The organism is Paenibacillus sp. PK3_47, from assembly GCF_023520895.1.
Taxonomy (GTDB): Bacteria; Bacillota; Bacilli; order Paenibacillales; family Paenibacillaceae; genus Paenibacillus_AQ.
Genome location: NZ_CP026029.1, coordinates 1,094,124 through 1,151,794 on the forward strand (window position 1 = coordinate 1,094,124; position 57,671 = coordinate 1,151,794).

The window sequence follows — 57,671 nt, forward strand, 5'->3', positions numbered from 1 at the left end:
GGAAGTTATCATAATCAGCCTGCACACGCAGCGCACGTGCCTGATGCTCCTCAGCAAGCGCCTGGAGGCGCTTCACGCTCTCACCGCTCTCCGAAGCCTCCTCGAAGGTCTCTTCAGCTGCAGATGAGCCGTTATCCTGTGCTGCTTCGGCCTCATCAGCCGCCTGGTTCTCATTTATAGCCTGATCTTTAATCTCGTTTGAATCTTGCACCTGTTCCTCTTTCAAGTTGTCTTCACCTCCTTAAAATCATCCGTGTTGTCAGTTATACTCTGTTCACTTATACCAGTGTGCCAGCGCTGCTGTCAAATCCCGGGATAAAATCCCGAGGATCCCCATTACCCGGGCATACTCCATACGGGTCGGTCCCAGGATGCCGATGCTTCCCAGTGCCTTGCCGTCCAGAGAATAGCTGGCGGTAATCAGACTGCAATTCGCAAAGGCCTCATGCTTATTCTCCGTACCGATGCGCACCTGTATACCAGGTCCGCCGGAAGCGGGGGCCAGCATTTTGAGCAGGGTCGGCGTCTCTTCCAGCAGGTCGAGAATCGTCTTGACCTTGTCGACGTCCTTGAACTCCGGCTGGGTCAGCATATTGGTCGCTCCGCTAAGATAGATCCGCTGCTCATGATCGCTTTCCAGCGCCTGGTCCAGCACCTGCATTAATTCTTCATAGTGGGAAATGTGGCGCTGCATTTCTTCGCCCAGCTCGGAATAGAGCTGGCTCTTCAGCTTATATAGCGGTACATTCACCAGCTTGCTGTTCAGCAGGTTGACCACCTTCTCCATTTCGGAGAGTGAAATCTCCGGAGGGATCTGAACCGTCCGGTTCTCCACCTGTCCGGTGCTGGTTACAATAATCGCGACGGCATGGTTGCCGTCAAGCGGAAGCAGCTGAAAATGGCGCAATGAAGTATGAAAAACCTCCGGTCCCAGAAGGATGGAAGTGTAATTCGTCATATTGGAAAGAATCATTGCCGCATGCTGGATAACCTGTTCTGTCTGATTCAGCTTCTCGGCGAAAAAAGCGCGGATCGTGCCCATATCGGCCGACTCGGCGGAATTCCACGGTACCAGGTGATCCACATAATAGCGGTAGCCTTTATGTGAAGGTATTCTGCCTGCCGATGTATGGGGCTGCTCGAGATATCCTAATTCCTCCAGGTCAGCCATTTCGTTACGAATGGTAGCAGGACTGTAACCTACATCTCCGCGTTTGGAAATGCTGCGTGAGCCTACCGGCTCAGCGGAAGAAATATAATCATCTACAATAGCGTTAAGTATCATTCTCTGGCGTTCAGTTAACATGTAATCCCCTCCTATCGGCTGTGGCTCCGATTCGTTAGCACTCTGTCTAGATGAGTGCTAACCACTAATACAAAAATACCAAACTGACCTTGAGATTGTCAAGTCAGTTCGGCATCAAAAAACCGCCCCGCTAAATAACGCGATCCTTAGAGCGGAGCGGTTCTTTATTTATATAAGTCCGGCCCCGGCCGCTGCCTGCCCGGTTCATTAGCCCAGCATCTTAAGAACGGCAATTTCATCGCAGGCATGCTGCTTCTTGCAGTTCACACAATCCGTCCATACTTTCTCGGGAAAAATCTCTTTCTCGACGACGGTAAAGCCGTTCTTGAGAAAAAAATCAACGGCATAGGTTAACGCCATAATTTTCGGAATCCCCTGACGTCTCGCTTCCTCTGTCAGCTTATCCAGAATCATCGTGCCTACACCTTTCCCCTTGCCCTCATCACGCAGGCCAATGGAACGGACTTCCACAAGATCATTTCCCAGTCTGAACAGCGATCCGCAGCCGACGAACTGCCCGTTAATCTCGGCAATGACGAACTGGTCGATCTGGCGAGTCAGTGCCTGCCTTGAACGGGGCAGCATAATTCCACGTTGTGCATATTCTTCTATCATTAAATACAGTGGTTCTACATCCTCCACCGTGGCGTTTCTGCATATTACTGTCTGGTCTTCCTGAGAAGCTGTATGGCGAAGCATTTCCGGCTTGACAAGCACTTGACTCACCCCTTGTTGTTAATATGAATAAATATACAACATGGTGAATTACAATTCAAGGGATATTTAAAATTAAACCTCTGTCAAAGCGCCGACAAACGCTCCGAAAACATCGTTACCAAACAGAATTCCCTGCTTGCTCAGACGGTAGACGCCGCCCTCATGCTCAAGCAGGCCCGCATTCAGCATCTTATGCAGCGGCTGAGCAAAAATTTCCTCCATTGATCTGCCGAACTGCACCTGAAAGGCCTCGTCCGATACCCCGTCACGCATGCGCAGGCCTACCATCATAAAGTCCTCCATCGCTTCCTGCACAGGGATTTCAAAGGTATCCAGACGCGGCAGCCCGCTGCGGGATGCTTCAACATAAGGGTTAACCCCCTTAATGTTGATATGCCGCCGGCGTTTTACATAGCCGTGTGCTCCGGCGCCAAGCCCGTAATAGTCTTCATTCCGCCAGTACGTAATATTATGGCGGCTCTCCATGCCGGGTTTGGCAAAGTTGCTGATTTCATACTGGCCGTAGCCTGCAGCTTCCATCTTCGACATGAGCAGCAGATACATCTCCAGTTCATCCTCTTCGCTGGGGAGCGGAAGCTTGTTTTTGTTGAACAGGGTGTGGAAAAGCGTATTCTCCTCTACCTTCAGGCTGTAGATCGAATAATGGGGCAGATCAAGCTCCAGCGCCTTACGCACACTCTCGGCAAGCATCTCTACCGTCTGGTTCGGCAGACCGAACATGAGATCCACAGACAGATTGTTCAAGCCGACGGCTCTGGCGTTCTCCAGACTGCGGTAGACGTCATCCACATTATGGATGCGGCCAATGCCGCTCAGCAGCTCATTCTGGAAAGCCTGAACGCCGAAGCTCACCCGGTTCACGCCGCCTTCCTTCATCACTTGCAGCTTGTCCTTATCAGTGGTTCCCGGATTAGCCTCCATTGAAAATTCGATATTCTCATCCCAATGCGGAAAATGCCTGCGGACCGACTTCAGGAAAAAGGCCATTTCATCCGGCTTCAGCACGGTTGGTGTCCCTCCGCCGACAAAGATTGTCTTGATTACACCCGGAGGAGTCTGCTGCACAGTCAGTTCCATCTCCCGGTCCAGGGCATGCAGGTAGTCCATCACCGGCTGATCCTTCAGGACATAGGAGTTAAAATCACAGTAAAAGCACTTATTCGTGCAAAACGGAATATGGATATATACGGCCTCAGGGGGACGGCCGTTGGTTTGGGTTGTCATAGCTGTCTCCTTTTTGTCTGTTCTTGTTAACCTCTATATAAATGGCTTATTGTAATAGCCAGAAAAGGGAAGCCGTGAGGCTTCCCTTCAGTGTCTGTTCGTCAATATCTGCCAGACGGCAGCAGGACTTTCGTCAGCAGCCGCAGTTATTCGTCGATCTTAAGCACCGCCATGAATGCTTCCTGAGGCACCTCAACACTGCCGACCTGCTTCATGCGTTTCTTACCTTCCTTCTGCTTCTCGAGCAGCTTCCGCTTACGCGAGATGTCACCGCCGTAGCATTTGGCAAGAACGTTCTTGCGCATCGCCTTAACGGTCTCCCGGGCCACAACCTTGGTTCCGACAGACGCTTGAATCGGCACCTCGAACATCTGCCGCGGAATGATGCCGCGCAGCTTCTCGCAGATAATGCGTCCGCGGTTGTACGCGCGGTCGCGGTGGACGATGAACGACAGGGCATCCACCTGCTCTCCGTTAAGGAGAATATCCATCTTCACCAGATTCGACTGGCGGTAGCCGGAAATCTCGTAATCGAAGGAGGCATAGCCCTTTGTTCCGGACTTCAGCTGATCAAAGAAATCATAAACGATTTCCGAAAGCGGGATCTGGTAAGTGATTGTTACCCGGTTGGAATCCAGGTACTCCATGTTCACAAACTCACCGCGTTTGTTCTGGCAAAGCTCCATTACAGTTCCGACGAAATCATTCGGAACGATAACCGCAGCTTTGACATAAGGCTCTTCGACATAATCAATGGTACCGATCTCCGGATAGTTCGAAGGGTTATCAATCTGTATAACCTCGCCGTTTGTCAGTGCAATCCGGTAGATAACACTCGGCGCCGTCGTAATCAGCGGAAGGTTGAACTCGCGCTCAATGCGCTCCTGGATAATCTCCATGTGCAGCAGTCCAAGGAAGCCGCAGCGGAAACCGAACCCCAGTGCACTGGAGCTCTCCGGCTCAAAGCTGAGCGAAGCATCATTAAGCTGAAGCTTCTCCAGCGCTTCACGCAGGTCGTTATAGTCTGAAGTCTCGATCGGATAGAGACCGCAGTATACCATCGGGTTAATCTTGCGGTAACCAGGCAGCGGCTCCGGTGTCGGATTCTTCGCATCCGTTACCGTATCCCCGACACGGGTGTCGCCGACATGCTTGATTCCGGCTACGATAAAGCCTACGTCGCCGATATTAAGCTCTTCCACAATGCTCATGCGCGGCATAAATGCGCCGACCTCGATAACCTCGAATACTTTATCGGTCGCCATCATTTTGATCTTCGAACCGGCACGGATTTTGCCGTCAATGACGCGGACATAGACAATAACGCCCTTGTACGGATCATAGTGGGAGTCAAAAATCAGCGCCTTCAGCGGCTGATCAGCGTCACCGGACGGTGCCGGAACCTGCTTGACTACCTGTTCCAGAATTTCTTTAATCCCGATACCGGCTTTGGCGGAAGCAAGCACGGCTTCACTGGCATCGAGTCCGATTACGTCCTCAATTTCCTGCTTCACCCGTTCCGGGTCTGCGCTCGGCAGATCAATCTTGTTAACGACAGGCAAAATTTCCAGGTTGTTGTCCAGCGCCAGATACACATTGGCCAGGGTCTGGGCTTCGATGCCTTGAGCGGCATCCACTACCAGCAGTGCGCCTTCGCAGGCAGCAAGACTCCGTGAGACCTCGTAAGTGAAGTCGACGTGCCCCGGTGTATCAATCAGGTTCAGCAAATACTCCTGGCCGTCATCGGCCCGGTAGGTAAGACGCACGGCCTGCAGCTTAATGGTAATCCCGCGTTCGCGCTCCAGGTCCATCTGGTCAAGCACCTGCTCCTGCATTTCGCGCGAGCTGAGTGCTCCAGTGTACTCCAGAATGCGGTCAGCCAGTGTCGATTTACCGTGGTCTATATGTGCAATAATCGAGAAATTGCGGATTTGTTGTTGTCTTTTCTGAACGTCAGTCATTCCTTACCCCCACAGACAGCCTAATGTTAATCCTCTTATTATAGCAGTACAGGACTGCCCCAGCAATCCCGGCGGCCCGGAAAGTAAAAGAAACGGCCCTTCCTTTGCCAGGAAAAGCCGGAGCGTTTAGAACTCTCACTCTTCTGCTGAATCAAACAGGGAGACAACCCAGCGGATGCCTTTCTGCGAAGCCTGCTGCAGAAGGCCTGCGGTTTTGTCTGCCAGCACATCCACCGCCCTCCCCTCTTCCTCGGGAATCAGAATCTGCTCGGGGGTCAATGTGCTGTAATCTTCCGCTTCTTCCTGGGGCAGGTCAGCGGAGTCAGGAGTATTGCCGCTGCCGGCACCCAGCCCCCCCGCTGAAGGCATTAGGGTATAAGCGCCTGTTGCCGGATCTACGGCAACAGGCACGTAGACATAAGCCTGCCCGCCCTGAGCCACGCCCTGGCCTTGACCGGGAGCAGCTCCCGGCGTCTGTACAGATTGGACGGTACCGGTACCTTTACTGTATCCCGGCAGGATCTGCGAATTCGAAGGTCCGCTGCCGCCGCCAAACTGCAGACCGATCAAAATTCCGATTCCCGCCCAAATTCCGACCACCGTCAGTTTTTTTCCGATCCGCGACATCAGAGGTTCCTCCTTTTTATGACTTGCTTAGACATCATCCACCGCTACAACTTGTAAACGCACGCGCTTTAGGAGACCCCGGCAGAGGATTGTACAGCTTTGTCATCTGCTGTATAGTCAGGCGCAGCCGCTTTTTCAGCGTCATGATTATTCCAGTACACTTCGGCGATCGCTTCCGCCAGGACATCTGCCGTCCGTTTCAGCTCCTCGGCACTGTTATCGATCCCGCCTACTTCGATCAGCACGCTGTTAGGAGACAGGCTCTGGTTATACTCCCCGTTGTTACCGTTGCCCGAAGCTTTGCCCCAGATCCCCCGGGACAGGCCGGGATAACGTTTCTCCAGCAGCTGGTGGATTGAATTGGAGAAGGCTTCGTTTTTCTTCCAGTTTTTATTGGCATGCCCAAGGATAAAATAGACCTGTGCGTAGCTTTTTCCGTCAATAACTGCGGTGGTTTTGCCGTGCCGCTGAGAATCACGGTGAATATCGATCAGGTCCGTCATTTCCTCGTTGGCAGCCAGCGCAGCCTTGATGGTGATCCGCGAATATTTATAGGAAAAGTTCCAGTTGTAGTCCGGCACCTCTGTTACATAATCATCCTTGGAGTGAATGGTGCCGATGCCGAGCTTCTCCAGTCTCTCTGTCAGATAGGAGCCTACCAGCATTACATTTTTGGAAGGAACAGCCGAACTGGGGTTATCACTCTGTACTCCGAGCAGCGGATTATAAGCCTCCCGGGGGTGCGAATGGTAGATCAGAATACGTTTAATGGAAGTATCTCCGGTATTCTCCCCGGCATTTTCCCGGCCGCTGCCTCCGTCACCTCCACCGGCGTTTGCGCCGGAGTCAGGCGCCGCTGTCGGTTGGGGCGGCGGTGTGGCCGCCGCGTCCGGCTTGTCCGATCCGCTATCCGCCGGTGTACCGGGACCTTCTGAACCTCCGGCTGTTCCCGGATCACTCTGCAGATCGTCTGCCGCTAATTCATCCGTTCCCGGATGGTAGTCTGCCGGAGCACCCGCCGTCCCCCCTGAGCCTTCCCGCAGCAGAAAAGGATCATCCGCCGCAAGACCCGGTACTTCCCGCGAGAGCAGACTTTTCGGATTGCCGGGATCGACGCTTGTCAGCATCCGGAACACAAAGGAAGTGACCTTGGGAGCCGAGAAAGCGGATGGCTCATCCCCTTTCGGCAAATGCGGCACCTCCATGCCGAGCAGCTCCATAAAGAACCCGCTCGACAGCGATGCAGCCAAACCTTTCATGGATGGAACGGGTGAGGCGTTGAGCTTCTGGCCGGCTAATCCGCCTGCCCCAAGCAGCATAAAAAACACAAGCGAACCTCCGGCCAGCAGCAGCAGTGTTCTTCCCAGTGACAGAATATCAAGCACCTTACTCCGCAGCCGGCCGATATTCCATAGCTGAAACCATTTTTTGTTCATTATTGTTATGTCCTCCTCCAGCCCTCTGTAATCTCTTATACTTCAAATCTATGAGACGGGAAGGAAGACTAGAACTGAAAGTATAGAAAGAGAGAGTAGAAGAATCAGGGCCCATGTTGAGCTTTCTTTTTAAAGAGTCTTGCTGAGAGTCCTGCTGAAAATAACTTCTATATAGGCACCTGCCGTCAACCGCACATGTTCCCAGACATATGGCAGTCGGCGCAAGAATTATGCATCCGTTAATTGCCGTTTCCCCATTCTCACGCTTACGGACCCTGCTTCCGTTATTTGCCGGAATTCTCTCCGTTTCTACCGCTAACAGACCGTAGTTCCGTTATTCCGCCAAAGGTTGGATAAAAAGACGCCTTTTCGGATGTAATAGCGGATCCACGGTCCGTTACGATTCCAAAACCTACCTCCAGCGCAAAATAACGGACCTGGGGTCCGTTAGCATTAGTACTGTCAAGTATCCAATAGGTTCTGGTGCGCGTGAGGCGTCGGGTTGGAGCCGGTAATCATTAACGCGGAGTCTTATGAAAAGAAGTCTGTTGAGACTTTCTCGACAGCCTGAGTTTTCCCTTTCATCCTTGCCCAAGCCCCAGGCATGCGGTAACAATAAAAAGCCCGCGCAGGCATCGCCATACGGCGCCTTCGCGGGCTTTCAATTGTCAATGCGTATAAGCTCCGACATTGCCGGGGTCCACCGCATCATGCAGCGCGGCATTCAGCCCGCTGGCGACGATATTGGCAATCTCCTCAATAAATTCATCGATCTCCTTGGGAGTCACGATGAGGTCATGCCCCAGCGGCTCCAGCACCTCTTTAACCAGCGCCAGCCGCTCCTGCTCGGAAATATCATCCAGCAGCCCCATGATTTCTTTGGTGTGCGCCGCGCCTTCCCCCATCTGGCCGAAATGGTTCTTCATCATTTCCAGCACATTGTTTACAATAGTTGAAGCGTAACAAACGGTAGGGACACCGATCGCTATGCAGGGAACCCCCAGAATCTCCTTCGTCAGGCCGCGGCGTTTATTGCCGATTCCCGAACCGGGATGAATGCCGATATCGGCAATTTGAATTGTCGTATTGATCCGCTCCAGTGAACGGGACGCCAATGCATCAATCGCTATGATGACATCCGGCTTCGTGCGGTCGACGATCCCCTGTACAACCTCACTGGATTCTATACCGGTCAGGCCCAGCACACCCGGAGCAATCGCACTCACCTTGCGGTAACCCGGAGATACCTGATCCGGAACGAGTTCAAAAAACTGCCGGGTAACCAGCGCATTCTCGACCACCAGCGGACCGAGGGAGTCAGGCGTCACATTCCAGTTGCCGAGGCCCACAATCAGTACAGAGGAGTTCTTGTTAATGCCGATTCTGGCCAGAAACTGCTCAAATTCGCGGGCAAAGACAATCGATACTTTCTGCTGCAGGCCCGTATCCCCGCCGCGCAGCGCCGGAACTTCAAGTGTTACATAATTTCCGAGAGCACGCCCGATGGCCTGGGAGCCGGCGGCAGTAGCTACTCCAAGCCGGGTAACTTTGATTCCATCCGCTTCCTCCACTTCCTCATTCACACCTGGAATCGGTGTTTTCTGCGGTCCCTGGGCCATCTCTTTTGCTTCCACAGCCAAGTCCGTCCGTACTGAATACAGCTGAAGATCCAGTTCCATCACACGTTCAGCCTCCTTATAATTGTATAGAGCATATGCTTTGCTATTTGCCGATAGTGTGCGGGAGAACGGACCGGTTTATACAATCCGCTAAGCTTTAATTCAAATTTTAAAAGAAGCCTTTCCTCCGCCACACTGCCAAGGGCTCAATATTTCTGTTTTTGAAAGGCTGCTCCTATGCTTTTTATGTTGCAATTTGCTAGCAGTCATGCTAAGATATTTTAAGTTGTGAATCATTTGATGATTTCGAATGAATGTCTTCCAGGAGGTGAATGCAATGCCAAATATCAAATCCGCCGTTAAACGCGTCAAGACGACCGAAAAACGCCGCGCACTGAACGCTTCCCAGAAATCCGCGCTTCGTACAGCTGTGAAAACTGCTGATGTAGCACTGACAGGAACGGAAGTTGAAACTGCTCAAGCTGCTTTCCAAGCTGCTTCCAAAAAGCTGGACAAGGCCGTAACTAAAGGTCTGGTTCATAAAAATGCGGCTGCCCGCAAAAAATCCCGCTTGGCGAAGAAATTGAACGCTCTGAAGGCTCAAGCTTAAGCCAAGAGCGACATTCATAATGAGCACTATAAGAACCTGACCGCTATGCTGCATACGGTTAGGTTTTTTTGTGCTTTAATATGTGCCTTAACGGAAACAGCCTTCCCTCTCCGCAGCTAGCGAAAAAAGGAAGGCTGTTTGTCTTTCAGTAACCGCCGGGGTTCAGGCACCCAGCCGGAGCATGAACAGCTCCAGCCCCAGAACCTTGTCTATAGCCCCCGTCTTCATCTGGACATCCAAATCGGCCAGGATGCTCATAATCTGGCGCAGTCTTTGACTGTCGAATTTACGGGCCTGCTCGCCTGCCAGCTTGACGGCATACGGATGCAGCCCGAGCTGCGAGGCGATCTGGCCCTGGGAATAACTGAGCGCCGACAAATCCTTGACCTGCAGAATAATCCGGAACTGCCTGGCAATCAGCGCGGCAATCTTAATCGGCTCCTCACGCTGCTTCAGCAGCTCATACAGCGTATTAAGGGCCTTGTCCAGCCGCAGGTTGGCTATATCCTCTACAAGTGTGAACACATTCTGTTCCGTGCCCCTGTGCACCAGGCTCTCCACATCTGCCGGCGTAACCGTACCGCCCTGGCCGGCGAACAGGCTCAGCTTGTCCATCTCTGCAGACAAGCCCTGCAGACCAGTGCCGGCATTGGCCACCAATGCCTCCGGAGTCCCAGGCGCCGTGCTGCAGCCCCGGTCCCGGAATCCCTTCTCCACCCAGCGCAGCAGTTCTTCTGCACCCAGCGGGTTAAAGGCCAGCACCGTCCCGGCAGCCTTGGCTGCCTTGACGATTTTTTTGCGTTCATCCAGCTTGTCATTGTTGACCATAAACACGATAACACTGAATTCAGCCGGATGCTGCATATACTCGCTGAGCAGCTCTACGCGGTGCTCAATCTTCGCACTTTCCTTGCCCGCTGTGAACAGGGAAGCATCACGTACCAGCAGCAGCTTGCGCTCTACCATAAACGGCACTGTCTCCGCTTCTTCCACCACTGCCTGCACCGGCGTCTCGGAAAGATCAAAGGGGATTACTGCAAAATCCCGATCCTCTTTGGCGATCAGATGATCCTCCAGAAAGGCTGCAAATTCATTCATCCGGAACTTCTCACTGCCGTAAAGAACATAGAGCGGTGATATTTTCCCCTGCTTGATGTCTTTGGCCGCCGTTTTGGCATCCATCCTGCCACTTCCTTTTCCACTTCATTCCTTGCCCAGCCGTTCAACTGAACCGTTCTTATATTCTAACAAAAATGCCCCGGCAATGATATCTTTGCACACGCAAAAACGGAGCAGCTCCGGCAGCCATGGCCAAAGTTGCTCCGTTTCAGCGGCGCATCTATATAAACGACGGAAGGAAAAGCTCTAGAAACTCCCCTTCCGCCGGTCATACCGATGGTTCTCGCGGTTCGTCAATTCCTGTCCTTACCTTAGCATATTCCGGACCCCCGCAAAAAGTTCCGTTATATAGATTGAACTTGTAATTTTCTATTCTGGGACTGGGATGACTCCAGAGAATGTTTGGACTTCCGGCCGCTGTTGCCGTAAGAATTTCTTGATTTGTACTGCTTTCCGCAGTTGAAACCCGGTGATGCCTACGCTTTCGAAGCGAGCTTTCCTACGGAAAGCTTTCAGGCGGACACTATCGCTCCTACAGTTCCAAACTTCTCCTCCGTCACTTTCCCCTAATATCATATTTTTAAGTTCAATCTATATATACTATTATTTATTGCCGGCCCCTGCACCCGGCGTAGGCATAGCTTCTGGCTCTGCAGACGCCGATGCCTGCGGTGAGGCCGAAGGTGAAGCAGCAGTCTCGGGCGCGGTATACACCTTGGAGATTTCCGCTCCATCCTGCAGTGTCACATAGGTGAACTGCCGTCCGTCTTCCGACCAGGTCCCTGACACCCACGTGCCTTCCAGGGGCAGAGAAGTCACTGCCGTCCGTTCCTCCTGTATGCCGCTGGCGGGGAGGGCGTAAATGACCAGCTGCTGCCCGGCCAGCTCTGCGGCGTAACGACCGTCCGGAGAACTCCACGAATCCTCTTCCACCATAGCAGGCAGCATGCTCATAATTCCCATATCCGCGCTGCGGGCCGGAGGGGAATCCTCCTGCTTCGCTGCATCATTGTCAGCTGTATCGCTGCTTTCGATCCTGGACATACTATCGCCGGCTTGACCTTCATCAGCCGTATCTGCCGCACCAGCCGGAGCGGTTGGAGCTGCCGTCTTGTGTGCTGCCGGCGGCACCTTGCTGCGTACTGCCGGAGCTTCACTCGCGGCCGGAGCCTGCTCGGCCCTTTGGGTAGGTGCTGCAGACGGTTCAGCCGGGCCTGCATCACGGGCCGTATTCTGGTCAAGGTTCCCGGCGTATGCAGTCACTTCCGGTACTGCATTCTGCATCTCAGGGTCAGCCGCATTGTTCCCGGCACTATTCTCTGCACCGTTCCCGGCACCATTCTCGGCACCCTTCTCATATGCAGCCTCTGATTCCGTAGCCATCTTGTTCATCGCCGCATCATCACTGCTTGTTTCCGCAGCCTGATACAGAGACTGTTCTACTTCCGCCTGCGGAAGGCTGTCAGGCATATTAAAGACTGCTATAAAAAGAATAACCGCCGCCGCCACTGCTCCTATGCCTGTCCGGGCCGCCATGGAGGTGCCCTTCGAAGCGGTTTTGCCGCGGTTGCTTTTGCGTGTAATAGGCACTACCTTGCCCGAATCTTCTTCACTAACCATGCTCTGCTGCTGAATATCCTGATCCAGCTTGTCAAGCTGAGGCAGAATCGAGTCAACCAGACTAAAGGGTGGTTTCACGTCCGGCAGCTGCTCAAGTTCCTGGGAGAGCAGCGTCAGCCGGTCAAAGACATCCGCGCAGGAAGGACAATTATCGATATGACGGAACATTTCAATGATTTCGTCCTGACTCAAGTCATGATCCAGATAGCGGTGCATCCATTCCATCACCTCCGCGCATTTCATCCTGATACACCACCTTTCTGATACTCCTGTAGTCTATTCTGCAGCTGCTGCCTTGCCCTGAACAGGTAGGATTTCACCGTGTTAAGCGGCAGGTCCAGACAGTCTGCAATCTCGTTGTAGGAAAAATCCTGCAAATAACGCAGTACAATCACCGTACGGTGATGCTCCGGGAGCTGGTCAATCGCCTCGCGGATATCCTCCGCCAGATAGCCGGACAAGACCTCGCGCTCCACATTATGTTTATTGTCCTGGAATACCATTTCGTGTTCATCAATCGAAACGGTCGGCTTTGAACGCCTGAATTTGTCAATGCAAATATTGGTCACGATCCGCTGAACCCATGTTTTGAACTGGGCCTTCTCTTCATAGGAACCAATTTTGGTATACACTCTGATGAGCGCTTCCTGTGATGCATCCAGAGCGTCCTGTTCATTATGCAAAATGTAGAAGGCCGTTTTGTAGACATGCCCTTCAATTTCTCGCAATAGGGTGATTAGAGCGTCGCGATCGCCCGCTTGAGCGGCTCTGATGAGTCCCTGCTCCACCACGAAGGTTCCCCCTCTCTATGCAATCTTACTGACGCGCAAGACTGCGGATTTGTTGCAAGCCTGTAATGCTTATTTTTAGAATACCAAACTTTACATATTACGTCTTATTGGGATCAGCGGTTTCAGCCCGGGGCTGCCCCGTACAGCCGGCAATCCTTACTAAGCATACAAGGGTGGCGTGCATTCTTCAAACATTCTTTTGCAAAACTTTGTTACAAAAATGCAATAAAAAAAGCCCACCAAGTGAGCTTCGGGGAAATCCTGCAGAGCTAAACATCATTACTTCCTATTTGTAGAGATTGGTCTTGCAAAGCAGCAGAACCGCATAATTGTCCTTGTTATCATCATCGACGATATAGGCTTCCCCGTACTCAAAAATATGCGGATTATTGCAGTTGCGCTCCAGCTTGTAAATCTGCCCTTCTGTTACCCTGCACCCGTAACCGCCGCAGGCGATTTCTACATATTCCGCTTCCTCCTCGGAAGCCGGACTTAGCATCCTGTTATTATAAGAAGACATTTTGTTCACTCCCGGCAGGTTATTGAGAACTCGGAGAGGTTGTCCCCGACTTTTCAAGGCAGCCTTCTTCAATACTATAGTCTACTTTTTTCCTGCTTATTCTATACACCTCCCGCTACCGGCATGCCAACTATCCGCACATAGGTACTTCCTGATACGCCAAAAAAAGCCGTACAACTGTTATCCAGTCATACGGCCTTAATATGAAATGCTTTTGGCAGCACGTATTATGCGCCTTTGATCTCCTGGAACTTCGCCACATACTTCGCGGCCAGCTCGGTAATCTGGTCATAGCGGCCTTCCTTGGCCGGTGCAGTCAGGTTGCCGCCGATCCCAACAGCGATGCATCCGTTCTTGATCCATTGTCCCATGTTCTCCAGATCCACACCGCCGGTAGGCATAATGTTAACATGCGGCATCGGCCCCTTAACAGCTTTGACATAGTCTGGTCCGAAGGCGCTGCCCGGGAAGAGCTTCAGCACGTCTACCCCCAGCTTCAGCGCTTCCTTCATTTCATTCAGCGTCATGCAGCCGGGCATGTAGGAGATGCCGTACAGATTGCACATTTTGGCGGTCTCTTCTTCAAAGGAAGGGCTGACCACAAATTCAGAGCCGGCCAGAATAGCAATTCTGGCTGTAAGCGGATCAAGCACCGTGCCTGCACCGATTACCGCTTTGCTTCCATAGTCTGCAACAAGGCGTTTGATGGCCACATCCGCATCAGGTGTAGTAAACGTTACTTCGATATTGGTCAGTCCGCCCTCGATACAGGCAACAGACATACGGTATGCATCGTCCGCATTATCAGCACGGATTACCGCCACTACGCCAACGGATGTGATATTTTGCAGCACTTTAATTTTTTTCATAATTAACTTCCTCTCTCGTATCGGGTATAGGAATGATAGAATATAGAACAATAATTTAGATAAACTTTTTTATTTACTTTACTAACACTACTGTTTCTCACCTATCAAAAATAGTAATAATAAAGCGCTCTCCCGTCAACCTATTTTTATGTGAATTTTTAGTAGAAGTACAGTAAGGAAAAGAAATCCCCTTATAATACAAGGTTTTATTATCACTTTCCTCCTTTATAGATGTTCAAATGGTCTGCACTAAAGGCAATGCAGCATTGTACAAAACCGATTTATGTGATAATTTCAAAGTACACATCTTAATACAGGGACTTATAGATGCCCTGAGGAGGAATATTAATGAGCAAACAGCTGAACGCAGTTACATTCGGGGAGCCGATGGCGATGTTTTATGCCAATGAAGCCGGTCCTCTGCATGAGGTTACTTCTTTCTCCAAGGCACTGGCGGGAGCGGAGAGCAATGTCGCGACAGGGCTTTCCCGGCTTGAGCACAAGACCGGATATGTTACCAAGCTTGGGGAGGACAATTTCGGCCAGTTTATCGCCCTTGCGCTGAACAAGGAAGGAATTGATACAGACAGCATCACGTACACCAAAGAATCCCCGACCGGGATGCTGATCAAATCCAAGGTGCTCACCGGTGACCCGAAGGTTGAATATTTCCGCAAAAACTCTGCAGCTTCCAAGCTCAGCCTGGCCGACTTTGATGAATCTTATTTCGCAGCTGCCGGGCATCTGCATGTGACAAGCATTTCTTCCGCACTCTCCAAGACCTGTCATGAGTTCTCGCTGCATGCCATGGAATTCATGAAGAAGAACGGCAAGACAGTCTCTCTTGACCCCAACTTGCGCCCGACGCTGTGGCCTAATCAGGAAACAATGGTAAACACCATCAACGACCTGGCTACCCGCTGTGACTGGTTCCTCCCTGGACTCGGCGAGGGTAAAATCCTGACTGGTCTGGATACTCCGGAAGAGATTGCCGGCTACTACCTGGAACGCGGCGTATCCCTTGTTGTGATCAAGCTTGGACCTGAAGGCGCTTACTACAAGAATTCTGCCGGGGAAGAGGGTTATGTTGAGGGCTTCAAGGTGGAGGAGGTTGTCGATACGGTCGGCGCCGGAGACGGTTTTGCCGTTGGCGTGATCAGCGCCATGCTGGAGAGTCTGACTGTAGCTGAGGCCGTAAAACGCGGCAATGCCATCGGTGCCTTGGCCGTAATGTCGCCGGGAGATATGGACGGACTGCCGAGCCGCGACAAGCTGGAGAAGTTTATGAACGGCGGCGTGTAAAAGGCGCCAATTACGCTCAAGGATATCATTCAATTATTATCCAAACATTTATTATAAAAAGTGGCTCATAACAGCGTACTCTGATTAATCTAAGTCGAATTTCTCCATCTAATTCTCGCTCATTCGCTGGAGTTGCGCAGTTAGTTGGAAAAACTCCACTTAAATGTTCTGATTTCATCACTAAGGCGGGTTATGAGCCACAATAGGTGGAGGATTTCCAGCTAATTCCCGCAGATGACGAAAAGTCCTTGAATTAGGCGGAGAAAATCGAGTTAAGTGTTGGAGTACCTTTTTTCTGGCCTGATGCTCGGCTCCGCAACATCATGAACTCAAAAAGCCCCTCACAGTTGAATGGGAACTGTGAGGGGCTTTTTGCTGTTCAATTATAAACCGGTTTGTTTCCCTTGAGCCGGCTGCTGGACAGATTGGCCCAGCTGAAGCGCCGGAGGAAAACGGTAAGTAATCGGCACAGAGTCGTCCTGATCCTCGATCAGTGACAGCATGATCTTGGCTGCCTGCATGCCCATCTCGTAGGCAGGCTGGCGGATCGTTGTGATCGCCGGATTATAAATCCTTGCGAACTCGGCGTCATCAATGCCGATGACGGACAGCTCGCCGGGGATGGCGATGGCATGGCGGTTGGCGTATTTGAGGATCTCCCCTAATACGAGATCATTGGCGGCGAGCAGCGCCGTCGGCGGCTGCGGCAATCTGAGCAGCTCATCCAGCGCTGCAGAGATTTCTTCCCTCGGGACACTGCGCATGTACAGGTCATTGAGTGGCACCCCCGCCTCTTCCATGGCCTTCTTATAGCCGCTCATTCTTTCTTTGCGCGGAGTGATGGCATGTTCGCCGAGCGGCAGCGACAGGATCGCGATGTCCTCATGGCCGTGCCGGGTAAGCTCCTTAACCGCCGTCTTCACCGCCATTTCGTTATCGAGCAGCAGGCTGCGGGTAGTAACGCCCTCCACCAGCCGGTCCATCAGGACGAGCGGATATTCCGCCTCAAGCAGCCGGGTATAGGCTGCCGGGTCATTCCCGGCAGGAAATATGATCAGGCCGTCCACCTGACGGGCCACCAGCGTCTCCACATAGGTATTCTCTTTGTCGGCATTCTCGTCAGAATTGCAGATAATGACCTGGATTCCGTGCCGCTGCAGCTCATTCTCAATCGCCCGGATGCACTGTATGGACAGCGAATAATCGATATTGGCGACAATGATTCCGACCATATGCGTCCGGTTCTGCTTCAGGCTGCGGGCCAGTCCGTTCGGCTGATAATTCAGCTCCTCAATGACATCCGCAATCCGGTTCTTCGTCGCCTCGCTCATATATTTAAACCGTTTATTCAAAAATTGCGAGACCGTGCTCTTCGACACTCCCGCCCTCTGGGCCACATCTTCAATCGTCAGCTTCTTCATCTTGTCCGCTCCACTTCTTCAAATAAAAAAAGCCATACCTTTGATATTATCAAAAGTATAGCTTTTTTTTAGTAAATTATCTAGTAATCAATATTTATGAGGCGGAATGCGTCTTAATTGACGAACTTTGACGGATCATACTTTTCACCGTATTCCTCGAGCCACCAATCTTCAAGCCACTGCTGGCCGGTCAGCATGCTGATTTCTATCTCGCGTTCCTCACCATTAACTTCATAATGTGCCACATAATACTTCACTTCTTTATCAATAGCAAGTTTATTATAATACTCCTTTACAGTCCGAATCCTTTCCTCTGTAGTAACTGTTCCTGTGACCACCCGCTTACTCCCTGAAGCAACATCATACAACTCGGCCACTTGGGTAACTCCACCTTGTCCATCCTCCTTGTAGTCCACCATCAGCAGTTCTTCCCTGTCCTGATCCACAGCTACAAATGCTTTGTACAAGGTGAATAATGTATTATTGATTGTAAAAAGATCCTTAGGAGCCGTTATTTCTCCCGCAGCTGCTTTTCTAAGATTAATTGCTGAAACTGTGGCCGTGTTAAGACTTTCCGCTTTTTCTCTTCCCAGGGTGTAAGACCCGTGAGTAAATAGCAGGTAATCTCCCGCACCAAGAATGTAGCCTAATTCATAATAGGTCTGCGCACCGCCGGCATACAGCGGGAAGGTATACAGCCTATGAGCCGTTTCGACGGACAGCTCTGAATGACCTTTTGGCGTCAGGTACAGGGTGTACGGCTCGGTATTATGGGTGTAATTCTGCTTCAGGTAATTCTCCATAGGCGGGGGTGGAGACCATACTATACCCAGCTCTGTTTCCACAGCTTTCGCACGACTCTTGTTTGTGGCATGTGATACAGGCATGTAATATTGTTCCCCTCCAAATTGAAACTTTGCAGTGCTCATATTCGATCTAAGCCCCTGCGACGCCGATGAAGGAGAAGCCGACGGTGAGGCTGACGGCTGCACAGCAGCAGATGCAGGATCTTTGAACAGGGTAGCGATCCGTTCGCTATAACCGCCCTTTCCCAATCCGCCCATCGGCCAGACCAGAATTCCGAACAGGAGGATGGCTGACAATCCGGCGATACTGAAACTTTTAGGCGATAGAAGCCTCCTGCCGGCCGCAGAGCGTTTCTCCGCTGCCAGCTCGATCCGGGCCATCAGCTCCGGGGTGAAGCCGTCCTTCTGAAACGGACCCTGCCGTTTGGCCTGCCATATCCATTCCGGGGTGTCATTTCCCGTGTTTGATGCATTTGCCGTCTCTTTGTTCATCATCGTTCATCCTCCTCCAGCGCCTTTCTCATGTTGTCCCTGGCCCGGGACAGACGGGATTTGACCGTTCCTTCCGCCACACCAAGCAGCTGCGCCATTTCTCCGGTCGACAGCCCCTGCTGGATTTCCAGCACCAGCACTTCCCGGTGCTTGTCAGGCAGTTCCATAATCAGCTCCCAGATCCGGTTGACATACTGGTTGCTGATCGCCTCTTTTTCCGCAGATAACGCCTGTCCGGGAGCCTGCCCGTTCCCCAGCGGAGCAAACCGGCGCCAGAAGCTGCTTCGCCTCCAGCTGAAGGCGGTATTGCGTGTGATCGTCAGCAGCCAGGTTTTCAAGGTCGCGTTCCCGCGATATTTGCCGATATTCCGGTAGGCCTTCAGGAACACCTCCTGGCTGATGTCATTCGCCTGCTCCCGGCTGCGGGTCAGAAAAAACGCATAATGCCACACATCCGATCCATAGGTCTCCATCATCTCCCGCAGCGTCAAAGCCGGCGTATAAGCCATTGCGTAAGGCAGTTCTTCACTTTGCATATCCTCTCTCACCTCTTGCCCAATAAGACTCTTCAGGCCGCCTTTGGTTCCCTCTTTTTCCCAAGATAATCAACAAAATTTTTAACGCAAAAAAGTTATGTATTTACGCTGTATACCAAACCTGCTGCAAGGTACATTCATTCGTGCCCCTTGTGAAGTCTCCACTCATCGAGTGATTGTATTTTCGTGCATCAGGAACGTTCAACAATGTGCGATATTATTCATTCTGATATAACACATGTAAATCTGCTGATCTATGATTAATTGTGCTAAAGCCTGCTTTTGGGTGAAAGCTGCAGGGCCTCAGTTGGATTTCCTCCATCTAATCCTCTCCATTTTGAACATTTATGATCTTTAGTTGGAAATTCTCCAGCTATTTGGACGGAAAAAGGTCTTTAGAAGCTTATCAAGCACAATTAAGTGGAGTTTTTCCCACTAGTGTTGCACTACCGGTATTTTCCGAATAATTAGATGGAGAAATTCCACTTAGCTGGTCGGTACGTGCTCCCTGAAAACATTTTCCGCCCGAATCTGTGGAAATCTGCTGCAGAAAGTGAAATAGAACCCGCCCCCCATTTTATCCTCAGAAATATCAGCAATACAAAATTACTTAATTTCAACGTAAAATAAGTCTATTTTTTTCGTTATTTTTATCGTTTTTATCCGTTGTTACCAGTGTAATACAGGAATATAATAACTACGATTAAGTAAAAGCTGCTGCACTTGCAGCAAAGCGGGGGATTCTTTTGAGGACAAAAAAAGTGACCATCACCCATATCGCCAAGGCTCTGGGATTGTCTACGGTTTCGGTCAGCAGAGCACTGGCGAATCAGCCGGGGATCAGCGATGAACAGAGGGCAAAGATTACAGCAAAAGCGGCCGAGATGGGTTATGTCAAGCCGAGAAGGCAGACTCCAGCAAGAATCCTGGTCCTGCACCAGAAGCCTTACCAGCACGATAACAGCAATTTCAGCTACATGGTACAGGGCATTGAGGAGGCGCTCCAGCAGGCGGACACGGACTACAGCATTGAATTTGTGGATAAGGACAAACAGAGCAGGCTCATCCTGCCCTATCGTTTAAGCAAGGGTTTCAAATTCGACGGAGTGATCTTTATCGGCAGGTTCAACGCAGACTACATTTCCCTTATCCAGAGGGAGATTCCGAATCTGATTCTGTATCTGGGCTATTCTCCGGCCTATGATTACGACAGCGTATGGTTCAGCTTCCTCCATGCCGGCTACAAGCAGTGTAAATATCTGATCGACCGCGGGCATACCCGGATCGGATTTATCGGCGACCTCAGCGCTTACCGGAACAAGGAAAAGAAAACAGGCATTACCTCCGCCCTTGAAGAGCATGGGCTGCCTGTTGACGGGACGCTTTTTTGGGAGCGGGGTGAAGCGGTGGAAAGCAGACTGTCCGGACTGATTACGGAAGGGCTGCTGCCGACTGCTATCATTTGTGATCATGACCACACCGCCGTTGAGCTGATCCGGGGGCTGCGGGAGCGCGGTCTTAACGTGCCGGAGGATGTGTCAATTCTCAGCAGCGGCAATACGGAGGTGTCCGCCTTTTCGCTGCCCGCGCTGACCACTATGGATTTGAATATCGAATATTCCTGCCGCACAGTTGTAGCCACGCTGCTCAAACGGATTGCCGACCCGCTGAAGCCTGCCGAGAACATTGCCATTCTGAGTACGCTTGTAGAAAGAGAGTCTGTAAGAACGATCTAATCTGTGCTTTACAAAAGGTGGGGAATTCATGAATTCTTCTGTACTGCGGCACTTCTTCAACACCCGTAAGCTCAGCTATATCATCGGATTTACGTTCATGTTCGCTGCTTCGTTTATTCAGACTTTATTCCCGAAGGTGCTGGGGAGTACGGTGGATCTGATGAAGAACAGCGGCTTTGAAGTCCGGGAAGTCATGCGCCAGGTGCTGTGGATGCTGCTGATTGCCGCCGGGGTTTTTGTCTGTACTTTTATATGGAGAAACATCATTATCGTTAACGCACGTAACCTGGAATGTTATTTCCGCGAAGAGCTGGTCCGGCATCTGCTGAAGCTCTCTCCTTCCTTCTATAACACGCGCAAAACAGGCGACCTGATCGCCTATGCCATCAATGACATTTCAGCGGTGCGGATGACCTTCGGTCCGGCGACGGCGATGTCTTTTAACGGAATCATCGTCTGCATCTCCTCAATCTACTTCATGTTCGCTACTGTCGATGCACGTCTTACTTTCTTCACGCTCGCTCCCCTGCCCTTCATTATTGTGCTGATGCTGATCAGCAGCCGCAAGGTGCAGACCCGCTTCAGAACGGTGCAGGAGCAATTCGGGGCCGTATCCGACCGTGTACAGGAAAATATCTCAGGTATCCGTGTCATCAAGGCCTACGTGCAGGAGCGTGCGGAGATGGAACGGTTCAGCGAACTGAGCAGCCGGATGAAGCAGGCCAATCTCAACCTCATCAGAATTTCCGCCGCCCTTCCGGCCATGATCGAGTTCGGTTTTGCCGTCTGCTTTGTGATCAATCTGGCTTATGGCAGCACTATGGTGCTGAGGGGGGAGATCAGTGTCGGTGACTTTGTTGCTTTTAACGGGTACTTAAGCCTGATCGTCAGCCCTATTGTGTCCATAGGCAGAATTGTTACGATTTTTCAGCGGGGAATCGCCTCTCTAGGCCGTCTGCATGAAATTTTGGGCGTTCAGCCTGGGATTGCCGATGCTCCGCAAGCGGTGCAGACCCGTCCTGACGGTGCTGTGGAGCTGCATCATCTTACTTTTCAATATGACGGCTCTGACACGCCTGCACTCCATGATATTACCCTCACGCTTCCCAAAGGGCATACCCTGGGCATTACCGGCCGCTCCGGCTCAGGCAAAAGCACACTTGCCGCTCTTCTCCTGCGTCTTTATAACACAGAACCCGGGATGATCTCGCTTGACGGCAGGGATGTGAACCAGTATGCGCTGGACGCTTTGCGTGAAGGAATCGGATATGTTCCGCAGGATACGTTTGTGTTTGCCGCTACAGTGAAAGATAATATCGCTTTTTTCAAGGAAGGGTACAGCGATGATGAGGTTCGTCAGGCCGCCGGGCTCTCCATGATTGCAGACAGTATCGAGGGGTTTCCTGGCGGCTATGACACGATTCTGGGTGAACGCGGCGTCAATCTGTCAGGCGGACAAAAGCAGCGGATGGCGATCGCACGCGCCCTGATCCGCAAACCTTCTGTACTTATTCTGGATGATGCGCTCTCAGCGGTCGATGCCGTTACGGAGGGTCAAATTCTGGCCAATCTGCGGCAGACCCGCAAAGGCAAAACCAATATTCTCATCTCCCACCGGGTGTCAGGCATTATGGAGGCGGATGAAATTATCGTGCTTGATAAAGGCGTTATTGCCGAACGCGGAACGCATGAGCAGCTGCTGCAGAAAGGGGGCCTGTACTTTGATATCTACACCGAACAGCATGAAGAAGATCAGCCGGCAATCTCCTAAAAAGCCTGAAGCAGGGGCAGTGAAGCTGCTGCTGCGGTTATCTGCGCCGTATAAGTTTCAGCTGATGCTCGCCTGTCTCTGTGTGGTGGTGGTGAATGGGGCTCTCCTGCTCCAGCCGCTGCTGCTTCAGCGCGTCATCGACCACTTTCTGATCGGCGGCGCGGCGGAGAACGGCCTGGATTCCATCCTTGGCCTGGCGTTCATCTATATGGCGGTCTCTGCTGCCGGCTCCGTTTTTTCCTATCTTCAGGCACTGATTGTCGGCAAGGCCGGACAAAGCCTGGTTCACGATCTGCGGGTGCGGGTCTTTTCGATCATTGAACGGCTTCCGCTGCCCTATCTGGACCGGACCTCCTCCGGCCGGCTGATTACCCGGGCCACGAACGACACCTCCGAGATCAGCGATCTGTATACTGATGTCATTATTTCTCTAGTAAAAGATGTACTGCTGCTGGCCGGTATTATCTATACCATGCTGATGCTCAGCCCGAAGCTGACGCTGGTTTCTTTTACAGTCATCCCGGTGATGGTCCTTCTCGTCTGGTTCATTAAGAACAAAATCAAACAGAACTTCTATAATATGAAGCATTACATCGGGCAGATCAACGGTTACATTGCAGAGAGCATTTCCGGGATGCGGGTCATTCAGATCTTTCGCGCGGAAAAAGAAAAGGAAGCCCAGTTCCTGAAGCTGAACGGCGATTATTTTAACACTACGCTCATTCAGGTCCGTCTGAACAGCATCCTGAAGCCGGCATCCGACATGTTCCAGAGTCTCGCGATCGCTATCCTGGTCTGGTACAGTGTGGGCCAGATTTCCGGCGGTGCCCTGCAGGTTGGCGTGCTGTATGCGTTCACGACGTATATCAGGCAGTTCTTCGCTCCTGTCTCCGATCTTGCGGACAAATATACCTCGATCCAATCGGCGCTGGTGTCTACCGAGCGAATTTTTGAGCTGATCCGGGAAGAAGAACGGCTGGAGCAGCCGGATGCCGGAATCCCTGTGGACCGCCTGAAGGGAAAAATTGAATTCCGGAATGTATGGTTCTCCTACAAGGACAGCGATTGGGTGCTGAAGGATGTCAGCTTTGTGATACGGAGAGGGCAGACGGCAGCTTTTATTGGGGAGACCGGGGCGGGGAAAACGACGATTATCAGCTTGATCAACGGCTTCTACCGGGTGCAGAAGGGTCAAATCCTCATTGACGGTGTCAATGTGAACGATATTAGGCTGGATGATCTGCGGCGTAATATCTCTGTTGTGCTTCAGGAGGTATTTCTGTTCTCCGGTACGATCCGCGATAATATTACCCTTGGAGATGAGATTGAGGAGCACACCGTGCAGGAGGCACTGCGGGCCTCCTGCGCCGAACAGTTCGTCCGGGATTATCCGGCCGGGATCGATGAACCTGTTACAGAACGGGGCGGAACGTTGTCGGCCGGCCAGCGCCAGCTGATCTCCTTCGCCAGGGCCATCGCCCATGATCCGGCGATCTTCGTCCTGGATGAAGCAACCGCCAACATCGATACCTATACGGAGAAGCTGATCCAGAAGGCGATCGACAATGTGGCGCTTGAACGGACTACGCTGATCATCGCCCACCGGCTGTCCACCATCGCCGGGGCTGACCTGATCATCGCGATGAAGGACGGCCGGGTCGCGGAATCCGGCGCTCCCCGCGAACTGCTGGAACGGGACGGCTATTATGCCAAGCTGCTGAAGGAGAGCAGGGAGCATGTGCTGAGTTAGTGATGGGGCTCCACATCCCCTTGCCGATCTTCAAAAATCCCCCGGGCACGGTTGTGCTTGGGGGATTTTTGCATATGCTCGGGATGTGCGGCCTGCCTCCGGCCCGATTTTGGGCCACTCAACGGGACTTTTCCCGTTGATCTTACACTCCGGCCTGATTTCGGGCCATTCAACGGGACTTTTCCCGTTGATTTCAAGCTCCAGCCCGATTTCGGGCCATTCAACGGGACTTTTCCCGTTGATTTCACACTCCGGCCCGATTTCGGGCCATTCAACGGGACTTTTACCGTTGATTTCACGCTCCGGCCCGATTTCGGGCCATTCAACGGGACTTTTCCCGTTGATTTCACACTCCGGCCCGATTTCGGGCCATTCAACGGGACTTTTCCCGTTGATTTCACACTCCGGCCCGATCTCGGGCCATTCAACGGGACTTTTCCCGTTGATTTCACACTCCGGCCCGATCTCGGGCCATTCAACGGGACTTTTCCCGTTTACTCGGAATCTCATGGTACTTCTATCTCTCATTCCAGCAATTTGCCCCCTTTAGCCGAAATCAAAGGTACTTCTACCTCCCCTTCCAGCACTTAGCCCACTCCAGCCGAATTCAAAGGTACTTCTACCTCCCCTTCCAGCACTTTGCCCATTTCAGCCGAAATCAAAGGTACTTCTACCTCTCATTTATGCAATTTGCCCGCTTCAGCCGAAATCAAAGGTACTTCTACCTCTCACTCCAGCACTTTGCCCCCTTTAGCCGAAATCAAAGGTACTTCTACCTCCCCTTCCAGCAATTTGCCCACTTCAACCATATTCAAGGGTACTTCTACCTCCCCTCCAGCAATTCGCCCACTTCAACCTAATTCAAAGGTATTCCTACCTCTCATTCCACCCCCCGCCTACTTCAGCCCAATTCTTACGCATACTCACCCGTCCCTCCATATCTCCAATCACCCGTTCCGCGCTAAAACCTCCCGCCCCCAAGAGCAGCCTGCACAGCCAACTTGTCCATTAATTTCACTTCCACCTCCCCCCGTACCGGAACTTTTCTAACATTATAGATTGGGCGGAGACGGGCTGGAAGGAGGAGAATGAAAGCTTTCCTTTCACTGCCGGACCATTCAGTAAGACACAAATTTCCACGTTTCCCATAGGCGATTGACGGCTGTTCCGGCCGACTTAAATCCTTTTTTAATTTATCGGAAAATGTTGAAGGAGCAAAATGCAGGCGGGGCCTGGCATTGCCCTTTTTCTCAAAAAATCAAGCCCTTTTGATAGGCAGTTAGTCTATTGACTTTTCAACATATGGTAGTAAAATGATTGAATGCACCTAAATGTAGTGTATATAGTAGTTAAATATATAAATCTAGCACAACATTCATTTATAGCTTGGCAAGGATAAAGAGATATATGTTATTATAGGAGGCTGGGGAACATGCTGATTGCTTATGACTCCAAAACCGGCAACGTAAGACGCTTCATCAATAAGCTGAAACTGCCGGCTGTTCAAATCGAAGAGCACATGACCATTGACGAGCCTTATGTGCTTGTTACATACACCACCGGATTTGGGCAGATTCCAGAGAAGGTGTCTTCTTTTCTAGAGAAGAACCATTCCAGGCTTAAGGGCATTGCCGCGAGCGGCAACAAAAACTGGGGTGAGCTGTACGCACACAGCGCGGATCTGATTGCAGAACGTTACAATGTGCCGGTAGTCGGCAAGTTCGAGCTGTCAGGGACTTATGGCGATGTGGAGCGCATTAAACAGGAGGTGAGCCGGGTTGCGGCATATTGAACTGAACAACATGTTAATGAAGAGAGACGAAAGCGGCTTTTTCCAGCTGGATAAGGACCAGGAAGCGGTAGCCGAGTTCATGCGGGATGTGGAGAAGCGCAGCCTGACTTTCACGAATACAAAAGCAAAAATTGATTATATGATTGCCAATGATTATTACGAGGATCTGTATGACCGTTACAGCGCAGATGAGATGGAAGATGTCTACCGGATCGCCCATGAATATGATTTCCGCTTTCCGTCTTATATGGCCGCTTCCAAGTTCTATACGGATTATGCCGTCAAAACGAATGACCGGAAGCAATATCTTGAGCATTATCCGGACCGCGTAGCTGTAGTAGCCCTGCACCTGGGACGCGGCAACGTGGAAACCGCACGTACACTGGCCCGCTCCATGATGGAACAGCGCCTGCAGCCGGCGACACCGACCTTCCTGAATGCCGGCAAGAGCCGGCGCGGCGAGATGGTCTCCTGCTTCCTGCTGGAAATGGACGACTCGCTGAACTCGATCAACTATGTACTGAACACCTGCATGCAGCTGTCCAAGATCGGCGGCGGTGTTGCAGTCAATCTGTCCAAGCTGCGCGCGCGCGGCGAGACGATCAAAGGTGTTGAGGATGCAGCCAAAGGCATTATGCCTGTTCTGAAGCTGATGGAAGACGGCTTCTCCTATGCTGACCAGATGGGTCAACGCAAGGGTTCCGGTGCGGCTTACTACAACATTTTCGGCTGGGACGTGCTTGAATTCCTCGACAGCAAAAAGATCAATGCCGACGAAAGAACACGCCTGAAGACGTTGTCCATCGGCCTGATCGTGCCTAACCGCTTCTACAAGCTGGCACAGGATAATCAGCCGCTGCATGTATTTGCTCCATATACGGTTTACCAGGCTTATGGAACACATCTGGACGACATGGATCTCGACGAAATGTATGATACCCTGCTCGCTGATCCGCGCGTGAAGAAAAAGGTGGCCATGAGCGCACGCGACATGCTGACCAAAATTGCCATGATCCAGCTCGAATCGGGCTATCCATATATTATGAACAAGAGCAATGCCAATTCTGCCCACGCCCTGAAAAATGTCGGCCAAATCAAGATGTCGAACCTGTGCACCGAGATTTTCCAGCTGCAGGAGACTTCGGAGATTAACGATTACGGCCAGGAGGACTTTATCCGCCGTGATATCAGCTGCAACCTGGCTTCCCTGAACATTGTAAATGTGATGGAGCGCGGCAAAATCCGTGAATCCGTACATGAAGGCATGCTCGCCCTTACTGCAGTCAGCGACATGACCACGATCTCCAACGCACCGGGTGTGGCCAAAGCGAACAAAGAGATGCACTCCGTCGGCCTGGGTGTAATGAACCTGCACGGTTACCTGGCCAAGAACAAGATCGCTTATGAAAGCGAGCAGGCCCGTGATTTCGCGCGTACCTTCTTCATGACGATGAACTACCACTCCATTGAAAAGAGCATGGAGATCGCTGCCGAGACCGGCGAAACGTTCTACGGCTTCGCAGAGTCGGATTATGCGACAGGGGTTTATTTTGACCGTTACCTGTCCACCGATTATCGTCCAACCACTGCCAGAGTGCAGGAGCTGTTCGCAGACATCTATGTTCCAACTCAGGAAGACTGGAAGCAGCTGCGCGATGCAGTAATGAAGAACGGGCTGTACCATGCTTACCGTCTGGCGATTGCGCCGACCGCGAGCATCTCTTATATCCAGAATGCTACATCGAGCGTAATGCCGATTGTGGAGCAGATCGAGACCCGTACCTATGCTAACTCGACCACTTACTATCCGATGCCTTATCTGCAGCCGGACAATGTGTTCTACTATAAATCCGCTTATCAGATGGACCAGTTCAAGGTGATTGACCTGATTGCGGAAATCCAGCCCCACATCGACCAAGGGATTTCGACAGTCCTGCACGTGAACAGTGATGTTTCAACCCGCGAGCTGGCCCGCTCTTATCTGTATGCGGCACATAAAGGGCTAAAGTCGCTGTATTACACCCGGACCAAAAAGCTGTCCGTCGAGGAATGCCTCACCTGCTCGATTTAAAGGGCCGTACGGCTACAGAAAGGGAGATTAGACCATTATGAGCGCAATTCAAGCCGTGAACTGGAACCGTCCCGACGACGACTTCTCGCTGATGTTCTGGAATCAGAATATTATGCAGTTCTGGACCGACGACGAAATTCCATTATCCGATGACAAAATGTCCTGGCTCACGCTGAGTGATCTGGAAAAGGACTCTTATATGAAGGTGCTGGGCGGGTTAACCCTGCTCGACACCGTGCAAGGCGGCGTAGGGATGCCGCAGATCATGGAGCATGTAGACGGCTTGCAGCGCAAGGCGGTGCTCGGCTTCATGGGGATGATGGAGCAGATTCATGCCAAGTCCTACAGCAGTATTTTTACGACACTGGCTTCGACTGAGGAAATCGACAGCATCTTCCGCTGGGTGGAGGACAATACGTTCCTGCAGTTCAAAGCACAGACCATCTCCGAGTATTACAAAAAAATTGAAACACCTAAAGATCTTTACCTGGCGATGGCAGCTTCTGTCCTGCTGGAAAGCTACCTGTTCTACAGCGGCTTCTTCTATCCGCTCTACCTGGCCGGCCAGGGCAAAATGACCTGCAGCGGCGAGATCATCGACCTGATCCTGCGTGACGAGAGCATTCACGGCGTGTATGTCGGTGTGCTTGCCCAGGAGATTTTCGAAGAGCTGTCCGAAGACGACCAGCGCGATGTCTACCAGACACTGGTTGGATTGCTGCGCCTGCTGCATGGTAACGAAGAGCAGTACACCGAACAGATCTACGCCCAAATCGGGCTTGTAGAAGAAGTGAAGGCGTTCCTGCGCTACAATGCCAACAAGGCGATGATGAACCTGGGTCATGACCCGCTGTTCGATGAGGAAGAGATCAACCCGATCGTCCAGAATGGTATCAGCACCCATACCAAGCAGCATGACTTTTTCTCCAAAAAAGGCAACGGCTACGTCCGCGCTATGAACGTCGAGCCGCTGCGTGATGAGGATTTCAGCTTCTAAATCGTAGTTAAAAAGGTGTCTCCGGCAGACTTGTGATCAAGCGGCCGGGGGCACTTTTTTAGTGTGGATAGGCAGCAGATGCAAATCAATGACTCTAAAGAAGGGAATACAATTATGGCGGATATCCGACGGTTATAACGTGCTAAGACAGCAGTAGGGTTATGGGAAAGTCAGCTCCAGGAAGAGTCGTTGAATATTTAGTTGGATTTCCTCCATCTAATCCCATTCATTTTCATCCCTTATGGATAATTAGTTGGAAATCTTCCCTATAAATTGACGGATAAGCGCCTTTGGAGATCAATCTGGTACATTTAAGTGGAGTATTTCCCACTAGTATTGCAAAAGTGGCACTTACCAGAGAATTAAATGGAGAAATTCCATCTAACTAGTTCCGCTACTCAATCGTTTCTCACAAAATGGTTGATTATTAAGTTTGCGCTATGTACGGCCGTTTCAGTTTTTCGGCCAATACAATGAAGCAGGCTTCGTTTATCCCGGTAAAATACTCTATTCAAAAACCACACTTTATCCCTTCCTTCTACTCCAGCCCACGCCTCACCGTATCCCCTCCACCCTCCTACTCCAGCTTATGCCTCACCGTTATCCCTTCCCTCCTCACCTTAATCTGAATCTCTCCATGCAGGTCAGTCCGGTACACGGACGCACCCGAATCGGTCAAACGCTCCAGCACATCCCCATTCGGATGCCCGTACATATTGTTGACCCCCGCAGAGATGACCGCGGCACCGGGGTTCCAGAAGTTCAGCCAGGCTGTGCCGGTTGAGGTTTTGCTGCCGTGGTGGGCGACCTTCAGAACATCAATGGGTAGGCCTTGGCCGATTCCGGCCTGCCGGGCATCCGCCACAATGTCTGCCTCCGCTGCCTTATCCATATCTCCCGTAAAAAGAAAGCTGCGGCCGTTCATCTCCAGCCGGAACACAACGGATTCGTGGTTCTGCTCTTCCACTTCCGGCAGTACAGGCTGGCCGGTATCCTGAGGCCCCGGCCAGAGAAAATGCAGCCGCGTAGCCTCATCGGGAGCCAGCACCATTCCCTGGTGCACGCCGTACAGCCTGACATCCGCGGCAAGTGCCGTGTCCATCAGCTTCCGGTAAGGTTCCCGGTCAGCTAATGTCCCGTTGAACAGCAGCGCCGAGACCGGAATCTCTTCCAGCACGGCCTGCAGCCCGCCTGCATGATCCTGGTCCCCGTGGGTGAGAATCACAGCATCCAGGCGGTGGATGCCCCGCTTCTTCAGGAGCGGCACTAACGTCTTGGCCCCGACCTCAAACGGGCTGCGGCGGATGCGCCACTCCTCTTTCTTCCCGAAGCTCAGCGTCCCGCCGCCATCAACCAGAATATGCGCTCCCTCCGGCGTGGTGATCAGGATGCTGTCGCCCTGCCCTACATCCAGGTAGTTGATGGTTCCCGCACCGTCCAGCTTCTCAGCGTAATAGCCTTTGTACAGCAGAAGTGCGATCCCGGCCGCGCAGAACACAGCCGCCGGCCCGCTCCAGCGCAGTGCGGCAGGCAAGGGAAACGGGCGGATACCGGGCGCTCCCGGGCTGCTTCTTCCCGGCAGCAGGCCAATGTTCCTGCCATTGCTGCCCTTCCTGCCATCCCTGCCGCTCCTGCCCCCACCGCTGCCCGGCTGCCCAAGCTCCTCCAGCGGTCTCGTCTCATCCTCCATATATTGCGGAGCGAGAATGGCCTCCGCCCGCCGCTTCATTGCGTAGAGCAAACCATAGAGCAGCACGTAATAGAGACAGATCCACAGCAGGGAAGGTGATGTCCAGATCAGCACCCCGGCTGAAAACCCGTTCACCCATTCGACCGCAGCAAATGTAGCCCGGTTCAGCAGCTCGGCAACCTCAGCAATGGCAAGCGCAGCACCGTTCCAGAAACGGCCAAGCAATAGTGCCAGTGTACCCAGCGGGAGCACCAGAAAAGTAATAAACGGGACCAGCACCAGATTAGCGGCAAAGGACAGCAGCGAGAATTGGTTGAAATAATAAACCGTCAGCGGAAAAGATACCAGCTGCGCGATCAGCGTCACCGAGACCGAACTTCCCAGCCAGCCGGGCAGACGTCTGAACAAGGCTGCAGCAAGCGGTGTATAGACCATCAGTCCCGCGGTGACCAGAAAAGACAGCTGAAAGCTGACACTGAGCAGCATATACGGGTTCCAGACCAGCATGATCAGCGCTGCCGCAGCCAGAATATTCATCCCGTCCTTCAGCAGGTGAAACCTGGCTGCAAGCAGGGCGATCATGCTCATGATGCCGGCACGTACAACGGACGGCCCCGTGCCGGACAGCAGTACATATAACGGAACCAGCAGCAGGGTCACCGTTATCGCTGTCTCCCGGGTCAGGCGGCAGCGCCTCAGGATGAACAGGATTACACCGACATACACCGCGACATGCATCCCTGAGATCGCCAGAATATGCGTAAGGCCCAGCTGTGAAAATTGCTTAAAGGTCTCCGGGTCCAGATCCTCCTGGATTCCGATGACCAGACCTTTCATATACCCGGCATGCGGCTCCTGAAATAGACGGTCCATCCCGGCACCGAGCGCAGCACGTGCGCCGTCATTCCAGCGCAGGATACGGGATGGCCGCCAGCTGGCCGGAGGTTCAGCCGTCACACTGGCCGTTCCCTCCCCTTTCAGCAGCCAGTGAATTTTCTTCGTAAGCAGATAGCTGCGGTAATCAAAGCCGCCGAAATTGCGTGCCACGGAAGGCATCTCCAGCTCTCCGTTCAGCTGCACATGGTCTCCTCTTTGCCACTGCGCAGCCACGGCAATTTCGCTTTCCGCCTGAAGCTTGACCTGGACGGCAACAAGCTCTCCGCCGGCCTCTCCATCCTGTAAAGCCTTATCCTTAGACTCCCCCTCCCTACCTGCCTTGGCGCTCTTAACTTCAGAATCAATTCCAGGCTGCTCCACTAAGCCTCCCTCAGTATTTCTAATCCTGCTGAGCTTCAGCATAAAATCAACCCGGTCTCCGTCCCGCTCTACCGGAGAAACAATGGTGCCCTCAGCTTCCACCAGACTCTCATGCAGCCCGTCTGCCGGAGAACCCAGCACATCCGGCAGACGGCTGACATTCCGGTCCTCGCTCCCTTCCCAATATAGAGCCGCTGCCGCCAGCGACATTCCAAGCACTACAGTATACTTCCAGCCCAGTCTCCCGCAGACGGCACTGATTCCGAGCAGCACCAGACAAACTGCCGAGACAATCAGCAGACCCGGGCCGGAGAACAAGCATGCCAGTGCGCTTCCCGTGATCCAGCATACCGTAAAACTTAATAGCGGCCTTCTTCTCAACAAACTTCCCCCTCACATAACCTCCTGCAGTTTAGACAGCACAAAAAACCCCCGCATTCGCAGCAGCTGCGATTACAGAGGTTCTTCCCCATCGTTCCACTATTCGGTTGTTCAAGACTATCGTTACTCCGAGACCGTGATCATAGTTTCTTTGGGCGGTTCATAATGCTCCAGCTGGCGGAAGATGATGCCCTTGGATTCCAGCATGGCTTCTACTTTCTTCATATCCTTGCGGTAAGGGCGCAGATAGACAATCTCTACGATCCCGCTGTTGGCCAGCATATTGGCGCAGGTCCAGCAGGGCTCATCTGTAACATAAACCGTGCTGCCTTCCCGGTCGCTCCGGTCGGTGAACAGCAGCAGATTCTGCTCGGCATGAATGGTGCGGATACAGCGCTGCTTCTTCACCATCGTCTCTACGCCGTCTATGATTTCCCGTTCATACTGCTCAGAGACCATACAGCCTGCTTCTGAACAGTCCGGGACCCCCATCGGCGCTCCGTTATAAGCCGTACCCAGCAGCTTCTTTCCCTGTACCAGCACAGCGCCTACATGACGGCGGGGACAGCGCGAACGGGTGGAGACCATGCAGGCAATATCCATAAAGTATGTATCCCAGTTTTTGCGGTAGGCCACAGTCATTAGCTTCTCTCCACTTTCTCATCAATAGTTGTTCATTATTGTAACACACTGCGGCCTTGTTGCAATATGAAGCAGAACAGCTTGATCATAGCTCTCCCGAAAAAGGCTGCTTCCTCAGCTCCTTTGGCCGGAGTCCGTTCTTCTTCGCCTGGGGATGCCAGAAAGAATAGGTGGCTGACAGACGCCAGGCAATACGCGGAAAGTTCGGCTGAATGAACAGCGAATCTCTGCTGCTCCGGGTGAGAATCGCGCCCGACAGCTGATCCAGCGCCCTGCCAAGATTCTTCATCGGACCTTTACCCAGCGGCACCCGGCTCAGAGAGCTGAGCATCTCCCCTGCCCCGTGCCCTACAGCCATTCCGAAGCGAAAGCCGCAGCGGCTGCACCAGTTGCGTACAATATCCGCCGCAATCGTACACTGGTGCCCTTCATAGAATCCATTGTTAATCAGCGCATATACGGTAAGATCCGGATTTCCCGGCTTCTGCTGCCGGAATTCCTCCATTTCGACCATCATCCGCAGCAAATGTGAAGGAACCGCATCAAAGTAGAGCGGAAAGGCCAGCACCAGCACATCTGCTTCGTTCAGCTCCCGGTATTGTTCAGGCTTTAGCGGCTTTACGTTAACCCGGTACGGGCTCAGCTCGTTGCCTTCGGAGATTAGCGGCTTAAGCTTTTCCAGGAGGACTCCGGAGTTGCTTGATTTTCCTTTGGGACTCCCATTAACCAGTGCTATTCTCATCACTGTACCTCCTTCAGGCTGTGAACCGAGTCATGAAAAGAAACCGAATAATCCGAAGCATCCAGATTGAGCGCATTCGCTTTGACCAGTGCCTGTGCCGTTCCGCATTCTGCCCCGGTCATGCCTTCCCCGTAAAAATGAACCGTAAACCTGAATTGCCGCTCATACCGCTGCTGATGATGTGTCTCTCCGTTTCGGGTTATGAAATAAGGCAGAATATAGGGCAGTGTCCGGTTCATCACATTGCAGACAAACGGGCTGTATCCCCCATACACATTGCGGGTGATGAGCACAAACTCCTCACACGCGGCGAGCCGTTCGCCCATGTGCGTGTAGGAATCCTTCAGCACACAGGTGCCGGGAGTGCGGACCCAGCAGCCGAAGCAGCCTACACAATGACGGATGGTCTCCTCCTCTCCAATGACTTCGTCGGTATCCCTGCTGAAGCCTTTAAGCCAAGTATTATACTCCTGCTCCGCCAGATCATGAACAATCAGTCTCATCTTTCGGTTCCTCCCGATTGAAGAATGACTTGCCATACCTCCTGCCACTTCCCTGAATAACGGATGCCGCTGCTGGATAAAAGGGAGGCCACCCCATGGACAAGCGACCAGTAGGCCATCAGCATTTTACCGTCCCGTTCGGGCGGAAGCCCCAGACTGCGGAACAGCCGGCAGCCTGTCGTCCGGAACACTGCAAATGGCGGATAGGGAGGAACATCCTCTTCCCCGTCTACCTGAATCGTAATCCCCGACTGAAAGAACAGGAACGGAAAATAAGCCGGATGCTGCTCGAAGAAAGCAATATAGGCTGTCCCCAGCTTCTCCATCGCTGACATAGGTTCATCCTGTCCGTCAACCGAGGCTTGCAGAGAAAGCGTAAACTGCTCTGTGACATGATCCGCCATCGCCTCCAGCAGCTGCTGGACATCCTTGAAATGACTGTAAGGAGCTGCGTGGCTAACCCCGCATTTGGCCGCAACCTTGCGCAGCGAAAACCCGCCCGGGCCTTCTTCGTTAATCAGTTCAATGCCGGCTTCGATCAATGTGTTCCGTAAATCACCATGATGATAGGGTTTCTGTTTCAACGATTAGTGCTCCTTTTTCCAATCTTTACACTGTAAATATATTCCTTTATCTTGACAGTGTCAAGATAAAATAGTCCCCTTTTTCCCATCAAAAAATGACCGCCGGCTCCAGCTTCTCCAGCATCTTCGGGCCAATTCCCTTTACCTCGCCCAAATCATCCAGGCTGCGAAACATTCCGTTGCTGGTTCGGTAATCTATAATGGCCTGCGCCTTTTTCTCTCCAATGCCCGGCAGCTCCATCAGCTCAGCAGCTCCGGCTGTATTCACATTGATCTTTCCTTCAGTGTCCGCAGAGACAGATGTGGTGCTGCCCGCCGCAGAGCCGGCAGAAATACCAGTGTCTGTAGTACTGCCGGACGCATCCGCAGCGGCTTCCGCCCAGCCGCTTGCTAATGTCCCGGTTCCGCCTCCCGAACTGTTCCCTGCTGCCCCTTCGGCCCCGTTATCCACAGTATGTTTCGTTCCCGCTGCTGCGGTACTGGCGGCCGCTTCGTTTTTCCCGGCAATATCTGCTCCGGCATCTGCGCTGGCTGGCAGTTCCGGGGCCCCGGCATTACTTTCCGTGCTCCCGCCTGCTGGTCCGGTCTGCCCCTGATTCCCCGCACTCTCCGCCAGCTTCCCGGTCTCTCCCTTCCCGCCGCCTTCAGCGGCATCCGTTTTTTCTCCCCTATCCTCCACACCAACAGCCTGTGCCATAGAGGCGTCCAGAGTCTCCCATCCGGCGATCCCTTTTTCCAGCTCGCGCTCTGCTGTCCACAGCACCCCTCCGCCGATCAATAGGGCAGCTGCAGCCGATAATATTGCTCTTTTATTCAGCATAATGGCCTCCTTTATACGGTTGTACTGAGTATTTATACATTTTTCTTTTATTCCGGTCCAGAATATGTCATTTGGCCAAGTGTAGACCGCATACATTTAACGAAGAGCTATCCTGCAAGCCAAAAGCAGTAAAAGAAAGGAGGTACCCCAGGATGAAGGTGGGATTTATCGGAACCGGCAGTATGGGCGGTCTGCTCATTGAAGCCTTTCTGTCGTCAGGAGCGCTTGAACCGCAGCAGGTGCTGGCCAGCAACCGCAGCCAAGGCAGGCTGCTGCGGCTCCAGCAGCGCCACCCCGGCATTATCCTGTGCGAGAGCAACAAAGAAACGGCAGCCGGGAGCGATATCGTCTTTTTATGCGTCAAACCCCTGGAGTTCAAAACGCTGACGGATGAGATCGCAGCCAGCCTGAACAGCGGCCAGATCGTCGTATCAATCACCAGTCCCGTCCAGCTGTACCATTTGGAATCGGTTCTTCCATCCAAAATCGCCAAGGTTATCCCCAGCATCACCAACAACGTCAAGAGCGGGAGCTCCCTGTGCATATTCGGCAGCAGGCTTGACAAGCAAGACAGGCTGATAGTGCAGAGGCTGCTGTCCTTCATAAGTGTTTCGGTGGAAATCCCTGAAGATCATACCCGGATATCATCGGACTTTTCCAGCTGCGGACCGGCATTCATCAGTTTTTTTGTCGAGAGATGGATTGAAGCCGCAGTAGAGGCAACCGGTATTGATGAAGCCCTCATCAGCCGGCTGGCCGGCGAGATGCTGCTGGGCACCGGCAAACTGCTTACTGAAGGCAGCTTCTCCCCACAGGAACTGCAGGAACGGGTTGCCGTACGCGGCGGCATCACTGCAGAAGCGCTGAATCATCTGCGCAGCAGTCTGGAGGGCGTATTTGAACGCCTGATCACCACGACGCATGATAAATACGACGAAGATGTTGAAAAGCTTGATTTGCTGTTTGGACGCAGCAGTCTTGCCCAAAGCCCGCTCGACCGTTAATAGTCCGCACAATGGGCAAAGCCCCCCGCAAAATATCCCCACAAAGTGCGGCTTTGCTTCGATGCGTATTCAGGCACTTTGCAAACGGCCCCAAGTAGATAAACTTTCTGCTCAGTTAACAAAAAACCCGCAGCACGGAATAATCCGTAGCTGCGGGTAGAGTTGCGTTCTTCGCTTAACCCACTACAATATTAACAAGCTTGCCCGGAACCGCAATAATCTTGCGGACGGTTTTGCCTTCTACTGCCGCTTTTACATTCGGCAGCTGGAGCGCATGCTCTTCCATCTCCTGTTTTCCCATGTCCTGAGGAATCAGCGCACGCTGTACGATTTTGCCGTTGACCTGCACGACGATTTCCACCTCGGCATCCACCGTCCAGGCTTCATCGTAAGCCGGCCAGCTTACATAGCTGATACTGCCTTCATGACCCAGCAGCTGCCACAGCTCTTCGGCAATATGCGGTGCCAGCGGCGACAGCATCTGTACAAAGTGCTCTGCAGATTCACGGGACAAGGTGTCCTGCTTGTAAGCATCGTTGATGAAGATCATCAGCTGGCTGATTGCGGTATTGAAGCGCAGGCCTTCGAAATCCTCGGTCACCTTCTTCAGCGTCTTGTGCCAGGTCCGTTTGAACTCGTCAGTGCCGCCGTCCTCGGTGATCTTGGCGCTCAGGCTGCCGTCCTCATTCACGAACAGGCGCCATACGCGGGAGAGGAAGCGGTGAATCCCTTCCACACCTTTTTCATTCCAAGGCTTGGTGGCTTCCAGCGGCCCCATGAACATTTCATAGACACGCAGTGTATCCGCGCCGTAGGCTTCTACAATTTCATCCGGGTTGATGACATTGCCGCGCGATTTACTCATCTTCTCATTGTTGTTCCCCAGGATCATGCCCTGGTTCACCAGCTTATGGAAAGGCTCCTTCGTATCCACTACACCGATATCATACAGCACCTTGTGCCAGAAGCGGGCGTACAGCAGGTGAAGCACCGCATGTTCGGCTCCGCCGATGTACAGGTCAACCGGCAGCCATTCCTTTTGCTTCTCCGGCGAACACAGCTCCTTGTCGTTGTGCGGATCGATATAACGCAGATAGTACCAGCAGCTGCCGGCCCATTGCGGCATGGTATTGGTCTCGCGGCGGGCTTTCATGCCGGTCTCGGGATCAACCGTTTCGACCCATTCCGTAACATTCGCCAGCGGAGACTCACCAGTGCCCGAAGGCTTGATCGCATCAACATCCGGCAGTACCAGCGGAAGTTGATCGACAGGAACAGTCTTCATTGTGCCGTCCTCCAGATGGAGAATCGGAATCGGCTCGCCCCAGTAACGCTGGCGGCTGAACAGCCAGTCGCGCAGGCGGTAGGTTACTTTGCCTTGACCGCTGCCCTGCTCTTCCAGCCAGGATATCATCTTCGCGATCGCTTCCTTGTTCTCCAGGCCGTTCAGGAAGTCCGAGTTCACATGCGGGCCGTCGCCGCTGTAAGCCTCTTCTTCCACATTACCGCCCTGGACCACTTCAATGATGTCCAGTCCGAACTGCTTGGCGAATTCCCAGTCACGGCTGTCATGGCCCGGAACAGCCATAATGGCTCCTGTGCCGTATCCGGCCAGTACATAATCGGCAATCCAGATTGGCACCTTCGCGCCGTTCACCGGATTAACTGCATAAGCGCCTGTGAACACGCCGCTTTTCTCCTTGGCCAGATCTGTACGCTCCAGATCGCTCTTGCGGGCTGCCTTCTCACGGTATTCCGCAACAGCTGCCGCCTGGGCTTCCGTAGTAATCGTGTCGACCAGCTTATGCTCCGGCGCCAGCACGCAGTAGCTTGCACCGAACAAGGTATCCGGACGGGTCGTAAATACGGTCAGGGATGCATCATGGCCGTCGATTGCGAAGTTGACTTCCGCACCGGTCGATTTGCCGATCCAGTTGCGCTGCATATCCTTGATGCTCTCTTCCCAGTCCAGTTCATCCAGATCCTCAAGCAGGCGTTCCGCGTATTCGGTAATCTTCAGAATCCACTGGCGCATCGGTTTGCGGACAACGGGATGTCCGCCGCGCTCACTTTTGCCGTCAATAACCTCTTCGTTCGCCAGAACCGTTCCCAATGCTTCACACCAGTTGACCGATACTTCAGCTACATAAGCCAGGCCGCGGTTGTACAGCTGGATAAAAATCCACTGTGTCCATTTATAATAATCCGGATCTGTTGTGCTGATCTCGCGGTCCCAGTCATACGAGAAGCCGAGCGATTTGATCTGGCGGCGGAAATTATCAATGTTCTTGAAGGTAATATCCCGCGGATGCTGGCCGGTATCCATGGCATACTGCTCCGCCGGCAAACCGAATGCATCCCAGCCCATCGGGTGCAGCACGTTATAGCCGCGCATGCGCTTGTAGCGGGAGACGATATCAGTCGCCGTGTATCCTTCCGGGTGGCCTACATGCAGACCGGCGCCTGACGGATACGGAAACATATCCAGGGCATAAAATTTAGGCTTATCTGCTTCTTCACCTGTCTTGAACGTCTTGTTCTCATCCCAGAACTTCTGCCATTTCGGCTCAATACTCTGGGCACGGTAGCCGGTTCCGGCTGCTGTGCCTGTTTTGTGTTCACTCATTTGTCTGCTCCTCCTTGGAGTGTTGCAATTAAAGTACAAAAAACCCCCCATCCCTAGCGTATAATCGCTAGGGACGAGAGGTTATAATTCCCGTGGTACCACCCTAGTTAGCGGCTGAACAGGCCTTGCTCAGCCACTCACTTTGACACCCTGTAACGGGGGTGAGACGACGACGGTTCACACGCTTCATTCCGTTACACCAACCTTACGGAAAATGCGGCTTGCGCCGTTACTCCGAGGTGAGTTCATTCCGCTCCGTTAACCGGCTTGCACCTGGGTGCCGGCTCTCTGCAATAACGTCCCGCGAATTAATACTCCTCTTCATCGACAGCTATTCATAGTTTTAATCGTAATATTACACAGTATTATATACATTTTTGTTGACTGTAGTCAATGCTTTTGCTGCCTATACAGGCTTGCGCCGGATATAATAGGTCAGAATGTGCTGAATCATTACTTTTCCGGCCGCAAAGACCGGCACAGCCAGAATCAGCCCGATCATCCCCGCCACTTCACCGCCGACCAGCAAGGCAAAAATAATCAGCAGCGGATGCAGATGAAGCTTCCTGCCTACCACCTGCGGCGATATGATGTTGCTCTCAATCATCTGGCACAGTGTATTGACCGCTGCTACCATCAGCACCAGCCGCAGTGAAACTGTCGAGGCCATTACCACCGCCGGAGCCGCGCCGAGGAACGGACCCATATACGGAACGATGTTAAACACCGCTACCACGGAAGCGAACAGCAGCGCATAAGGCATCCCTATAAGCGCGTAGCCGATATAAGCGAGCACCCCGATGATCAGACAGACCAGAAACTGGCCGCGGATATAATTGCCGAGCGCCTCATCAATATCCTTGAGCAGTTTTACTATGGATTTGCGGCGTGAGCGGGGCAGGCAGGAAACCACGGTCCGCTCGAACACTGCGAAATCCTTCAGGATATAGAACACGAGAAAAGGCACGATAAACGCATTGAACAGCATGCCTATCGTTGTCCCGATATGGTCCAGGAAATAGGAGATTCCTTCGGCCAGACGGTTTTCCAGCTGTAAAAACCATTTATTCATCCCCATCCCGACACCGGGCGGCATGAGTTTTGTGTTCATATTCTTCATCAGCCCTTGCGCCTGCAATGTCATTTCCGGCAAATGCTCGTTCAGCTCCTCAAGCTGCTTAAGGAACATCGGGATGAGATTGATGGCAATGACCGCAAGCAGCGTCAGAAACACAGTATAAATAAGCAGTACGGCAACACTGCGCGGCATCTTCCTGCCGGCCAGCATACTGACCACCGGATTCAGCACATAGGAAATAATCAGAGCGGCCAGGAACGGCGCAAGAATTGCTTTTAAAAATGTAAAAACTCCCTGCAGCATCGGACGAAGCAGCCAGACAAAATATAAAATGATCAGGGCAAGCAGCACTCCGATCATCCAGCGGAACCCTTTACTGTGGAACCATTGCTCCATGGGTGCACCCCCTTATACACATCAGCTTCAATCACCGGCCATGTTTCATGTCTTCGTAAGTAAGTATGTGTATGCGTGCCGCAAAATAACCGCCCTGATTGAAGACAACAAAAAAAGCGCCAAAAACCCTCAGTACAATCATGCACTGAAAGGTATTTGACGCTTATAATCAACAATATGTACCCGCTGCCTATTGGAGGAGCGAGAATTCCAAGTTAAGAGGATGCATGGATTTGGGGGAAATCCTGAGCAATCTCTTCACCCGAGAACAGATCGTCAAGCGAACTAAGCGTGCCGTCTTCTTCAACCTGATACACCGACATTTTCTCGCCATTGACCGTCAGTTCGATGAAACAGCCCCAGCAATAGAACTGGTGTGAGCCGATCTTGCCGATATCCTTGGAGTTGCAGTTTGGACACTTCATAAAAACATTCCACCTATCCGTTAACAATATTAATGGCTTTTTGCAGCCGTTCTTCGCTCATCGCAGGAACCAATACGGCGTCCTCCCCGATTGTCATCCCTTCAGAACAAGGCAGCCATTTGCGGCCCTCCATCAAATCAGTTACAAGCCCGTCACTGATTTCCAGCGCTACTATTGTATTTCCCAACTTCTGGTCAAAATAAACATCGGATATGACTCCGAGTATTGTTCCGGATGCAGTCAGTACCTGCAAATCCTTCAGTTTGTTCTTTCCCAAAAGAAAAGTATATGGTATATGGTCAGTGTCAGCCTTAATAATCGACTCTTTACTGCGAATCATGACAGCATCTTCGCCATAAGCGACAATGTCTTCCCATGCCACAACTTTCACATGACTGGAGAAAAAAGATTTGCTTTCCAGTTCAATACCCGTAATCTTCCAATTTGAATCCAGCAGAACATCGACAATTTTGCCGACCTCTTTACCTTCTTCAACCTCATATAAAGTGAGGCCAATCATATCTTGAAGTTTCATGGCTGTTATCTCCTCACCTGAGAGTCATTACGAGTTCATGATGGTCATAATGCGCAAACAAAAAAACGGAATCAAGACTTGTAAGAACACCGACATAAAGCCCGCTCGATATGTAACCGAATCTTCATTGTCAGCGATTCTTAGAAGACCAGGATGTCTGCCCGTGAAGTATAGCTCTCTGATCTTGCGTGAAACGCCTCATCTTACTTACGCAGCCGTTTCAAAATGGTTTCAACTTTTTGGGCAACATGCTCCATTTCTTCATTAGTATTACCCAAACCTGTGCTAAAACGAATCGCCGAATTCAAAACTTCTTCGGGCAGCTTCATGGCTTTCAAAACATGGGAGATTTCAAGCGATCCCGAGGTGCAGGCTGAACCGCTGGCAGCGGCAATTCTCTCCATATCCAGGTTCATCAGCATCACATCCGTCTGTGTTCCGGGAAAGCTGACGTTAAGGATTCCGGGCACAAAATACTCTCTGCTGCCGTTGATGACATAACGCCCGCTCCCGATCCGGCGGTCCAGCTGTTCAAGCAGCGTACGGCGCAGCATCATGGCCTTCTCCTGCCGCCCGGCAAGCCCCTCTACAGCAAGCTGTACCGCTTTGGCAAAACCGGCTGCTCCCGCCAAGCTCTCCGTTCCCGCTCTTCTGCCCCGCTCCTGCAGCCCGCCGTGCTGTCTGGATGAGAGCGGTGCACCGCGCCGTACATACAGGCCGCCAATTCCCTGCGGACCGTTAATTTTGTGGGCGGTAAAGCTCATGTAATCCACCGGCAGCTCCCGCAGGTTCATTGGCAGCATTCCCAGCACCTGTACGGCATCGACATGGAACAGAATCCCCCGTTCCCGCGCCAGGTTCCCGATCTCTTCTATAGGCTGTACCGTACCTACTTCATTATTCGCATACATCACACTTATTAATACTGTATCCTGCTGCAGGGCGGCTTCAACATCATGAACAGACACCCGTCCTGTGGAATCTACCGGCAGATAAGTCACCGTAAACCCCTGCTTCTCCAGCTCTTTGCAGGTGTGCAGCACCGCATGATGTTCAATTGCCGTGGTGATGATATGTTTGCCTTGATGCACAGAAGCTTCCGCTGCACCAAACAGCGCCAGATTATCACTCTCTGTGCCTCCGCTCGTGAACACCCACTCATCAGGCGCACAGCCCAAAAAGCCCGCGATAGTATCGCGCGCGCCATTCACAATTTTTTTGGCGGAACGTCCGAACGTATGTACACTGGACGCATTGCCGTACTCTTCTAACAGCATATGATATACGACCTTGGCCACCTCCGGATGAACCGGGGTTGAGGCGGCGTGATCCAAATAGATGGGCTTCATCATTGTATTCTCCGCTTCTTGAAATTCAGGATTTTCTTACAGGACTACTAGATTATACAGCTCTGCTGTGTGATTTACCACCTGTCAAATAACACATTATTGTAACATATTGTATTCATTTTATCCTTATTTGTAATTCTTCAGTCTGGAGGCAGCACTCTTTTCGCTATCTTTGAATGTTTCCTATATAATCGTAAGTAGACCGAGCATAGCATGAGGTTAACCTACATGTAAACCATGGTTTACTTTTATATAGAAGATATTTAGGAGGTAAACAGAGAATGTGCGGAAGGTATACTATAACTGTAACTATAGAAGAGCTGATGCTGCGGTATTTTATCGATGACAGTACTATGGACCGCTATGCGCCTAAATTCAACGCTGCACCGATGCAGTATATTCCGGCTGTCATCCATAACGGCAGACATAACAAGCTTGGAGAACTCCGCTGGGGACTTGTCCCTTCCTGGGCCAAAGACGATAAAATCGGAAGCAAAATGATTAATGCACGCGCAGAGTCCCTGCTCGAGAAACCCTCTTTCAAAAATCTGGTCGGCTCGCGGCGCTGCATTATTCCGGCAGACGGTTTCTATGAATGGAAAGTGCAGGGCGCAGCCAAACAGCCGATGCGGATTACACTGAAGGACAAGGAGCTATTTTCACTGGCAGGTCTCTATGAGATCTGGACAGATGCGGAGGGCAATAGGCTGAGTACATGCACCATTATAACCACTTCCCCCAACACGCTGATGGCTGATATTCACGACCGTATGCCTGTCATTCTGGACCCGGAAGCAGAGGCCGAGTGGCTCGACCGCAGCAATCATGATGTTCCTTCTTTAATGAAGCTTCTTCGTCCTTATGATTCCAGAAAAATGCGGGCTTATCCGGTATCGGCCGAGGTCGGCAATGTCCGTAATGACTATGAGGAGCTTATTAGAGAGGCTTGACTATCATGAGAGAAAGGCGGGGCTGTTATGATCTCTTTTCTGCTGACCCTGAAACGTTTGTTTACAGGCCTATGGAGAGCGCTGAAGCGTAAAAACTTCCAGGCATTGTTCGTATTGGTGCTGATGACACTTTTGTCCGGAACTGTTTTTTATACGAAGCAGGAGGGGCTTCCGGTCCTTGATGCCCTGTATTTCTGTGTTACCACGCTCAGCACCTTGGGCCATCCGACCTTTGAACCGCAGACCGCTCTCGGTAAAATATTCACGATGGTGTACATTATCGCCGGTACAGGATTGTTCCTCGGAATGATCGGATATATCGCCTATGAGCTGATCAAGCAGGCCGGCAAAGAGAAAGAATAAGATTGCCGGACAAACAAAATCCTCCAGCCTGCAGGCTGGAGGACACATGCCGAAGCTCAGGAAGAACTTACACTTACAGCAAAATGGTTTTGGAGATAATCACGAGCAGAATAAACAAAACCAGAATTGCACCCGTAGAAGTCCATACTCCTCCGCCATAACCGCCGCCGTAGCCTGCTACATTTTCACCCATAAGGTCATTCCTCCTTGAAGTAGAATACACCTTAAATTATGCAGAAAATCGTTGTGCGCTTGGGCGTTTGAGCAGATACTCAAATATCTTATCAGCTATTACACACGGATCATATGCCTTTTCTTTCTCTTCTTGTCGCTTATCCGTTTGTCTCATCATATATATGGCATGAGACACGCTGACATTAGGAGGAATACAGTTGCCAAGAATATCTGTAATTATGCCTGTCTACAATAATGCTGTGTATTTACAGGAAGCTGTGAACAGCATTTTGTGGCAAACGTTAAATGACCTGGAATTAATCATTATTGATGACGGTTCCACTGACGGGTCGACAGGAATCATTCACGAAATAAGAGACGCCAGGGTGAAAAAGATTTTTCATGCCAACAACACGGGTATAGTCACTTCACTTAATCAGGGGATGGATCTGGCCCAAGGTGAGTACATCGCCCGGATGGACAGTGATGACGTGGCTGCTCTGAACCGTTTTGAAGTGCAGGCTTATTTCATGGATCAAAATCCCCATATAGATCTCTGCGGTACGGGGTATACAACAAACTATCTGGGACCTGTCAAAATCAATCCGATGCATCACGAAGAAATCAAGGTCTGGCTGTTGTTTCACAGCTGCATACTCCACCCTTCTGTAATGATGCGGCGGAGTTCTATAGACCGTCTCGGGGTCCGCTATGATTATAATTATCCGCATGCAGAAGATTATGAACTGTGGAACAGACTCGCCACATGTGCCCAATTCGCAAATATCCCCCATAATTTAATGTACTATCGTCCACATGAGGGACAAGTATCCAATAAGCACCGGGTAATACAGGACGATTCGGCACGAAGAATCCGTCAAAGACAACTTTCCCAACTGGGCATTCAATTATCTGATGAGGAATATGGTCTATTGGTTAAGTTAGCTGAATACGCCGTTAATCCGGAAGATCCTGAAAATTATCACAAAGCAGCAGGGTTTGCAGAATGGCTGATTGATCAAAACCGTTTGTACCGCATCTACGACCAGCAGCTCTTAAGGATGGCTCTATCCAGATGTATTTCAAGAGTTCCATACTAATCTGCTTTGAGAGCAAGGATAATAACCCGTCAGGCTTTGCCTGGCGGGTTATTATATATTATTTAACCAATCGATATCCCGGAAAATGTCGCAGGCCCTGTAACACTCGCTGTGTTGAGCAAAACGTTGAGACTGTTATTAGCCACTCCCAAGGAATAAGCATGATACCCGGGCGGAACGTTCCGGTCCAGAAATGAAAGGGATATCGGCTGTATAGCCAGAACTGAAAGACCGCTTGAGCCTACATTATAGATGGGTTGACCATCCCGGTATAACGTAAACACTACGCTTGGAACCCCCAAAGTCGTCTGGAAACCGACGTTTGCATTTAACTGCACACTTCCGCCTGTAACCGTAGCCAGTCCAAACTCTGCCAGAATTAAATTTTGGGCCGGCGTCAGAATAGGAATAGAAATGGTCTGGCTTCCCGTAGACGCTGTACTGCTTCCAATATCAATGATCGTTGCCATTCAATCTGCCTCCTCTTTGTTTTATACTGATAGAGTATGCTGAGAGAAAGGCAATGGATTGGAGACAAACCTATATTGACCAGGTTTTAGCTGTGGCTTGTTTATTTTCTGATTACTTTGGTGAAGATACGGTATATATTTTTTAGGCCGTTTTAAATATAATACTGCGCCTAAGAATGGAGGTTAACATGAGCCACAGCACGACTAGTCTAAAAATCGAATCTGTCATCAAAGAAATTTTTGCCGCCAGTTTTGGAGATAAGCCGGAGGATGTTCATGTCATTCTGGAGAACCGCTGCCTTATTATCCGACTGGAAAGATTCATGGGAAAGATTATGGAAAATCTGGTCGTCACGAAAGATAACGATGCGCTGCGATCAACAAGCGAACTTATTATGGACTATTTACTGCCTGACTTTATGAAGGAACTAAAAACATTTTCAGATATAGAGTTTGATAGTTTTTATTACGACTGGGATGATAATAATTTATCAGGGGTTATTGTGGGTCTTATAAAGGATAATAACTACCGACTTAATGAAGACTACTACCCCGGTAAAGATGAGGTTCACTTTCAAATATCTAAAATTACATACGAAGTTGAAAAGGTGCCGGACTCCACTTTCTCTTTTTGGGCAGATAACAATACGCTGGTAGTCGTCCGGGAAGGTTTGTTAATTGAAATTGAAAAATACCTGGTAAAACTCGATGGAGAAGGTGCTTTGCGGAAAGCAAAAAGAGCATTAGAAAAGACACGGATCATCGAAGAAGGTAATATTCCGATAATACTAGGGCGCCGGCTTGTCGGCATTTATCTGGATTGGATGTTCGAAATGGACAAAAGTGTCATCGTATATGTTTTTGAGGAAAAGTAAGGGCAGCAGGTTAGATCCATAAGGGCGGGCCTGTTCGAAAAGAAGGAGAACATAGAGGAGTCCTCCCCAATTTATTGAGGAGGACGGGTTAAAAAGAATTCGTTCGAAACAGTGAAGCTCCTGTTAAATATAAAACATATAATTATCCGCCAAGCTCTCTTCTTTAAAATTAATCAGGTCGGATAATGTCGTGGAATCCAGGACATCGGCGATGCTGTCGCGGATGCGCAGCCAGAGATCGCGCTTGGCCGGATCATCTTCTTCGGTAAAGTCGACCGGGGAAATCGGGCCTTCCAGCACGCGGATGATATCACCGGCGGTAATTGTAGCCGCTTCACGCGAGAGGATATAGCCCCCGTAGGCTCCGCGGATACTTTTTACAAGTCCGGCGTTGCGCAGCGGAGCAATAAGCTGTTCCAGATAATGCTCGGACAGGCCGTTTTTCTCGGCGATGCTTTTAAGTGAGGTTGGACCTTCACCAAATTTCATGGCAAGCTCCATCATAATGGTTAATCCGTAACGTCCTTTTGTCGATATTTTCAAAGGGGCACCTCTTTCGGTTTAGTTGCTGGGCTATAGGAATTAGTATGGGCTGGTAAGACATAAGATATATCATATCAACGTATTCCGATGTTTGCTCTCAGTTTATGTTATCATATCCTAGGAGACATTTGGAGAAGAAAACGTAATTTTTTGCAAGAATGTTCGTCTGCGGTGGACAAAATGTAAATTTGCCGCTATATCGGCAACATTTTTCCGTGCTCATAGCAGGTTTAGGGTAGACAGGTATGTTATAATACAGAATGAGCCGGGTGTTCAGTGTGAATACCGGTATTTTGTGCATAGAAAATGGTGATTACGATGACAAAGGCAAACCAGGATATACGTGTCGTCGTCGGGATGTCCGGAGGGGTAGACTCCTCCGTTACAGCGCTCCTGCTGAAGCAGCAGGGCTATGACGTCATCGGCATCTTTATGAAGAATTGGGACGATACCGATGAATTTGGCGTATGTACAGCCGAGACCGATGCTGAGGATGTCCGCCGCGTATGCGAGCAGATCGACATTCCCTACTATACCGTAAATTTCGAGAAGGAATACTTTGATAAAGTATTTTCTTATTTCCTCGACGAATATAAGGCCGGCCGGACGCCTAATCCGGATGTCATGTGCAACCGTGAGATCAAGTTCGGGGAATTCCTGAACAAGGCGCTGCAGCTGGGTGCAGATTATGTAGCCACCGGGCATTACGCCCGTGTCATTGAGGAAGACGGCGTGTTCAAGCTGCTGCGCGGCGTGGACAGCAACAAGGACCAGACCTACTTCCTGAATGCCCTGAATCAATACCAGCTGTCCAAGGCCATGTTCCCGATCGGCCACCTGCCGAAGCCTGAGGTGCGGAGAATTGCCGAGGAAGCCGGACTCTATACCGCCAAGAAAAAAGACAGCACCGGCGTCTGCTTTATCGGAGAGCGTAACTTCCGAGAATTCCTCAGCCAGTATCTGCCGGCCCAAACCGGCGATATGGTTGACATCGCTACAGGCGAAGTCAAAGGCCGCCACGAAGGCCTGATGTACTACACGCTGGGCCAGCGTCAAGGCCTGGGTATTGGCGGCTCCGGTACGGGCGAGCCGTGGTTTGTGGCGGAGAAGGACCTGGAGCGCAACATCCTGTATGTAGTGCAGGGAGACAAGCATCCAAGCCTCTATTCCACCAGCCTGATTGCCTCCGGTGTGAACTGGATCGAAGAAGGCACGCTGGGTAACAGCCCGCTGAAGTGCACCGCCAAGTTCCGCTACCGCCAGCCTGATCAGGGGGTTACCCTGACAGCGCTTGAAGATGGAACTGTACAAGTGGTGTTCGATGTACAGCAGAAGGCTATTACGCCAGGTCAAGCTGTTGTTTTCTATCAGGGCGACAAGTGCCTCGGAGGCGGAACGATTGAAGCTGCCAAGAAGGTAACACCGCTTGTGCAGCTGTAAACTGCTTGAAGAGTGCCTCCGTCCGCCCTCTTTCTCATGCTAACGGACACTGCGTCCGTTATTTGCCGGAAATTGCGCCAGTTACACCGCTAACGGACCGAGGTTCCTTTATTCCACCAAATATTGGACAAAATATGCCCTTTGGGATGAAATAACGTACCTAAGGTCCGTTAGAATTCTTAAACACACCTCTAGGGCAGAATAACGGATCTGTAGTCCGTTAGCTGCCAAGTAATCAACGGGTTCCGGTGCGCGTGAGGCGATGGATTGGAGCCGGAAATAGTCGCATAATATAACGGCAGCACAAAAACTCCTTTCGGCTTGTAACCGGAAGGAGTTTTTACTATGCATACCTATGCTGCAAGAAGATATTCTTACTCTGCATACCTATGCTGCAAGAAGATATTCTTACTCCGCCGCAATTCCCTTATCAGCAGACAGGGCAATTTCGTTTTTGTACATCTCCGTTCCATCACCAATCGCATAGTTCAGCACGCGGTTGTTAACCGGAACGAGCGCTGCGCGGTAAAGCGTCGGGAATACAGGGATTTCTTCAATCATCAGCTGCTGCCATTCCTTGTAGATTTCCTTACGCTTCTCTACATCAAATGCAGCTTCTGAGACGCCTTCCTTCATCAGGCGGTCATTTTCATCATTCGCATAACGCGGGAAGTTATAAATGGCATCGCGGCCGTAGAGTCCTTGCGGGTCCACGTCAATACCGACGGTCCACGCGCCTTGGTATACGTCAACAGAAGGATCGTCTTCCCCGCTGCTGCCTACACGGTCATAGAAGGTGTTGAACTCTACCATTTCCAGCGTGACATTGAGGCCGATCGCTTTCCAGGATTGCACATAATATTGGGCCAGCGGCTCGGCAATATCCGAACCGGTCATGGAGATAAAGTTAATCGTCAGCGGGGTGCCGTCCGGATTGGTCCGGAAATCCCCGTCCAGCTTAAAGCCTGCATCCTCCAGCGTTTGCTTCGCTGCTTCCGGATCATAGGTTATCCCCGGGTTGCTGGCATCGTGGAATTCCGGATGGGATGGCGGGATCAGCGTCGTCGCATTCCAGCGCAGGCCATGATAGAACTTTTTGCCGACGGCATCATTATCCACAGCCTGCCACATTGCTTTTCGTAAAGCTACATTCGCCATCTTTGCATTTGGATCCGGTGCCACCACTTTATTCGCCGCATCCCATTTGCCGAGCTTGAAGCCGATGTAAGTATAAGCACGGTCAATTGCACCGAGATATTCAACGTTGGACAGGCTGGAGTTATCGGGGAACTGGTCAATCGGGAAGCTGTCTACCAGGTCGATATTTCCGGCTTTGATCTCCTGCACAACTGTCGTTGGAGCGACCACCTTCAGAATGACTTTGTCCAGCTTCGGAGCGCCGCGCCAGTAATCCTCATTCTTCACAAATACTACGGATTCACCAGGTACGATGCTTTCCACTTTAAACGGACCAAAGCCGATCGGCTTCTGGCGCACTTCCGGGGAGGCCGAGATTTTGGCTACATCCATGCCGCCGAAAATATGCTTAGCCAGCGGATAAGTCCAGATACTGCCTGTCAGCAGGGACGGAGTGGACTTTACATAAGTAATCTCCAGCTGCTTCTCACTCAGCACCTTGATCCCGGAAATGGTCTTGGCTGTACCGGCATGGTAGGCTTCCATCCCTTCAATGTTGGTGAAGTCCGAGCCGTAACGCGGGCCGTCGTAAGCCGGGTTACCGATGACTTCGTGCGCAAACAGCCAATCCTCTGCGGTAACCGGCTTTCCGTCATGCCAGTTCACATTGTCGCGGATCGTAAAGGTAAAGGTACGGCCGTCTTCAGAGACTTCATAGGTAGCTGCGCCGTCATTGGTATACACGTAGTTTTTATCCCAGGTCAGCAGGCCTTCGTCAAACCAGTCAAGTACCTCTGCATCCGGAGCGCCCGAATAAAAGTTAAAGTTGAGTGTTCCTTCAAAAGGAGTATCGGATACAAGTCCAAAGTTGAGGGTGCCGCCTTCTATAGCCTCACCCTGATTCGTCTTCACATTACTGAAATCTGCGATGTTGTACAGCCCGTCTTCCGCTGCCGGCGCTTCCGTTGGAGCTGTGGTAGCCGCCGCTTCCGTGGTAGGCGCAGCCGACGGTTCAGCAGCTTCATTGGTGTTGTTACCTGAGCTGCAGGCGGTGACCGCAAGTGACAGGACAAGCAGCAGGCTGGCGAGCATTGTCTTTCCGGATCTTCTTTTTCTCATACTTGTTTCTTCCTCCCTTATTATCCTTTTCTTTGTCTTGCGTCCGTCGCACGCTTCAGCGCCTGACCGACATTATTTATACTCAACATCAATACCAGGATCAGCAGTGATGCAGGTAACCATATCCACCATCTGGACTCCAGGGTCTGCGGGTTCCGTGCGTAGCTGACTAAAGTTCCGAGACTGGGCGTACTTTCGGGAAAGCCGAAGCCAAGGAAGGACAGGCCTGATTCCAGGCCGATATTGGCAGCGAGATTCAGGGTCATTGTAACGATAATGATGGAGCTGAGATTCGGAAGCACCTGCTTGAAAATGATCTGAAGATGGGAGGAGCCCAGCGTTCTTGAGGCCTGAACGTACTCCAGCTCCCTTTCCTGCAGCGTTTTGGAGCGGATCAGCCTGGCAATCCCCATCCACAGAAATGCAGTCATAATGAGTGAGAAAGACACGGTATTGTATTTGGGCACCGCCGTTACAAAAGCAATGACAATCATCAGCATGGGAAGAATCATAAAGAAGTCCACAAACCGCATGAAAATATTGTCGACAATTCCGCCGAAGTAACCTGAGATCAGCCCTACCAATATACCGATAACACCTGTCATCAGGGTGACCAGAATGGCTACGCTCAGGGAATTGCGGGTCCCGATAATGAGCTGGCCGAACACATCACGCCCGCCATAATCGGTGCCAAGCCAGAACTTGGCCGAAGGCTTTTCATACAAAGCGAATAAATCAACGGTTACAATCTGCTCCTGATCCAGAAACAGCGCTACACCGAACACTCCCAATATCACAGCAGCCATAAAGATCAGGGAGCAGAGTGCCAGCTTATCCCTGAAAATTTCCCGCCAGAGAATGGTCCATCCGGACGGGCTTTTATCGGTCTCCAACGGGAGCTGCAGCCCGGGGCTTGATTTTGCCATAACATTCACCTCAACAAAGTTCTGATCGTTATTTAATCCGGATACGGGGATCCACAATGCCTAATATGATGTCCGAGAGCAGGGAACCGACAATGGAAGCTATGCCATAGAGCAGCACAAGCGCTGTAACGACACTGAAGTCACGGATGACAATCGAGCCCAGGAACAGCTGCCCCATGCCGGGATAACTGAAGATGCTCTCCACAAAGATCGTTCCGCCAATCAGCCCGGTAAGCTCATATCCGAAAAAAGCGGCAATCGGCAGCAGGGAGTTCCGGAGAATATGCCGGTTGTAGATCCGTGATTCCGGAGCGCCTTTGGCCCTCGCTGTAAGAACATAGTCCTTCTGCTTCGTATCAATGATTTCATTCCGCAGGTACTGGACGGTTCCGACCGTGGTAATCAGTGCAATCGAAAGCGCCGGCAGCAGCAGATGATAAATTTTGCTCAGCACATAGCCTAACGTTCCGGGAACCTCACCGGGAGCTACACTCCCTCCAGTCGGGAACCAGCTGAAGTAAAAGCCGAAGGCCCATAACATCAGCAGAGCAACGATAAACAGCGGTGCGGCAAAGCCGATGTAGGTATATCCCGTAATCAGCCGGTCGCCCCAGGTATCGTTGAAGCGCCCGCTTATAATTCCGAGAGGAATCGCGATCAGATAAGTCAGAATCAGAGTGGCCACCGATAACCAGAGCGTATTCATCAGCCGTTGTCCGATGAGCTCTGTTACAGGCATTTTGAAACGGAAGGATTGCCCGAGGTCGCCTTGCAGCGCCTTGGTGATCCAGTCCCAATATTGGATGTGCCAAGGATTGTTAAGGCCCAGCCGTTCTCTCATCGCCTCGATGGAGGCCGGATCAATATTGGGATCAAGCATACCGGTGAGCGCATCCCCGGGCATTGCTTTTGCCATAAGAAATACCAGAATACTAAGCAGGAATACTTGAGGAATCATAATCAGCAGTCTTCGTGCAATAATCTTCCACATAACGTCTCAACCTTTCTCGGGCATGGCCACCAAATGAGTATCGGACACAGGCTTTAAGGGATAGGCCAAACCGTCGCTGTCAAAATAACTCCCATAGGCGTCCTCGTACTCTGCACTTACGGACTGGCGGAACCTGCTCCGCTCTTCACGCTTCCAGGGGTCAATGTCCGGTATGGCTGCGATCAGACGTTTCGTATAAATATGGCGGGGATTGTCAAAAATATCCTCAGGTGTTCCCTGTTCGACATAACGCCCCCTGTACATAATGCCGATATGGTCGCACATATGCCGGATAATCCCAAGATCATGACTGATGAACAGGTAAGTCAGATTTAATTCCTTCTGGATATCCTTCAAAAAATTAAGCACCTGGGCCTGCACCGACACATCCAGCGCGGACACCGGCTCATCGGCAATAATCAGCTTCGGCTTCAGCGCAATCGCTCTGGCAATGCCGATCCGCTGGCGCTGGCCCCCGGAGAATTCATGCGGATATTTGTAGATGTTGTCCGGCCCCAGCCCCACCTGCTCCAGCAGTTCCTGAACCCTGCGTCTCTCTTCCTGCGGAGACTGCCGGTCAAAGTTGCGCAGCGGTTCGGCAATGATATCGAGGACGCGTTTTTTGGGATTAAGTGATGAATAAGGATCCTGAAAAATCATCTGGACATCCCGGCGGATATGGGTTTCCTTACGTGAACCCGGAAGTGCCAGATCCGTCCCTTCAAAAAGAATGCTGCCCCCTGTAATCCGGTTCAGCCCGATGACTGCCCGGCCGGTCGTTGTTTTGCCGGAACCCGATTCACCGACAAGGCCGTAGGTCTGGCCGGCCTCAATCTCAAAATTCACCCCGTCGACCGCTTTGATGTCGTTAACCTTGCATCGGAAGATGCCGCCCCTTACGGGAAAATGCACTTGCAAATCCTTTACTTCAAGCAGTGCCATGGCTGCCAGCCTCCTCTATACTCTCCGGGAAGTGAAAATCTTTGTAGCAGGTGCAGCGTACAAAGTGGCCTGGGGCAATTTCATGCAGCTGCGGATTCTGCTCATGGGCCGAGGCATCAATCCAGGGGGTTCTGGAAGAGAAACGGCAGCCCGACCTCGGCAGATTTTTGAGTGACGGCACAATTCCCTGGATGACATGAAGTCTGGACTTCACACTGCCGGCTGTTGGAATGGAGTTGAACAAGGATCTGGTGTACGGATGCTGCGGGTTGGAGGTCAGCGTATAGATATCGGCAATTTCCACAATCTGTCCTGCGTACATTACGGCTACCCGGTCTGCCATTTCACTGACTACACCGAGATCATGAGTAATAAGGATAATTCCGGCTTCCATATCCTGCTTAAGCTTCCGGATCAGCTCGAGAATCTGCAGCTGGATTGTCACATCGAGTGCTGTAGTTGGTTCATCGGCAATGAGCAGCTGCGGCCCGTTCGCAATCGCAATTGCGATAATAACCCGCTGGCGCATTCCGCCTGATAATTCATAAGGGTACTGCTGGTATGTATGCTCGGGGCGGGGAATGCCCACTTTGTTCAGCAGGTCCAGGACTCTCTCTTTCCTCTGCTTCTTGGACAGGGCGGAATCATGAAGGAGCAGCACCTCCTCAATCTGCCGGCCTATAATCATCAGAGGATTCAGAGCGGCTAGAGGATCCTGAAAGATCATCGACATTTCTTTGCCGCGGATTTTGTTGAGTGCACCCGGAGGCATATTCACAATGTCCTGTCCCTTGTAGTACACATGACCTTCAATCCTGGCCTTGGTGTGCAGACCGGTAATAGAGAAGGCCAGTGCACTCTTGCCGGAACCGGATTCCCCTACAATCGCCAGTATTTCATTCTTCTTCACCGTGAGCGTCACATCGTCGACTGCAGCATAATAATCATCTGCAATCTTGAAGGATGTCGTTAAATGCTCAATCCGCAGCAAGTCTTCGCTCAAATTCATCACCCTAACCTTATGATTTTTTAAAACAGGTGAGCTAAATGTTAGATAACATAACTTTAGTTTGAGATAAATAATTAAAATTAGGGGTTATTTGGAATAAATCCCTGAATGTTAGAGTTTATTCTAATTGACTCATGGTAAATTAGCAATGATTTTATTAAGAAAATGCTTTATATGTTATATTAAATGACACAAAATGACCAAATATGATAAAAAAACCGCCAAATCCCCTAGTAAACAGGACTGACGGTTTTCTAAATATTAATATATAATTTTTCACAGCCTGACGGACTATTGTCCGCGGCGCAGAGACTGGTTATGGCGGATTTTGGCCTCATTCCCCTGCTCTGTAGCCTGATAAAAGACCCGCCGGGCGATCTTCTTGGGCAGGTAATCCTGCTTGACGTAATGACCGGGAAAGTTATGCGGATACTGGTAGCCCTCATGGCCAAGCGCCGCTGAGCCTTTGTAGTGCGTATCCCGCAGATGCAGCGGCACTTCTGCAGACTTCAGCTCTTCAATGCTGTCCATTGCATTCGAAATCGCCATGTACACGGCGTTTGATTTTGGACTTTCTACGGCGAACAAGATCGCCTGGGCAATGTTCAGCTTCGCCTCCGGCCAGCCGTTGTTGCGGTAAGCCTCCAGCGCGCTGACGGCCTGGACCATCGCCTGCGGGTTGGCCAGGCCGATGTCCTCGCTGCTGGCGGCAATCAGCCGGCGGATGAAGGTCATCGGGTCCATGCCGAGCTTCTCAACGGCATACAGGAACCAGAACAGCGCGGCGTCACTGGAGCCGCGGATGCTTTTGTGAAAAGCGGACAGCACATCATATTGCGTCGATTCATCCGCTTTGACTATCGGGCGGCGGATCGACTCCTCGGCGACTGCAAGTGTGATGTGTACGCTGCCGTCCGGCTCCGGCGCCGTAGTCATGGCCGCCAGCTCCAGCGCATTCAGTGCCCGGCGGATATCACCGTTAGCCATGGCCGCAATGTGCTGCAGGGCATCTTCATCGGCCTGCAGCCGCATGAAGCCAAGCCCGCGCTTTTCATCGGCAAGTGCCCGGCGCATCGCCATCAGGCTGTGCTCACTGGTCAGCGATTCCAGCTGGAACAGCGTAGAGCGGCTCATAAGCGCCCCGTTGACATAATGGAACGGATTTTCCGTGGTCGCTCCAATAAAAATAATGGTTCCCTTCTCAACAGCAGGCAGCAGCGCATCCTGCCGTGAGCTGTTAAAACGGTGCACCTCATCCAGAAACAGAATCGTCTTCGTACCGTACAACGACTTATTGCTCTGGGCGCGCTCGATGACCTCCCGCACATCTTTTACCGACGCTTCCACCGCATTTAGCCGGACAAAGTCAGCCTTCGTGTGATGAGAAATAATATGTGCCAGCGTAGTTTTGCCGCAGCCTGGAGGCCCGTAGAGCAGAATGGATGAGACCTGGTCTGCTTCAATCGCTCTGCGCAGCAGCTTGCCGGGTCCGATAATATGCTCCTGGCCGATATATTCATCAAGATTCTCCGGGCGCATGCGGTCTGCCAGCAGCCGGCCGCTTCCCGAATCCTCCCCGATCGAGAATAAATCCATAATTCCACTTCCTTGCTTAATCTTATAGAAATCACCTGATACACACTCTTCCTATCATACCATACTGCGGCAAGAGAGGATAAACAGCCGCGGAAATTTACAGGGTTCGTGGAGGTTCATCGACTATGGGCATTAATTATGGAAATTAATTATGGAAATTAATTATGGAAATTAATTATGGGCATTACTTACCTCTCCTTGGATCAGTATGGGTTGGGGTAAACGATGTGGCAGAGGTTAGGGCAGAGGTTAGGGCAGAGGTGGGAACAGAGATTGCGGAGAGGTTGTGGCAGAGGTTGCGGCAGAGATTGTGCCAAAGATTGCGGAGAGGTCGTGGCAGAGGTTGTAGCAGAGGTCATGAAAAAGCCTGTATTACCGGGAACCTGCGGCGCTTAGTTGGAATTTCTCCATCTAATTCTTGTTTTCATTATTTTTGACCTATAGTTGGAAATTCTCCATTTATTCGGGCCGACAAAGGCCTTTGGAGACTAACCCAGCACATTTAAGTGGAGTTTTTCCCACAAGAATTGTAACATGAGTATTTTCCGGAGAATTAGTTGGAGAAATTCCACTTGCCTTGCCGGTCTATTAAAAATGTGCGAAATTTCGAGTACAATAGGCCACCGTGCAGGCAACGAGCCAAATGTGTGTGAAATAACGAGTACAATGGGCCACCATGTAGGTAAACGAGCCAAATGTATGCGAAATATCAAGTACAATAGGCCACCGCACAGGTAAACGAGCCAAATGTATGCGAAATTTCGAGTATAATAGGCCACCGCGCAGGTAAACAAGCCAAATGTATGCGAAATATCGAGTACATTAGGCCACCGCGCAGGTAAACGAGCCAAATGTGTGCGAAATTTCGAGTACAATGGGCCACCGTGCAG

General features: G+C 51.4%; 51 protein-coding genes (1 of these 51 only partly in view). 14 read left to right on the forward strand and 37 right to left on the reverse strand.

Annotated elements, in window-relative coordinates; translation table 11 throughout:
• From grpE to gpr, 8 genes are all read right to left on the reverse strand, one after another.
• Window positions 1–226, reverse strand: the start of a protein-coding gene (grpE, locus tag C2I18_RS05025) for a nucleotide exchange factor GrpE (protein ID WP_249900185.1). The gene continues 365 nt to the left of window position 1, outside the view; only the first 226 of its 591 coding nucleotides appear in the window; its start codon is at window positions 224–226; its stop codon lies beyond the left edge, outside the window.
• Window positions 227–274: 48 nt separating this feature from the next.
• Complete coding sequence (gene hrcA / locus C2I18_RS05030) at window positions 275–1,306, reverse strand: heat-inducible transcriptional repressor HrcA (protein ID WP_249900186.1); 1,032 nt, start codon at window positions 1,304–1,306, stop codon at window positions 275–277.
• A 207-nt stretch (window positions 1,307–1,513) separates the two neighbouring features.
• Window positions 1,514–1,921 carry a GNAT family N-acetyltransferase gene (locus C2I18_RS05035; protein WP_249900187.1) on the reverse strand — a complete coding sequence of 136 codons (408 nt, stop codon included), beginning with the start codon at window positions 1,919–1,921 and terminating at the stop codon, window positions 1,514–1,516.
• 174 nt (window positions 1,922–2,095) lie between these two features.
• On the reverse strand, window positions 2,096–3,268 hold the full coding sequence (gene hemW / locus C2I18_RS05040) for a radical SAM family heme chaperone HemW (protein WP_249900188.1): 1,173 nt from the start codon (window positions 3,266–3,268) through the stop codon (window positions 2,096–2,098).
• 146 nt (window positions 3,269–3,414) lie between these two features.
• The gene (gene lepA / locus C2I18_RS05045; RefSeq protein WP_249900189.1) at window positions 3,415–5,229 is read right to left on the reverse strand and encodes a translation elongation factor 4; all 1,815 of its coding nucleotides are present in this window, start codon (window positions 5,227–5,229) and stop codon (window positions 3,415–3,417) included.
• A gap of 135 nt (window positions 5,230–5,364) precedes the next feature.
• Window positions 5,365–5,856 carry a hypothetical protein gene (locus tag C2I18_RS05050; RefSeq protein WP_249900190.1) on the reverse strand — a complete coding sequence of 164 codons (492 nt, stop codon included), beginning with the start codon at window positions 5,854–5,856 and terminating at the stop codon, window positions 5,365–5,367.
• A gap of 68 nt (window positions 5,857–5,924) precedes the next feature.
• Window positions 5,925–7,292, reverse strand: coding sequence for a stage II sporulation protein P (locus C2I18_RS05055; RefSeq protein WP_249900191.1), 1,368 nt, complete (start codon window positions 7,290–7,292; stop codon window positions 5,925–5,927).
• 668 nt (window positions 7,293–7,960) lie between these two features.
• A complete protein-coding gene (gpr, locus tag C2I18_RS05060; protein WP_249902009.1) occupies window positions 7,961–8,971 on the reverse strand; it encodes a GPR endopeptidase in 1,011 nt (336 codons plus the stop codon).
• A 277-nt stretch (window positions 8,972–9,248) separates the two neighbouring features.
• Here gpr and rpsT point away from each other — a divergent pair, with 277 nt between their 5' ends.
• Entirely contained in the window at window positions 9,249–9,521 is a 273-nt protein-coding gene (gene rpsT, locus C2I18_RS05065) for a 30S ribosomal protein S20 (RefSeq protein WP_020428112.1), read from the forward strand.
• 162 nt (window positions 9,522–9,683) lie between these two features.
• On the opposite strand, the gene holA is transcribed toward rpsT, so the two are convergent.
• The 5 genes from holA to C2I18_RS05090 all read right to left on the reverse strand — a co-directional run bounded on the left by holA (window position 9,684) and on the right by C2I18_RS05090 (window position 14,440).
• Entirely contained in the window at window positions 9,684–10,703 is a 1,020-nt protein-coding gene (holA, locus tag C2I18_RS05070; protein ID WP_249900192.1) for a DNA polymerase III subunit delta, read from the reverse strand.
• Between the two features lie 540 nt (window positions 10,704–11,243).
• A complete protein-coding gene (locus C2I18_RS05075; RefSeq protein WP_249900193.1) occupies window positions 11,244–12,503 on the reverse strand; it encodes an anti-sigma factor family protein in 1,260 nt (419 codons plus the stop codon).
• Entirely contained in the window at window positions 12,500–13,051 is a 552-nt protein-coding gene (locus C2I18_RS05080) for an RNA polymerase sigma factor (protein ID WP_249900194.1), read from the reverse strand. The genes C2I18_RS05075 and C2I18_RS05080 overlap by 4 nt, the downstream gene beginning before the upstream one ends.
• A 286-nt stretch (window positions 13,052–13,337) precedes the next feature.
• Entirely contained in the window at window positions 13,338–13,571 is a 234-nt protein-coding gene (locus C2I18_RS05085; RefSeq protein ID WP_249900195.1) for a hypothetical protein, read from the reverse strand.
• A 227-nt stretch (window positions 13,572–13,798) separates the two neighbouring features.
• Entirely contained in the window at window positions 13,799–14,440 is a 642-nt protein-coding gene (locus tag C2I18_RS05090) for a bifunctional 2-keto-4-hydroxyglutarate aldolase/2-keto-3-deoxy-6-phosphogluconate aldolase (RefSeq protein WP_249900196.1), read from the reverse strand.
• Window positions 14,441–14,788: 348 nt separating this feature from the next.
• Here C2I18_RS05090 and C2I18_RS05095 point away from each other — a divergent pair, with 348 nt between their 5' ends.
• The gene (locus C2I18_RS05095; protein ID WP_249900197.1) at window positions 14,789–15,742 is read left to right on the forward strand and encodes a sugar kinase; all 954 of its coding nucleotides are present in this window, start codon (window positions 14,789–14,791) and stop codon (window positions 15,740–15,742) included.
• A gap of 383 nt (window positions 15,743–16,125) precedes the next feature.
• On the opposite strand, the gene C2I18_RS05100 is transcribed toward C2I18_RS05095, so the two are convergent.
• From C2I18_RS05100 to C2I18_RS05110, 3 genes are all read right to left on the reverse strand, one after another.
• Window positions 16,126–17,163, reverse strand: a complete 1,038-nt coding sequence (locus C2I18_RS05100; protein WP_249900198.1) for a LacI family DNA-binding transcriptional regulator — start codon at window positions 17,161–17,163, stop codon at window positions 16,126–16,128.
• A 113-nt stretch (window positions 17,164–17,276) separates the two neighbouring features.
• Complete coding sequence (locus tag C2I18_RS05105; protein ID WP_249900199.1) at window positions 17,277–18,464, reverse strand: hypothetical protein; 1,188 nt, start codon at window positions 18,462–18,464, stop codon at window positions 17,277–17,279.
• Complete coding sequence (locus C2I18_RS05110) at window positions 18,461–18,997, reverse strand: RNA polymerase sigma factor (protein WP_249900200.1); 537 nt, start codon at window positions 18,995–18,997, stop codon at window positions 18,461–18,463. Before C2I18_RS05110 ends, C2I18_RS05105 begins: the two co-directional genes overlap by 4 nt.
• 746 nt (window positions 18,998–19,743) lie before the next feature.
• Here C2I18_RS05110 and C2I18_RS05115 point away from each other — a divergent pair.
• Genes C2I18_RS05115 through C2I18_RS05125 form a run of 3 tightly spaced genes read left to right on the forward strand, consistent with a single transcriptional unit; the run spans window position 19,744 to window position 24,254 of the window.
• Window positions 19,744–20,733: a LacI family DNA-binding transcriptional regulator gene (locus C2I18_RS05115; RefSeq protein WP_249900201.1), complete on the forward strand. Its 990-nt coding sequence runs from the start codon at window positions 19,744–19,746 to the stop codon at window positions 20,731–20,733.
• Between the two features lie 28 nt (window positions 20,734–20,761).
• The gene (locus C2I18_RS05120; RefSeq protein WP_249900202.1) at window positions 20,762–22,504 is read left to right on the forward strand and encodes an ABC transporter ATP-binding protein; all 1,743 of its coding nucleotides are present in this window, start codon (window positions 20,762–20,764) and stop codon (window positions 22,502–22,504) included.
• Window positions 22,455–24,254 (forward strand): ABC transporter ATP-binding protein, encoded by a 1,800-nt coding sequence (locus tag C2I18_RS05125; RefSeq protein ID WP_249900203.1) that lies wholly within the window; start codon window positions 22,455–22,457, stop codon window positions 24,252–24,254. Before C2I18_RS05120 ends, C2I18_RS05125 begins: the two co-directional genes overlap by 50 nt.
• 30 nt (window positions 24,255–24,284) lie before the next feature.
• Here C2I18_RS05125 and C2I18_RS05130 read toward each other — a convergent pair whose 3' ends face one another.
• Window positions 24,285–24,764, reverse strand: a complete 480-nt coding sequence (locus C2I18_RS05130) for a hypothetical protein (RefSeq protein ID WP_249900204.1) — start codon at window positions 24,762–24,764, stop codon at window positions 24,285–24,287.
• A 922-nt stretch (window positions 24,765–25,686) separates the two neighbouring features.
• Here C2I18_RS05130 and nrdI point away from each other — a divergent pair.
• The 3 genes from nrdI to nrdF are packed head-to-tail and all read left to right on the forward strand — an operon-like array spanning window position 25,687 to window position 29,114.
• Window positions 25,687–26,046, forward strand: coding sequence for a class Ib ribonucleoside-diphosphate reductase assembly flavoprotein NrdI (nrdI, locus tag C2I18_RS05135; RefSeq protein WP_249900205.1), 360 nt, complete (start codon window positions 25,687–25,689; stop codon window positions 26,044–26,046).
• Window positions 26,033–28,117, forward strand: a complete 2,085-nt coding sequence (gene nrdE / locus C2I18_RS05140; RefSeq protein ID WP_249900206.1) for a class 1b ribonucleoside-diphosphate reductase subunit alpha — start codon at window positions 26,033–26,035, stop codon at window positions 28,115–28,117. The genes nrdI and nrdE overlap by 14 nt, the downstream gene beginning before the upstream one ends.
• Window positions 28,118–28,154: 37 nt before the next feature.
• Window positions 28,155–29,114, forward strand: a complete 960-nt coding sequence (nrdF, locus tag C2I18_RS05145; RefSeq protein ID WP_249900207.1) for a class 1b ribonucleoside-diphosphate reductase subunit beta — start codon at window positions 28,155–28,157, stop codon at window positions 29,112–29,114.
• 577 nt (window positions 29,115–29,691) lie between these two features.
• Here nrdF and C2I18_RS05150 read toward each other — a convergent pair.
• The 6 genes from C2I18_RS05150 to C2I18_RS05175 all read right to left on the reverse strand — a co-directional run bounded on the left by C2I18_RS05150 (window position 29,692) and on the right by C2I18_RS05175 (window position 35,733).
• Entirely contained in the window at window positions 29,692–32,442 is a 2,751-nt protein-coding gene (locus tag C2I18_RS05150; RefSeq protein ID WP_249900208.1) for a ComEC/Rec2 family competence protein, read from the reverse strand.
• A 123-nt stretch (window positions 32,443–32,565) separates the two neighbouring features.
• Entirely contained in the window at window positions 32,566–33,084 is a 519-nt protein-coding gene (locus tag C2I18_RS05155) for a deoxycytidylate deaminase (RefSeq protein ID WP_249900209.1), read from the reverse strand.
• A gap of 85 nt (window positions 33,085–33,169) precedes the next feature.
• Entirely contained in the window at window positions 33,170–33,826 is a 657-nt protein-coding gene (locus C2I18_RS05160) for an NAD(P)H-dependent oxidoreductase (protein ID WP_249900210.1), read from the reverse strand.
• Window positions 33,826–34,329: a flavodoxin family protein gene (locus C2I18_RS05165; RefSeq protein WP_249900211.1), complete on the reverse strand. Its 504-nt coding sequence runs from the start codon at window positions 34,327–34,329 to the stop codon at window positions 33,826–33,828. Before C2I18_RS05165 ends, C2I18_RS05160 begins: the two co-directional genes overlap by 1 nt.
• Entirely contained in the window at window positions 34,326–34,913 is a 588-nt protein-coding gene (locus C2I18_RS05170) for a TetR/AcrR family transcriptional regulator (RefSeq protein ID WP_249900212.1), read from the reverse strand. The genes C2I18_RS05165 and C2I18_RS05170 overlap by 4 nt, the downstream gene beginning before the upstream one ends.
• Before the next feature lie 88 nt (window positions 34,914–35,001).
• Entirely contained in the window at window positions 35,002–35,733 is a 732-nt protein-coding gene (locus tag C2I18_RS05175) for a ComEA family DNA-binding protein (protein ID WP_249900213.1), read from the reverse strand.
• A gap of 152 nt (window positions 35,734–35,885) precedes the next feature.
• On the opposite strand from C2I18_RS05175, the gene comER reads away from it, so the two are divergent.
• The gene (gene comER / locus C2I18_RS05180; protein WP_249900214.1) at window positions 35,886–36,737 is read left to right on the forward strand and encodes a late competence protein ComER; all 852 of its coding nucleotides are present in this window, start codon (window positions 35,886–35,888) and stop codon (window positions 36,735–36,737) included.
• Window positions 36,738–36,912: 175 nt separating this feature from the next.
• On the opposite strand, the gene leuS is transcribed toward comER, so the two are convergent.
• From leuS to C2I18_RS05205, 5 genes are all read right to left on the reverse strand, one after another.
• A complete protein-coding gene (gene leuS, locus C2I18_RS05185) occupies window positions 36,913–39,363 on the reverse strand; it encodes a leucine--tRNA ligase (RefSeq protein ID WP_249900215.1) in 2,451 nt (816 codons plus the stop codon).
• Window positions 39,364–39,769: 406 nt separating this feature from the next.
• Entirely contained in the window at window positions 39,770–40,837 is a 1,068-nt protein-coding gene (locus tag C2I18_RS05190; RefSeq protein ID WP_249900216.1) for an AI-2E family transporter, read from the reverse strand.
• A 215-nt stretch (window positions 40,838–41,052) separates the two neighbouring features.
• The gene (locus C2I18_RS05195) at window positions 41,053–41,262 is read right to left on the reverse strand and encodes a hypothetical protein (protein ID WP_042179559.1); all 210 of its coding nucleotides are present in this window, start codon (window positions 41,260–41,262) and stop codon (window positions 41,053–41,055) included.
• Between the two features lie 13 nt (window positions 41,263–41,275).
• Window positions 41,276–41,797: a PRC-barrel domain-containing protein gene (locus C2I18_RS05200; protein WP_249900217.1), complete on the reverse strand. Its 522-nt coding sequence runs from the start codon at window positions 41,795–41,797 to the stop codon at window positions 41,276–41,278.
• 203 nt (window positions 41,798–42,000) lie between these two features.
• Complete coding sequence (locus tag C2I18_RS05205) at window positions 42,001–43,146, reverse strand: cysteine desulfurase family protein (RefSeq protein WP_249902010.1); 1,146 nt, start codon at window positions 43,144–43,146, stop codon at window positions 42,001–42,003.
• Window positions 43,147–43,427: 281 nt separating this feature from the next.
• On the opposite strand from C2I18_RS05205, the gene C2I18_RS05210 reads away from it, so the two are divergent.
• The gene (locus C2I18_RS05210; protein ID WP_249900218.1) at window positions 43,428–44,096 is read left to right on the forward strand and encodes an SOS response-associated peptidase; all 669 of its coding nucleotides are present in this window, start codon (window positions 43,428–43,430) and stop codon (window positions 44,094–44,096) included.
• A gap of 27 nt (window positions 44,097–44,123) precedes the next feature.
• Window positions 44,124–44,459, forward strand: coding sequence for a potassium channel family protein (locus tag C2I18_RS05215; RefSeq protein ID WP_249900219.1), 336 nt, complete (start codon window positions 44,124–44,126; stop codon window positions 44,457–44,459).
• Window positions 44,460–44,532: 73 nt separating this feature from the next.
• On the opposite strand, the gene C2I18_RS05220 is transcribed toward C2I18_RS05215, so the two are convergent.
• Window positions 44,533–44,652: a sporulation protein YjcZ gene (locus tag C2I18_RS05220; RefSeq protein WP_249900220.1), complete on the reverse strand. Its 120-nt coding sequence runs from the start codon at window positions 44,650–44,652 to the stop codon at window positions 44,533–44,535.
• A gap of 199 nt (window positions 44,653–44,851) precedes the next feature.
• Between C2I18_RS05220 and C2I18_RS05225 the strand changes: the two genes are divergently transcribed.
• Window positions 44,852–45,733, forward strand: a complete 882-nt coding sequence (locus C2I18_RS05225) for a glycosyltransferase family 2 protein (RefSeq protein ID WP_249900221.1) — start codon at window positions 44,852–44,854, stop codon at window positions 45,731–45,733.
• Between the two features lie 62 nt (window positions 45,734–45,795).
• Here the strand turns inward: C2I18_RS05225 and C2I18_RS05230 are convergent, their stop codons facing one another.
• On the reverse strand, window positions 45,796–46,203 hold the full coding sequence (locus C2I18_RS05230; RefSeq protein WP_249900222.1) for a hypothetical protein: 408 nt from the start codon (window positions 46,201–46,203) through the stop codon (window positions 45,796–45,798).
• 188 nt (window positions 46,204–46,391) lie between these two features.
• Here C2I18_RS05230 and C2I18_RS05235 point away from each other — a divergent pair, with 188 nt between their 5' ends.
• On the forward strand, window positions 46,392–47,078 hold the full coding sequence (locus tag C2I18_RS05235; protein WP_249900223.1) for a Na-translocating system protein MpsC family protein: 687 nt from the start codon (window positions 46,392–46,394) through the stop codon (window positions 47,076–47,078).
• A gap of 123 nt (window positions 47,079–47,201) precedes the next feature.
• Here the strand turns inward: C2I18_RS05235 and cymR are convergent, their stop codons facing one another.
• On the reverse strand, window positions 47,202–47,621 hold the full coding sequence (gene cymR, locus C2I18_RS05240) for a cysteine metabolism transcriptional regulator CymR (RefSeq protein ID WP_249900224.1): 420 nt from the start codon (window positions 47,619–47,621) through the stop codon (window positions 47,202–47,204).
• A 318-nt stretch (window positions 47,622–47,939) separates the two neighbouring features.
• On the opposite strand from cymR, the gene mnmA reads away from it, so the two are divergent.
• On the forward strand, window positions 47,940–49,061 hold the full coding sequence (gene mnmA / locus C2I18_RS05245) for a tRNA 2-thiouridine(34) synthase MnmA (RefSeq protein WP_249900225.1): 1,122 nt from the start codon (window positions 47,940–47,942) through the stop codon (window positions 49,059–49,061).
• A gap of 408 nt (window positions 49,062–49,469) precedes the next feature.
• Here the strand turns inward: mnmA and C2I18_RS05250 are convergent, their stop codons facing one another.
• The 6 genes from C2I18_RS05250 to C2I18_RS05275 all read right to left on the reverse strand — a co-directional run bounded on the left by C2I18_RS05250 (window position 49,470) and on the right by C2I18_RS05275 (window position 56,781).
• A complete protein-coding gene (locus tag C2I18_RS05250) occupies window positions 49,470–51,317 on the reverse strand; it encodes an oligopeptide ABC transporter substrate-binding protein (protein WP_249900226.1) in 1,848 nt (615 codons plus the stop codon).
• Between the two features lie 20 nt (window positions 51,318–51,337).
• The gene (locus tag C2I18_RS05255) at window positions 51,338–52,243 is read right to left on the reverse strand and encodes an ABC transporter permease (RefSeq protein WP_249900227.1); all 906 of its coding nucleotides are present in this window, start codon (window positions 52,241–52,243) and stop codon (window positions 51,338–51,340) included.
• 28 nt (window positions 52,244–52,271) lie between these two features.
• Window positions 52,272–53,234 (reverse strand): oligopeptide ABC transporter permease, encoded by a 963-nt coding sequence (opp4B, locus tag C2I18_RS05260; RefSeq protein WP_249900228.1) that lies wholly within the window; start codon window positions 53,232–53,234, stop codon window positions 52,272–52,274.
• Between the two features lie 6 nt (window positions 53,235–53,240).
• Window positions 53,241–54,176 (reverse strand): ABC transporter ATP-binding protein, encoded by a 936-nt coding sequence (locus C2I18_RS05265; protein ID WP_249900229.1) that lies wholly within the window; start codon window positions 54,174–54,176, stop codon window positions 53,241–53,243.
• Window positions 54,163–55,179, reverse strand: a complete 1,017-nt coding sequence (locus C2I18_RS05270) for an ABC transporter ATP-binding protein (protein ID WP_275100962.1) — start codon at window positions 55,177–55,179, stop codon at window positions 54,163–54,165. Before C2I18_RS05270 ends, C2I18_RS05265 begins: the two co-directional genes overlap by 14 nt.
• A gap of 297 nt (window positions 55,180–55,476) precedes the next feature.
• Window positions 55,477–56,781: a replication-associated recombination protein A gene (locus C2I18_RS05275; RefSeq protein ID WP_249900231.1), complete on the reverse strand. Its 1,305-nt coding sequence runs from the start codon at window positions 56,779–56,781 to the stop codon at window positions 55,477–55,479.
• Window positions 56,782–57,671 lie beyond the last annotated feature (890 nt).

Coding starts and splice junctions, on each gene's coding strand:
- C2I18_RS05235 (WP_249900223.1), top strand. CDS start 46,392: ATGAGCCACAGCACGACTAGTCTAAAAATCGAATCTGTCATCAAAGAA.
- comER (WP_249900214.1), top strand. CDS start 35,886: ATGAAGGTGGGATTTATCGGAACCGGCAGTATGGGCGGTCTGCTCATT.
- C2I18_RS05220 (WP_249900220.1), bottom strand. CDS start 44,652: ATGGGTGAAAATGTAGCAGGCTACGGCGGCGGTTATGGCGGAGGAGTA.
- C2I18_RS05090 (WP_249900196.1), bottom strand. CDS start 14,440: ATGAAAAAAATTAAAGTGCTGCAAAATATCACATCCGTTGGCGTAGTG.
- C2I18_RS05275 (WP_249900231.1), bottom strand. CDS start 56,781: ATGGATTTATTCTCGATCGGGGAGGATTCGGGAAGCGGCCGGCTGCTG.
- hemW (WP_249900188.1), bottom strand. CDS start 3,268: ATGACAACCCAAACCAACGGCCGTCCCCCTGAGGCCGTATATATCCAT.
- C2I18_RS05155 (WP_249900209.1), bottom strand. CDS start 33,084: ATGACTGTGGCCTACCGCAAAAACTGGGATACATACTTTATGGATATT.
- C2I18_RS05175 (WP_249900213.1), bottom strand. CDS start 35,733: ATGCTGAATAAAAGAGCAATATTATCGGCTGCAGCTGCCCTATTGATC.
- nrdF (WP_249900207.1), top strand. CDS start 28,155: ATGAGCGCAATTCAAGCCGTGAACTGGAACCGTCCCGACGACGACTTC.
- C2I18_RS05055 (WP_249900191.1), bottom strand. CDS start 7,292: ATGAACAAAAAATGGTTTCAGCTATGGAATATCGGCCGGCTGCGGAGT.
- C2I18_RS05120 (WP_249900202.1), top strand. CDS start 20,762: ATGAATTCTTCTGTACTGCGGCACTTCTTCAACACCCGTAAGCTCAGC.
- opp4B (WP_249900228.1), bottom strand. CDS start 53,234: ATGTGGAAGATTATTGCACGAAGACTGCTGATTATGATTCCTCAAGTA.
- C2I18_RS05075 (WP_249900193.1), bottom strand. CDS start 12,503: ATGAAATGCGCGGAGGTGATGGAATGGATGCACCGCTATCTGGATCAT.
- C2I18_RS05095 (WP_249900197.1), top strand. CDS start 14,789: ATGAGCAAACAGCTGAACGCAGTTACATTCGGGGAGCCGATGGCGATG.
- C2I18_RS05190 (WP_249900216.1), bottom strand. CDS start 40,837: ATGGAGCAATGGTTCCACAGTAAAGGGTTCCGCTGGATGATCGGAGTG.
- C2I18_RS05085 (WP_249900195.1), bottom strand. CDS start 13,571: ATGTCTTCTTATAATAACAGGATGCTAAGTCCGGCTTCCGAGGAGGAA.
- gpr (WP_249902009.1), bottom strand. CDS start 8,971: ATGGAACTGGATCTTCAGCTGTATTCAGTACGGACGGACTTGGCTGTG.
- C2I18_RS05215 (WP_249900219.1), top strand. CDS start 44,124: ATGATCTCTTTTCTGCTGACCCTGAAACGTTTGTTTACAGGCCTATGG.
- C2I18_RS05195 (WP_042179559.1), bottom strand. CDS start 41,262: ATGAAGTGTCCAAACTGCAACTCCAAGGATATCGGCAAGATCGGCTCA.
- C2I18_RS05205 (WP_249902010.1), bottom strand. CDS start 43,146: ATGAAGCCCATCTATTTGGATCACGCCGCCTCAACCCCGGTTCATCCG.
- C2I18_RS05110 (WP_249900200.1), bottom strand. CDS start 18,997: ATGCAAAGTGAAGAACTGCCTTACGCAATGGCTTATACGCCGGCTTTG.
- C2I18_RS05160 (WP_249900210.1), bottom strand. CDS start 33,826: ATGAGAATAGCACTGGTTAATGGGAGTCCCAAAGGAAAATCAAGCAAC.
- C2I18_RS05105 (WP_249900199.1), bottom strand. CDS start 18,464: ATGATGAACAAAGAGACGGCAAATGCATCAAACACGGGAAATGACACC.
- C2I18_RS05265 (WP_249900229.1), bottom strand. CDS start 54,176: ATGGCACTGCTTGAAGTAAAGGATTTGCAAGTGCATTTTCCCGTAAGG.
- C2I18_RS05200 (WP_249900217.1), bottom strand. CDS start 41,797: ATGAAACTTCAAGATATGATTGGCCTCACTTTATATGAGGTTGAAGAA.
- lepA (WP_249900189.1), bottom strand. CDS start 5,229: ATGACTGACGTTCAGAAAAGACAACAACAAATCCGCAATTTCTCGATT.
- C2I18_RS05250 (WP_249900226.1), bottom strand. CDS start 51,317: ATGAGAAAAAGAAGATCCGGAAAGACAATGCTCGCCAGCCTGCTGCTT.
- C2I18_RS05230 (WP_249900222.1), bottom strand. CDS start 46,203: ATGGCAACGATCATTGATATTGGAAGCAGTACAGCGTCTACGGGAAGC.
- holA (WP_249900192.1), bottom strand. CDS start 10,703: ATGGATGCCAAAACGGCGGCCAAAGACATCAAGCAGGGGAAAATATCA.
- hrcA (WP_249900186.1), bottom strand. CDS start 1,306: ATGTTAACTGAACGCCAGAGAATGATACTTAACGCTATTGTAGATGAT.
- C2I18_RS05130 (WP_249900204.1), bottom strand. CDS start 24,764: ATGAGATTCCGAGTAAACGGGAAAAGTCCCGTTGAATGGCCCGAGATC.
- mnmA (WP_249900225.1), top strand. CDS start 47,940: ATGACAAAGGCAAACCAGGATATACGTGTCGTCGTCGGGATGTCCGGA.
- nrdI (WP_249900205.1), top strand. CDS start 25,687: ATGCTGATTGCTTATGACTCCAAAACCGGCAACGTAAGACGCTTCATC.
- rpsT (WP_020428112.1), top strand. CDS start 9,249: ATGCCAAATATCAAATCCGCCGTTAAACGCGTCAAGACGACCGAAAAA.
- C2I18_RS05050 (WP_249900190.1), bottom strand. CDS start 5,856: ATGTCGCGGATCGGAAAAAAACTGACGGTGGTCGGAATTTGGGCGGGA.
- C2I18_RS05255 (WP_249900227.1), bottom strand. CDS start 52,243: ATGGCAAAATCAAGCCCCGGGCTGCAGCTCCCGTTGGAGACCGATAAA.
- C2I18_RS05165 (WP_249900211.1), bottom strand. CDS start 34,329: ATGAGACTGATTGTTCATGATCTGGCGGAGCAGGAGTATAATACTTGG.
- C2I18_RS05035 (WP_249900187.1), bottom strand. CDS start 1,921: ATGATAGAAGAATATGCACAACGTGGAATTATGCTGCCCCGTTCAAGG.
- leuS (WP_249900215.1), bottom strand. CDS start 39,363: ATGAGTGAACACAAAACAGGCACAGCAGCCGGAACCGGCTACCGTGCC.
- C2I18_RS05100 (WP_249900198.1), bottom strand. CDS start 17,163: ATGAAGAAGCTGACGATTGAAGATGTGGCCCAGAGGGCGGGAGTGTCG.
- C2I18_RS05210 (WP_249900218.1), top strand. CDS start 43,428: ATGTGCGGAAGGTATACTATAACTGTAACTATAGAAGAGCTGATGCTG.